General features: G+C 52.2%; 35 protein-coding genes. 13 read left to right on the plus strand and 22 right to left on the minus strand.

The window, feature by feature from the left end:
* Together PAT3040_RS39155 and PAT3040_RS29500 are read right to left on the minus strand one after the other, a co-directional pair.
* A partial coding sequence (locus tag PAT3040_RS39155; protein WP_258235226.1) for an MMPL family transporter occupies positions 1-1,257 on the minus strand: 1,257 nt, incomplete at its 3' end.
* 27 nt (positions 1,258-1,284) lie between these two features.
* Positions 1,285-1,767 carry a MarR family winged helix-turn-helix transcriptional regulator gene (locus PAT3040_RS29500; protein WP_246608369.1) on the minus strand — a complete coding sequence of 161 codons (483 nt, stop codon included), beginning with the start codon at positions 1,765-1,767 and terminating at the stop codon, positions 1,285-1,287.
* A 189-nt stretch (positions 1,768-1,956) separates the two neighbouring features.
* On the opposite strand from PAT3040_RS29500, the gene PAT3040_RS29505 reads away from it, so the two are divergent.
* Entirely contained in the window at positions 1,957-4,584 is a 2,628-nt protein-coding gene (locus PAT3040_RS29505) for a putative bifunctional diguanylate cyclase/phosphodiesterase (RefSeq protein WP_108995499.1), read from the plus strand.
* A 171-nt stretch (positions 4,585-4,755) separates the two neighbouring features.
* Positions 4,756-6,423: a carbohydrate-binding family 9-like protein gene (locus PAT3040_RS37590; protein WP_181376912.1), complete on the plus strand. Its 1,668-nt coding sequence runs from the start codon at positions 4,756-4,758 to the stop codon at positions 6,421-6,423.
* Positions 6,424-6,686: 263 nt separating this feature from the next.
* Here PAT3040_RS37590 and PAT3040_RS29515 read toward each other — a convergent pair whose 3' ends face one another.
* The 4 genes from PAT3040_RS29515 to PAT3040_RS29530 all read right to left on the minus strand — a co-directional run bounded on the left by PAT3040_RS29515 (position 6,687) and on the right by PAT3040_RS29530 (position 12,057).
* A complete protein-coding gene (locus PAT3040_RS29515; protein WP_108995500.1) occupies positions 6,687-8,492 on the minus strand; it encodes a glycoside hydrolase family 20 zincin-like fold domain-containing protein in 1,806 nt (601 codons plus the stop codon).
* Between the two features lie 79 nt (positions 8,493-8,571).
* On the minus strand, positions 8,572-10,143 hold the full coding sequence (locus tag PAT3040_RS29520) for an extracellular solute-binding protein (protein WP_108995501.1): 1,572 nt from the start codon (positions 10,141-10,143) through the stop codon (positions 8,572-8,574).
* Positions 10,144-10,232: 89 nt separating this feature from the next.
* Positions 10,233-11,102 carry a carbohydrate ABC transporter permease gene (locus PAT3040_RS29525; RefSeq protein ID WP_087571362.1) on the minus strand — a complete coding sequence of 290 codons (870 nt, stop codon included), beginning with the start codon at positions 11,100-11,102 and terminating at the stop codon, positions 10,233-10,235.
* Between the two features lie 16 nt (positions 11,103-11,118).
* Complete coding sequence (locus PAT3040_RS29530) at positions 11,119-12,057, minus strand: ABC transporter permease (RefSeq protein WP_108995522.1); 939 nt, start codon at positions 12,055-12,057, stop codon at positions 11,119-11,121.
* A 372-nt stretch (positions 12,058-12,429) separates the two neighbouring features.
* Here PAT3040_RS29530 and PAT3040_RS29535 point away from each other — a divergent pair, with 372 nt between their 5' ends.
* Positions 12,430-14,682, plus strand: a complete 2,253-nt coding sequence (locus PAT3040_RS29535) for a helix-turn-helix transcriptional regulator (RefSeq protein WP_108995502.1) — start codon at positions 12,430-12,432, stop codon at positions 14,680-14,682.
* A 155-nt stretch (positions 14,683-14,837) separates the two neighbouring features.
* On the opposite strand, the gene PAT3040_RS29540 is transcribed toward PAT3040_RS29535, so the two are convergent.
* From PAT3040_RS29540 to PAT3040_RS29555, 3 genes are all read right to left on the minus strand, one after another.
* Positions 14,838-16,919 carry an ABC transporter ATP-binding protein gene (locus tag PAT3040_RS29540; protein ID WP_108995503.1) on the minus strand — a complete coding sequence of 694 codons (2,082 nt, stop codon included), beginning with the start codon at positions 16,917-16,919 and terminating at the stop codon, positions 14,838-14,840.
* Positions 16,920-16,951: 32 nt separating this feature from the next.
* Positions 16,952-18,697 carry an ABC transporter ATP-binding protein gene (locus tag PAT3040_RS29545; RefSeq protein WP_108995504.1) on the minus strand — a complete coding sequence of 582 codons (1,746 nt, stop codon included), beginning with the start codon at positions 18,695-18,697 and terminating at the stop codon, positions 16,952-16,954.
* Positions 18,698-20,152: 1,455 nt separating this feature from the next.
* Complete coding sequence (locus tag PAT3040_RS29555) at positions 20,153-22,729, minus strand: ATP-dependent DNA helicase (protein ID WP_108995506.1); 2,577 nt, start codon at positions 22,727-22,729, stop codon at positions 20,153-20,155.
* A gap of 152 nt (positions 22,730-22,881) precedes the next feature.
* Here PAT3040_RS29555 and PAT3040_RS29560 point away from each other — a divergent pair, with 152 nt between their 5' ends.
* The 5 genes from PAT3040_RS29560 (at position 22,882) to PAT3040_RS29580 (ending at position 26,223) form a co-directional block, all read left to right on the plus strand.
* On the plus strand, positions 22,882-23,259 hold the full coding sequence (locus PAT3040_RS29560) for a hypothetical protein (RefSeq protein WP_108995507.1): 378 nt from the start codon (positions 22,882-22,884) through the stop codon (positions 23,257-23,259).
* 19 nt (positions 23,260-23,278) lie between these two features.
* Positions 23,279-23,458 (plus strand): hypothetical protein, encoded by a 180-nt coding sequence (locus PAT3040_RS37595; RefSeq protein ID WP_087571356.1) that lies wholly within the window; start codon positions 23,279-23,281, stop codon positions 23,456-23,458.
* 50 nt (positions 23,459-23,508) lie between these two features.
* Positions 23,509-24,492, plus strand: coding sequence for an ROK family protein (locus PAT3040_RS29570; protein WP_108995508.1), 984 nt, complete (start codon positions 23,509-23,511; stop codon positions 24,490-24,492).
* Between the two features lie 130 nt (positions 24,493-24,622).
* Positions 24,623-25,234 carry a DUF3885 domain-containing protein gene (locus PAT3040_RS29575; RefSeq protein ID WP_181376914.1) on the plus strand — a complete coding sequence of 204 codons (612 nt, stop codon included), beginning with the start codon at positions 24,623-24,625 and terminating at the stop codon, positions 25,232-25,234.
* Positions 25,235-25,278: 44 nt separating this feature from the next.
* Positions 25,279-26,223, plus strand: coding sequence for a copper amine oxidase N-terminal domain-containing protein (locus PAT3040_RS29580; RefSeq protein WP_108995510.1), 945 nt, complete (start codon positions 25,279-25,281; stop codon positions 26,221-26,223).
* Positions 26,224-26,776: 553 nt separating this feature from the next.
* On the opposite strand, the gene PAT3040_RS29585 is transcribed toward PAT3040_RS29580, so the two are convergent.
* From PAT3040_RS29585 to PAT3040_RS29600, 5 genes are all read right to left on the minus strand, one after another.
* Positions 26,777-26,962 carry a hypothetical protein gene (locus PAT3040_RS29585; RefSeq protein WP_087571344.1) on the minus strand — a complete coding sequence of 62 codons (186 nt, stop codon included), beginning with the start codon at positions 26,960-26,962 and terminating at the stop codon, positions 26,777-26,779.
* A 155-nt stretch (positions 26,963-27,117) separates the two neighbouring features.
* Positions 27,118-27,294: a hypothetical protein gene (locus PAT3040_RS37600; protein ID WP_179215878.1), complete on the minus strand. Its 177-nt coding sequence runs from the start codon at positions 27,292-27,294 to the stop codon at positions 27,118-27,120.
* A 302-nt stretch (positions 27,295-27,596) separates the two neighbouring features.
* A complete protein-coding gene (locus PAT3040_RS29590; RefSeq protein WP_258235227.1) occupies positions 27,597-28,907 on the minus strand; it encodes an ABC transporter substrate-binding protein in 1,311 nt (436 codons plus the stop codon).
* 177 nt (positions 28,908-29,084) lie between these two features.
* On the minus strand, positions 29,085-29,918 hold the full coding sequence (locus PAT3040_RS29595) for a carbohydrate ABC transporter permease (RefSeq protein ID WP_108995512.1): 834 nt from the start codon (positions 29,916-29,918) through the stop codon (positions 29,085-29,087).
* Complete coding sequence (locus tag PAT3040_RS29600) at positions 29,918-30,835, minus strand: carbohydrate ABC transporter permease (RefSeq protein WP_108995513.1); 918 nt, start codon at positions 30,833-30,835, stop codon at positions 29,918-29,920. Before PAT3040_RS29600 ends, PAT3040_RS29595 begins: the two co-directional genes overlap by 1 nt.
* 185 nt (positions 30,836-31,020) lie before the next feature.
* On the opposite strand from PAT3040_RS29600, the gene PAT3040_RS29605 reads away from it, so the two are divergent.
* Both PAT3040_RS29605 and PAT3040_RS29610 read left to right on the plus strand, forming a co-directional pair.
* Positions 31,021-32,934, plus strand: coding sequence for a cache domain-containing sensor histidine kinase (locus PAT3040_RS29605; protein ID WP_181376915.1), 1,914 nt, complete (start codon positions 31,021-31,023; stop codon positions 32,932-32,934).
* A complete protein-coding gene (locus PAT3040_RS29610; RefSeq protein WP_108995515.1) occupies positions 32,931-34,616 on the plus strand; it encodes a response regulator in 1,686 nt (561 codons plus the stop codon). The genes PAT3040_RS29605 and PAT3040_RS29610 overlap by 4 nt, the downstream gene beginning before the upstream one ends.
* Positions 34,617-34,792: 176 nt before the next feature.
* Here PAT3040_RS29610 and PAT3040_RS29615 read toward each other — a convergent pair whose 3' ends face one another.
* The 4 genes from PAT3040_RS29615 to PAT3040_RS29630 all read right to left on the minus strand — a co-directional run bounded on the left by PAT3040_RS29615 (position 34,793) and on the right by PAT3040_RS29630 (position 38,552).
* Positions 34,793-35,008: a cold-shock protein gene (locus PAT3040_RS29615; RefSeq protein WP_087571338.1), complete on the minus strand. Its 216-nt coding sequence runs from the start codon at positions 35,006-35,008 to the stop codon at positions 34,793-34,795.
* A gap of 355 nt (positions 35,009-35,363) precedes the next feature.
* Positions 35,364-36,272, minus strand: a complete 909-nt coding sequence (gene yidC / locus PAT3040_RS29620) for a membrane protein insertase YidC (protein ID WP_108995516.1) — start codon at positions 36,270-36,272, stop codon at positions 35,364-35,366.
* Positions 36,197-36,565 (minus strand): hypothetical protein, encoded by a 369-nt coding sequence (locus PAT3040_RS29625; protein ID WP_087571336.1) that lies wholly within the window; start codon positions 36,563-36,565, stop codon positions 36,197-36,199. Before PAT3040_RS29625 ends, yidC begins: the two co-directional genes overlap by 76 nt.
* Positions 36,566-36,680: 115 nt before the next feature.
* Positions 36,681-38,552: a leucine-rich repeat domain-containing protein gene (locus PAT3040_RS29630; RefSeq protein WP_108995517.1), complete on the minus strand. Its 1,872-nt coding sequence runs from the start codon at positions 38,550-38,552 to the stop codon at positions 36,681-36,683.
* Positions 38,553-38,727: 175 nt separating this feature from the next.
* Here PAT3040_RS29630 and PAT3040_RS29635 point away from each other — a divergent pair, with 175 nt between their 5' ends.
* Positions 38,728-39,909 (plus strand): DUF4062 domain-containing protein, encoded by a 1,182-nt coding sequence (locus tag PAT3040_RS29635; protein ID WP_181376916.1) that lies wholly within the window; start codon positions 38,728-38,730, stop codon positions 39,907-39,909.
* Positions 39,906-40,175, plus strand: coding sequence for a hypothetical protein (locus PAT3040_RS29640; RefSeq protein ID WP_087571333.1), 270 nt, complete (start codon positions 39,906-39,908; stop codon positions 40,173-40,175). Before PAT3040_RS29635 ends, PAT3040_RS29640 begins: the two co-directional genes overlap by 4 nt.
* A gap of 88 nt (positions 40,176-40,263) precedes the next feature.
* Here the strand turns inward: PAT3040_RS29640 and PAT3040_RS29645 are convergent, their stop codons facing one another.
* Positions 40,264-41,067, minus strand: a complete 804-nt coding sequence (locus PAT3040_RS29645; RefSeq protein ID WP_108995519.1) for a phytanoyl-CoA dioxygenase family protein — start codon at positions 41,065-41,067, stop codon at positions 40,264-40,266.
* A gap of 114 nt (positions 41,068-41,181) precedes the next feature.
* On the opposite strand from PAT3040_RS29645, the gene PAT3040_RS29650 reads away from it, so the two are divergent.
* Entirely contained in the window at positions 41,182-41,985 is an 804-nt protein-coding gene (locus tag PAT3040_RS29650; RefSeq protein WP_258235228.1) for an AraC family transcriptional regulator, read from the plus strand.
* Between the two features lie 58 nt (positions 41,986-42,043).
* Here PAT3040_RS29650 and PAT3040_RS29655 read toward each other — a convergent pair whose 3' ends face one another.
* From PAT3040_RS29655 to PAT3040_RS29665, 3 genes are all read right to left on the minus strand, one after another.
* Positions 42,044-43,591: an extracellular solute-binding protein gene (locus tag PAT3040_RS29655; protein ID WP_258235229.1), complete on the minus strand. Its 1,548-nt coding sequence runs from the start codon at positions 43,589-43,591 to the stop codon at positions 42,044-42,046.
* A gap of 73 nt (positions 43,592-43,664) precedes the next feature.
* The gene (locus PAT3040_RS29660; protein ID WP_108995520.1) at positions 43,665-44,525 is read right to left on the minus strand and encodes a carbohydrate ABC transporter permease; all 861 of its coding nucleotides are present in this window, start codon (positions 44,523-44,525) and stop codon (positions 43,665-43,667) included.
* A complete protein-coding gene (locus PAT3040_RS29665) occupies positions 44,519-45,433 on the minus strand; it encodes an ABC transporter permease (protein ID WP_087571389.1) in 915 nt (304 codons plus the stop codon). Before PAT3040_RS29665 ends, PAT3040_RS29660 begins: the two co-directional genes overlap by 7 nt.
* Between the last annotated feature and the right edge of the window lie 231 nt (positions 45,434-45,664).

A 45,664-nucleotide genomic window follows, 5' to 3' on the forward strand; every position in this document is an offset into this window, starting at 1 on the left:
GCCGGGGCTAAAGCCCTCTGCTATAACGTTAAAACCTTTGACAGAATCGTATTTCTCCCCGATCTCGTCAAGCGAGTTAAAAGAGATCGTGCCCTTATACGCCGCGAGAAACGGCACGATCAGCACGAGCAAAATGACAAGCGCCCATACCGGACGGCGCAGCGAGAAGCTGCCCACCGAACCCCACAGACGGCTTTGCTTGTGCTCCAGCGACCCCTTTGCCGGCCAGAACAGCGCGTTGCCGAGCGCCGAGAGGAAAAACGGCACCAGCGTAAACAGCGCCAGCAGCAGGATGACGATTCCCACCGCGACCGCAACGGCGGACTGGTACAAGACGAACGTCGAGAAGCCGATGGAGGCAAATCCGACGAGGACGGCCAGCCCGGAGAAGAGTACGGTTTTGCCTGCCGTCTTGTACGTATGAATGATAGCTTCGGTACGGTCTCCGCGATGAGCCAGCTCCTCCTTGTACCTGCTGATCAGCAGGATGCAGTAATCCGTCCCGATACCGAATAATACGGCCACCAAGAAGATCTGGGTGAAGTTTGACAGCGGGAAGTCCGCGTATTCCACGAGGAATGAAACGATGGACTGCGACACCAGATAACTGAAGCCTACCGCCAGCAGCGGCACGAGCGGCGCAGCGGCGGAACGGAACACGATAAACAGGATGACCAGAATGAAACCTACCGTAATATATTCCGTCTTCTTAAGCCCTTCCTCCGAGCTCTGCACCACGTCTTCGCTAATGATCCACTCGCCCGTATAGTAGTGGTCCAGCGATACGTTATCGATGGCCGCGTACAACTCGTCGCGCACGGTCCCGAGCCCGCGGTCGCCCGCACTGACATTTAGCAGGGCCAGCACGGTACTGCCGTCCTCCGACACCATCTGATCCGCCAGCTCGGGAATATCGAAGTGGGTCGTCAGGTCGAGTATGCCAAGCGCCTTGCCCTCTTCGCCTGCCAGTCTTCCGATGGTAGCCTTCGCCTCCGCCAGGCCCTCTTCGCCAAGCCCCCCTTCCTTATGGAAGATAAGCACCGTGGACATGCCTCCGGCCTCTCCCTCCGCTCCTGCCGTTGCTCCGATCTCCGCAGCGAGTTCGCCCGCAAGCTTGGAAGAATAGCCGTCCGGCACCGTAATCTGCCCCTTCGTTCGGACCAGTTCCGCCATGTTCGGAGCGGTAAGCATCAATCCGGCCGCCGCGACCACCCATAACGCCAATACAAGCCACTTGAATTTCAGTACATACCTCATGTTTCCACTCCCTCTTCCTCTCTCTTTCTATTCCTTGCCCTCATTGCTCCCGAGTCCCGCCGTTCCCGCCATCACGTCCGCCAGCTTCTCGAAGGTAGAGATGAACCGCTCGGCCTCCTCCTCCTCAAAATGATTCATAATGTCCGCCAACATCGCTTCTACGCGCGCATCTATCGACTCGCACAGCCGCTTTCCTTCCTCCGTGAGAGTCAGAATGACGATTCGGCGGTCGCTCTCCTCGGATAATCTGCGGATGAACCCCTTATCGGACAAACGAGAGATGATCGCCGTGATGGAGCTCTTGCCCACGCCGAACACCTCGGCCAGCTCCGACGGCGTGCTGCGCCCGTTGAATTGCAAAAACCTGATCATGTTGAATTGATCCACGGTGAGTTCTGCCGGCATCAAATCCCTGAGCAGCGCGTACAATTTCCGCTCTACGGTAAAGTGGGCGCGTTCGTACCTGTGGATCAATTCTTTGATCATGTCGCCATGACAGTTATTCGACAATTTTTCTTACCTCCACTACTTAGTTCTACTGTCTAACTATTCGATAGTAGAACTATACCAGATGATCGTCTGATCGTGCAACTTCCACATTTGTAGGGAGCATGCAGGATTTTAGAAAATTTTGTCGAATTATAGGTGAAATTAGCGGATAACTCTACATTAAACATTAACCCGCATCGGAGGCCGCAAGTGACTAATCCCTCATCTAATCATCCCGGACAAGGGCTGTACATTCCGCTGCTTTGCCTAATAACGGCACTAGCCATTTTGAGCGAATGGGGCAAATTTCAATTCATATATGGCATTATCTTCACATTTACCAGTCTGTTCACCCTGCTTTCCTTGCGCATGTTCGGCCTGGGGAGAGGCATAATCGTCGCCGCTATCGCTTACGGCATCGGCTCTATTTGGCTGGGACAACCCTTCATCAACCTTCTAGGCATCCTCGAGGTTGTCATTGTCGGCCTCCTGTTGCGGCGTTATCCGGGACGATTATTCGCAATGGATGCCGTTTATTGGTTTATTCTTGGCATCCCGCTAACCTATGCTTTCTACGCGCATGAATATGCCGGGGGCTTTGATAATATTCGCCTATTCGTTGGTATTGTCGTGATTAATGGATTGTTCAACGCTCTGTTCGCCGAGATTATTCATCAATATTCGCCCAAGCATCGACTTCTCGGATTTCTCGATTCCGGCCGCAAGCCAAGCACATTCAGCCAGATCCTTCTCCACTTTGCGTTTGGCATCGTGATGATCTCTTTCCTGCTCAATATGATGGTTAACACTGTCAGTTCCTTCAAGGAAGTTGGCATGAACGTGCAAGTTCGGGCCAAACAAACCATCTACGCGCTCACGAAGGAATGGGAACACGCTTCTTCCGATATCCCTTGGATCGAACAGCGTACGGAGCAGTTGCAAGCCGCTATGGACCGCTATTCGTCAAGCTTCTTCACTATCAGTCTGGTCGATAGCAAAGGGACCGTTATCGCTTCCAACGTCCATTCGCTGCTCGGAAAAAGTCGAATACCTGAGAGTAACCGCACCTATGTGCGAATCTCGGACAAGCTTAAGTTTTCCGAGCATACTCCCCGAACCCACAGTCTGGTTGCGACCACATGGGGCGATGAGCACTTTCTTTACGAGGAAGGGCTGCTTGATGGCTCCGGCCGTTTCCTGATCGAAGTGCAGCTCAGCAGCTACCAGAACTATTTGTATGACAAATATGAGGCTCATCTTCTATTTCTGGCCATAGCCGGCCTCGCCGCCGCCCTGTTCTCACTGTTTATCCAAAGGTCAATCTCCGGCAGCCTGCAGCGGCTCGCCGGGGCGACTACCAATCTGCCGCTTAAGCTGAAGGAGCATCATGAGCCCGAATGGCCTCGGAGCAACATCTTGGAGATCCATTCGCTCATTTCGAACTTCAAGCATATGGCGAGCAACCTGCGCCACTTGTTCACCGAGACGCAGATGAGCAACGAGAGGCTGCAAGCGCAGGCGGAGCTGCTGCAGCAATCCGAAGAGCGGCTCCATCAGCTCGCCTACTACGATGTATTGACGGGACTGCCGAACCGCTTGCATTTCACTAAGCATCTGCAGGAATTAATCGATCTCGAACACGCGACCGGCAGCGGCCTTCGGATCGGAGTGTTTTTCGCCGATATTAACCGATTCAAGCAGATCAACGATACGCTCGGCCATTCTGCTGGCGACGAGTTGCTAAAGCTTGTGGCGCATCGATTTATGAATTACCCCGGCAAAAAATGCGACGTCTTCCGCCTCGGCGGCGATGAATTCGTGTTTATCTACGCCTACAAGCACGAAGCTGAGCTTGAGCTAGGGGCCCGCGCCATCTGCAGCTCCTTCGACGAACCATTTGTTATTGAAGGGAAACCGCTGTTCGTAAAGATCAGCGTCGGCATCAGCAAGTATCCCGAGGACGGCGCCGATATGGACACCGTAATCCGCAACGCGGATATTGCCATGTACCATGCCAAAGAAGAGGGCAACGGCTATTACCGATTCTTTAAGCCAAGTCTCGCGCCGCTAGTCGAAGAGAAAATGCAGATCGACAACGGATTGTACAAGGCGCTCAAGGAGGAGCAGTTCTCTCTCCACTACCAGCCAAAGATAAACGCGGCAACCGGCGAGCTATGCGGCATCGAAGCGCTCATCCGTTGGAGCCATCCGGAGCTTGGCATGGTTCCTCCCGACAAATTTATTCCGCTTGCGGAGGAATCCGGCTTTATCCTTGAGATCGACAACTGGGTATTCCGGGAAGCATGCCGGCAGAACAAAGAATGGCAGGATGCGGGGCTTAAGAAGATCAGCGTATCGGTTAATATTTCCGCCCGCCACTTCTTTCAGGGCAACCTCAAAGAAATGGTGGAGCGCGGCCTTGCGGATACAGGACTGGATCCGCATTATGTCAGCCTGGAAATTACGGAAGGCGTATTCATGCGAAATATGGAGCAGGTCATCGAGACGATTTTGTATTTGCGCGGGCGGGGGATCCAGATCTCCATTGACGACTTCGGCACGGGTTACTCCTCGCTGAATCAGCTCCAGCGTCTGCCGATCTCCGACGTTAAGCTGGACCGTTCGTTCATACGCGGCATTACAAGCGACGAAAAGAAGTCCTCCATCGTCAAAGCGATTATCGATCTCGTGCACAGCATGAACATGAAAGTCGTCGCGGAAGGCGTCGAGACGGCAGACGAGTCGCAATTTTGCAAGGACCTTCGCTGCGACGAGCTGCAAGGGTATTTGTTCAGCCGCCCGCTTCCCGCGGAGCAACTGAAGGAACTGTTAAAGTAGAGGGGCGACCAAGCGCTCTCTCGGATTGCTGCAGGATAACGTCGATTGCCCGGCTGTCATTTCCCTCAAAAACGGCATATAAATCACTAAATTAGCCGATGGGCAGGATCGACTCTCCATGATAAACTATTGGCATTGAAACAGAATCAGGTACTGGGGGAGTACGATACAATGACATATCGGGTAGCACTTGCAGGATGCGGAGGAATTGCGGAAAAACACTTGGACGCGTTAAAGCATATGAACGAATCGGGCGGCAGGGTCGAAGCCGTTGCCGCTGCGGACTTGGACAAAAGCCGCTTGCAGGCCGCGTCGGAGCGTTACGGTTCCTTGCTCAAGCATTACGCGGATTACAAAGAAATGATCAGAACCGAGCGGCCGGACATCGTCATTATAACTCTGCCGCATTATTTGCATGCGGAAGCGGCTTACTTCGCCGCACTGGAGGGCTGCCACGTTCTCCTGGAAAAACCAATGGCGCTGAATCCCGAGGAATGCCGCCGAATTATGGAGCAGGCCCGGCTAAGCGGCGTTACGATCCTGGTTGGGCATACGCAGCGTTACTTGGCCCATAACCTCCATGCCCGCCGCTTGATTCGGGAGGGCGGTCTGGGACAGCTGTTCATGGTGCACGACGTGAGACATGCCGATTATTTCGCCGAGAGCCGGCCAGACTGGTTTCTCCGCAAATCCTTGTCGGGAGGCGGCGTGGCGTTTAATCTCGGTTCGCACTCCGTAGACAAGCTCGTCTGGCTGGTAGACAGTCCCGTTGCCTCGGTCACGGCCAACATGACCTACCATGGTAATCGGGGCGACGTGGAAGGAAGCGTCATGGCGTACCTGCGGCTTCAGAACGGCGTAACGGCCACAGTCGTACAGTCCGGATACAAGGGAGCCTCCGCCAACTATACGGAGCTGCTGTTCACAAACGGTTCGTTGTGGCTGGAGACGGGACAAGCTCTTTACAAAAGTAATGGAGGCGTCTACGAGCTTCTGGACACGCCTTCGGATTCCGAGCCGTTTATCCTTCAGCTGGAGGATTTGCTGTCCACTATCGAAACAGGCGCTTCCCTCTCCTGCACGGTGGAGGAGGCTGCGCATATCGTTGAGGTGCTTGAGGGCATATACCGCTCCCACCGGAGCGGACAAGAGGAGCGCATTGGGAATACTGCCGCAAGGACGCCGATATCGGGGGCGGAGGCGTTCGCGACCATCCCTCCGGCTCGCCTGTCGATTCACGGCGCCTGGTCGGAAGCCCGTGATGGCGGGGAGCTCGCTGTACTGCACTACCATTGGCTGCCCGATCAACATGGACCAAAGGCTCGCGCCAGCGTGTCCTACACGGAGGACGAGCTGCAAATCTGCCTGCGCGCTTACGAGCGTGATCCGCTCGTGCGCTATAGAAGCCAGAACGATCCGGTCTACACGGACAGCTGCCTGGAGTTTTTCTTGCAGCCGTCTCCCGATACGGACGATCGTTTCTTGAACCTAGAGTTAAACGCCGCGGGAACGATACTGGCCGGCTTCGGCAAGGATCGGCATGACCGTGTCTATCTGGCTCCCGACGAGGTGCCGCCCCTGCATATCCGCGCGGAGACGAACCTCCGCGACCCGATTACCGGCGAGTGGTATTGGAGCGTCAGCATGCGCTTGCCCATGTCCTGGCTTACTAGCTTGGTACCGAGCTTCCGGCCTGCTTCCGGGACGAGGATGCGGGGCAACTTCTATAAGTGCGGCGACGAAACCGCACAGCCCCATTACGGCAGCTGGTCCCGCGTCCGTTCGGACACACCCGATTTCCATCGCAGCGAGGACTTTGGCTGGCTCATATTAGGCTGAAGGCATACACCGGCCTCGGCCTCGGCTTCGGCTTCAGCTTCGGAGCGGAGCAATTATGCTAGATGGCGTGGCATCCCCTTCGCTTGGGCCAACCTATGCCAATCCTTGCAAGCAGCACAATTAGGGGCTGTCCCAAAAGCCGATTTGTGATTTTCTTGCTCTTGTGAAGTTTGTTTCTTTCAAGAAAAAGGACCTCATTCCCGACTTTACAGGGAATTCGAGGTCCTTTCGCGTATAAACTGGAACGTGCCTAATTGACTCCGTTAATCCTCCATATTCATGCCTATCTCCCGGTAGATTGTACGTTCCAGGTAATCGTGCAGGTAAAATCGCGACAATACGAAATGCGAGGCCATATCCGCTGGCTGGTAACGCTCCAGCGCGGCCTGCATTCTCGGCCTGACATCCTCGCGGTCCCGCCTGTTGCGCTGATAATTGTTCAGCAGCGAGCGCCGTTCGGCTGCATCGCCGGGAAATAGCTCCCAGCGGTAGACGTACTTGTGAATCGCCCGCGACCGATCCGTCGCTGTCTCGTAATCGCGCATGACCGCGATCAGCTCCGCGTAGTCCCGGTTCAGCCGTACTTCGTCAAGCAGCTTCGGGATCATATCGTAATAGTCCTCAAGCCTGTAGTTGCCCAGCTTCGTATGACCGGCGGAAGGCTCGATGCCGTGGAACGCATGGAGGAACCGATCGATAAACGTCTCAGAAACGCCGCCGCTTCTGTTCCAGAACAAATCGGCGTGCAGCAGCATGGGATACCACGTCGTCTCGAACACGCCGTACGGCACCCCAAGGCTGAACGGTCCGGTCCAGTTGGTCGCGACCACACAATCGAAGTCGAGCTTTTCCGCCGTCCCGGCCCATTGCAGCAGATTATCGGTCCGATTTCCGATCACGGGGTAATTCTGGTGCTCCGCCCAATCGAAGCTGCGGACGGCCGGCGCGCCCATAACCCCGACGCCCAGATTACGGAACTTATCGGCGATCGCTGAGACTTCCGCCTCGATGTTGCGGCCGTTGTAGATCCAGATCATCGCAACGCCGCGACGGTCCAGCTTCCGCAGTTCTTCTTCGGGACACTTGGCCAGCATGTCGTGCCAGAAGATCGGAATGCGGCCGCGGTCCGCCGTGAACGCGATCAATCGGTTCAGGAAAGCGATGAACGCCCGCTCTCGCACGCCTTCAAAGCGCTCTCGACAGGTCTCGCATTCGCATAGGCTGTAAACTTCGTCGCAGCCGAGATGAATATAACGGGAATCCGGATGACGATCCATCATCTCCCCGAGCAGACCCGTCACCAGCTCGTACGATTCCTCCCGGGACGGGCACAGCTCCCCAATCGATTGCTCCGTTTCGCGCAGATGCTTATAGCGGTCGTGGCGCAGCACGTATTCGAGATGGCCGAAGCACTGCTGCAGCGGAATAATCTCGATATAATGCTCCTCCGCCTCCCGCTTCAACTCCTCGAACGAGGCTCTGCTTAATGCGTGTTTCGGATGCACCAAATGCGGATAGGTCTCGAACGGGAATTTATCTTCATATTCGATCAAAACCGCGTTGATCTTAAAGCGGGCGAATTCCGCTAAATAGGAGACGAGACGCTCCGGCTTGGAATACGTCTGCCTCAGATCATAATTCATGCAACGGATCGCCGTGTCCGGCCAATCCTCGATGAGCGCGGAAGGGACGGGATTGCCCTGCTCCATCATCTGGCGGAATGTCTGAAGCCCGTAATACAAATGGGGAGCATCCGCCGCCCGGATAATGGCGCCGTCCACGCCTATTCGCAGGGAGTAGCCCTCTTTTCTCTCGGATGCCGCCCCTGCCTCCATGTCGGTATCCAAGGCGCAGGGCGTGTTCCCTCCTGCGCGGGAGATCCGGACCCTATAGCCTGGAGCCCCCGTTTCTACGGTAACAGCCGCTCCGGGCAGCAAGCGTCGGCAATGCCTCTCCAGGCGAAGGTCTTCCTGCTCCATCGACAACTCGACGAGGAGCGGGTCCTCGCATGAAAAACCCGCCTCCCCTTCGTATTCCAATCTCTTCACTTGAGGTAGTAACGATATCATGCCAGGTCTCCTCCATTGCGGCCTTCTATGCCGGCCCTGGCGTAATCCGTCTACACGACCAGGGCCGGCGTCGTTCACCTTATTTCAGCTCCACGCCTTGTACGCGATCGTAAGCGATTCGATAAGTCTCCAGCAGCTTGTCGACGCCGAGGTTCTTAATCTCCTCCACATACTTATCCCACTCTTCCAGGCTTCTGGAGCCCGTAATAAACTTCGCGAGACTCTCATCGCGGTGCTTCTTGATCGCCTGTCCCGTCAGCGAGATAATTTCGTTTTCGCTCTCCGTAAAGGCCGGACGAGGCTGCATCGCCGGAAGGTCGTATTTGGCCGCTTCCGTATAGGCCTTCTGCAGATCCTCCGAGAACAACGACAGATGCGCATCGTAATCGATCCACGTATACGTTCCGCTCGTCTGCAGCCCTGTCGCCTTGCGCATTTCGGTAACGTCCGTAAATTCCGGCTTGAACTTGTTCGCTCCGCCTTCCTTATCGAACGTTTCACCCTCGACACCCCAGCTCGTGAGCGTGCGTCCTTCCTCGGAATAGAAGAAGTCCATGTACTGCATGACGCTCTCGATATTTTTTGATGTCGACGCCACGGTCAGGCCGCCCTCCATGTAGTGGAAGTACGGATTCTGCTGCTTGCCTCCCGGCAATCCTGCCGGCGGCGCCATAAATTGCATGTTGAACTCCGGATTCTCCTTCTGCATGGCATTGTTAAAGAAGTCAACGCGGCTGATGTAGTCGATCGTCACGAACGCTTGGCCGGTCGACATCATGTCCTGCCACTGCTTCGTCTGCAGAGAGAGGAAGTCCGGCGGAATGAGTCCCTCGTCGTAGAACTTTTTCCACATGCCAACCATTGCTTTGTAGTTGTCCTCTACCGGACCGTAACGCCACTCCTTGGCTTCAAAATCGAAGTACGCGCCTTCGCCCGTCTCGAAGTTAACCGTCATATTCGTATTCATCTCATCCGGGATTTGGCCGTAGCGGATCGACAACGGGTAGCTGTCCGGGTACTTGGCTTTCAGCGTCTTAAGCGACTCGTAGAGCTCGTCGTACGTCTTCGGAGCCGCCAAGCCTTCCTTCGCGAATACATCCTCGCGATACAGCCAGATCATGCGATTCGTTTCGCCGAATCCTTGGTTCGGGAACATGTACATCTTTCCGTCGTGGGATAAAGCGGCTTTTGCTTCCTCCGGATATTGCTCAATCCATTTCTTTAGATTCGGCATCCCGTCGACATATTGCATAATGTCCACGAGCGCTCCGTCCTGCCCGAATTTATTGGACTCGCGGCGGTTCGGCATATACATCAAGTCGGGCATTGTCTTGGATGCAACTACGAGGTTTAGCGATTCGCCCAGTTTGCCGGAAGGCGTCTGCACGTTGAGCGTCACTCCGGTTTTCTCCTTGAGCCACTTCCAGATCGGCCAATCTTCCGAATACGGGAACGTTGCGTTGTTGTCAAGCAGCGCGGTAAATGTCTTGTCAACCGGCGCGGACTGGCCCCCGTCTGCCGTAGCGGACGGTTGTGAGCTTGCGTTGCCTCCCGTGGCGCCGTTGCCGTTATTGCTGCCGTTGCTCGAGCATGCGACGAGCGACGAAGCCGCTAAAAATGCGGATAGTACGAGAGCAAACGTTTTTTTCATAGTACCAACTCCCCTTAAATAATGGTTGATAGATTGCGAATGCCAAGCGCGGGTTCCCCCCGCGCCTTGCCAGCCGGAGCAAAGGAACGTCAGCCTTTGACCGCCCCGATCATGGCCCCCTTGACGAAATACTTCTGAATAAAAGGATACACGATGAGAATCGGAAGCGTCGAAACCATAATGGTCGCGTACTTTAACGATTCCTCAACGATTTGATTATCACCTCCAATTCGAGTTACGTCTCCCGAGCTGACACTGCCGGCCAGGACCAGGTTCCGCAGGAGCACCTGCAGAGGGAATAGATCCGGCGTACGCAAGTACAGGAGCGGGTAGATGAAATTATTCCACAAGCCCACCGCGTAGAAAAGGGCGATTGTAGCGAAGGAAGCCTTGGACAACGGAACAATAATGCGCAGGAAGATGCCTAGGTCATTAAGGCCGTCCATGCGGCCGGACTCCTCCAGTTCCTTGGGAATGCCGGAGAAGAAGGTCCGCATCAAAATCAGGTTCCAGGTGCTGACGGCTCCCGGAATAACCATGCCCCACAACGTATCGACGAAGCCCAGCGAACGAACGACGAGAAATGTCGGGATCATGCCGCCTCCGAAAAACATCGTGAACACGATCATCATCATAAGCCCTTTGCGAAACGCCATATTCGTGCGCGACAGCGAGTAGGCGCCCATCGAGGTGACGATCAGCGCGATGGTTGTGCCAACCGCCGTATAAACAACCGTGTTTTTGATGGCGTTCCACATCTTGGGGTCGCCAAGCACGATCTCGTACATGTTGAAATTCAAGCCTTTGGGCAAAATCGTTACTTCGTTTCTCATCACGTACGCGTCGCCGCTCAAGGAGACCGCAAGCATGTGGAGGAACGGATATAACGTCACGACGACGACAAGCAGCAGCACGGCCGTGCTGACGACATGAAATAAACTTAATCGCTCCAGCTTCATTTTCGTTCTCCCCTCGCTACCATAAGCTCGTCTCGCTGACGCGGCGGCTTACGAAGTTGGCCGTATAAATGAAGATCAGGCTGATGATGCCCATAAATAAGTCTATCGCGGCGCCATAACTGAAGTTGCCCTGCTCCATGCCGATCCGGTACACGTAAGTGCTGATAATGTCGGCCGTCTCGTAGATGGCTGGATTCTGCAGAAGAAATACCTTCTCGAAGCCGATCTCGAGCACCGAACCGATATTCAGGATGAGCGTGATAACGATCGCAAACGAGATGCCCGGCAGCGTGACGTGCCACAGCTTGCGCATACGGCTCGCTCCGTCGATGCTGGCCGCCTCGTAGAGCTGCGGATCAACGGCGGTAAGCGCGGCCAGATAAATAATCGTCTCCCAGCCGATATGCTGCCAAATCTCCGACAGCACGTAGATCCACCGGAACATCCCCGGCTCGTTCATGAAGTTGATCGGCTCGAAACCAAGCGCCGTTATCAATTCATTGATCAGACCGCCCGTCGGCGACAGAAACATGATGACCATGCTCGCGACGATGACGTTGGAGATGAAGTGAGGCAGATAGCTGACCGTCTGCACGAACCGCTTGAACGCCGCCTTCCGCACCTCATTAAGGAGAAGCGCGAGTATGATCGGAGCAGGAAACCCTAATGCCAGATTCATGATCCCGAGCAGGAACGTGTTTTTCATTAGCAGCAGGAAGTCTGGATTTTCCAGAAACATCCGATAATACTTGAAGCCAACCCAATCGCTTTCCCATACGCCCCTGAACAGATTATAATTTTTGAACGTAATCACGAGCCCGAACATCGGCGCGTAACGGAAGACGAGATAATAAATGAGGCAAGGCAGGAACATCAACCACAAATATTTGTTGTTCCGCCACAACCGCCTCAGCTTGCCCGGCCGACGCCGGTTCAGCACAATAGCTTCCTCCATGCCGGACGTAACACTCGTATGAGCCATACACATTTCTCCTCGACTTTTGATGAATGTAACGCTATCTGACACAAGCGTCGTGGACCTTGTGATTGAAGTATACTTCCCGTCGACAGGTGAAATAAATCCTCACATTAGGCTTGAAATCACCATTCCATCGAATATCGGAAGAGATGAGTATAAATGATGAAAAGTGCATATTGTCCGCTTTAGCTCAGAACCAGTATGATAGAACTTATTAAAGCGGGTACCCGCTCTTATCCCTTCGTCGCAATGCCCGGCATCCGCGGCAATCCAGCTAAGGAATGCATGCAATAGAGGATAGATCCGCAAATCTGCATAGTCCGCCGTTGCCAGGAGGTGCGTTAAAAGATGACCCTATTGTTCAAGCTCAAGCAAGGTTTTGCATCCAATTCGCTGCTCGTCAAGCTGATGATCAGCTTCCTCAGCGTCATCTTGGTGCTCGCTGCCTTTAACGCGTTCTCCTTCCTTTATTTGCGCAACAAACTTTATGACGAGATCGTCCGTTACAACGAGCTCGGCATCAAGCAGACGGTGGAGAGCTACGAAAACCACTTTCGTTTGACCCAAAATATGATTCTTTCGCTCACCCAATCCGATCGCTGGATCGCCAACATCGGCATTTTGAGCGATGTATCCAACAATCGCCGCTACGACAAGGTCAACGAGGTCAAGAGCGACCTCTTTGAGCTGTACAGCAACCCGTTCCTTCATTTCGACAACTTCATTCTCTACTTCAAGGAAGGCGGCTACGTCCTTGAGAAGGAGGGCACAAGCAGCATGGAGGATATGTTCGGAAGCTATTATGCCAGCGAAGCTTACCCGCCGGAATTTTGGAGCTCCTTCGCCGCCGACAACTACTTCATGCGGATCTTGCCGGCGGCTGTCTTTACGGAACGGTCCATGAACAACGTCCGCTCGCTCGGGCTGCAGCTGCCCGTCGTTATCAAAGCCGCGCCGTACAAGGAAGTGTACTGCATCATCATGATGAATCCTCGCAAGCTCAATACGGCATATGCGAACACGGGAGAGCCCTTCTACATCCTGGACGAGGAAGGCCGGACGCTGTACGCTTCTCATCCTTTCGTTGAGGTGCGCAGTCCCGCTTCCTACGAGAAGGGCAAGCGCCACGAACGCAGCGGAGGGCATTATTACTTCTATGAGCAAGGCGCGGATACCGGCTTCACCTACGTGCGTGTCGCGCCGATCGAGAGCATTATGTCGGAGATGATGAAGCTGAACATCCTTCTCGTGACGCTCCTCGCCGCGGCCGTGCTCGTCAGCGTTTTCGGCTCAGCGCTGTTCAGCCTCAGGCTGAACCATCCGCTCAAACGCATTATCGCCACGCTCGAGCGCAAGCAGACGATGCCCGTGCCCGCCAGTTCGGTCAAGGAATTCGCGATTATCAGCGACCGGATGAGCAGTATCATGAACGCCAACGAACGGATTCAGGAGGACCTCGATAAAAAAAATTCGCTGGTTCGCCAATACGCGTATACGAACAAAGTCAAGAACATTCCGATGAACCTGAACCTTACCGAGCTCGAGGACGCGGTTCAACTGAACGAGCCTTACGCGGCCGTCCTGTATGAAATCGGGTTTACGAACACGGATTCCGAATACGATCAGGAGATCCAGCTGCTCCGTAAGCTCGTCCACGGACTGTTCGCCGGACTCGGCGAGGAGCCCGTCACGCTGCAGATCGAGCACAACCAGCTGATGTCTCTGCTGTTCCAACCGGGCTCCATCCAGGAAATCCACCGCGTGCTGAATCTGCTGAAGGAGCTGCTGCAGGTCGAAGACTATCTTTGCCTGACGATCGCCGTCAGCCCGATCTACCCGGAGGATATGCCAATTACGCTCGCGTACGAGCAGCTGTTGCAGTTGTTGAAGGAGAAGAGGCTGACGGGGGAAACCCAAATCATCGCCGAACCTCGTTCCCCGGGCACGCGAGCCCTTCCTTTAAAGGTAACGCAGCGCGAGGAACTGCAGTCCCGGCTTCTGTCCGGGAGCGAGGACGCCGTATTCGAGTGGGTGGAGCGCCATCTGGAGCAGCTCACGAAAAAGGATGCCCCCGCAGCGGACTTCCTGTCCTATGCGCGAGGAGTGGCGGAGCAGGTCGAGAAGGCGCTGGCAAAGCTTAACGTGCCCGAGTCCGCTTTCGACGGCAAGCTGCACGATTACGATGCCCTTGGCCGGTTCTACTCCGCCGATCAGTATAGGCAGTGGTTCCGCGAGCTTATCCGCCCCGCCATGTTCGCCATCCGGGCGAGGACGGAGACGAAAGACCCCATCACAAGCTTCGTCACGGATTATTTGAACAGCCATCTCCGAGAGGATATCAATCTTGATCTCGTGGCCGATAAGCTAAACATTACGCCCGGCTACCTCTCCAGCTACTTCAAGGAGAAGACGGGCACAAACTTTAGCGATTACCTAAACGATCTGCGGATCGGGCGCGCCAAGGAGCTTCTCCTGAATCTGGAGCTGCGTATCCAGGATGTGGCGTCCGAAGTCGGGTATCATAACGTCAATTCGTTTATCCGCATGTTCAAGAGATATTCCGGCATTACGCCGGGGGAATACCGGAAGCGGAACATCTGAGATCACTGTCAGCGATCAGCTTCAGCTTTCAGAGATCATGGATCGAATAAACATGAGCCGCCAGCAAAGCGAAGAAGCGCCCTCAGGAATCAACGGATTCTTAGGGCGCTTCTTGGCGCGCTAGATGAAGTTGTACACGTTATACTAGCCGCTTCCTAAGCCGGCTGAGCTGCCCCGCCCTGCTGCAGCTGATACATCGCATAATATTTGCCGCGATGCTCCATGAGCGCGTCGTGGTTGCCTCGTTCTACGATAACTCCGCGGTCAAGCACCAGGATTTGATCCGCCTGGCGGATCGTCGACAGCCGGTGCGCGATGACGAACGTCGTGCGGCCCTTCTTCAGAACGTCGAGCGCTGCCTGAATGATGGCCTCCGTTTCCGTGTCGATGCTCGCCGTCGCTTCGTCCAGGATCAGAATCGCCGGATCGTAAGCAAGCGCCCGCGCGAAGGAGATGAGCTGGCGCTGTCCTGCGGAGAGCGTCGCCCCCTTCTCGATAACCGGCGCGTCGATACCCCCCGGCAGACTCATGAACATCTCGTACGCGCCGACGTCCTTGAGCGCCTGCACGATCTGCTCCCGGCTGATGGCCGGATTGTCCAGGCTGACGTTCGAGGCGATCGTCCCCGTAAACAGGAACGGATCCTGCAGTACGATGCCCATATGCTGGCGTAGCAGCTGTTTGGGTATGTCGCGCACATCTTTGCCATCGACGACAATTCTTCCCTGGTTCGTGTCGTAGAACCGGAACAGCAAGTTCAGGATGGAGCTTTTGCCCGAGCCCGTGTGGCCGACCAGCGCCACCGTCTCGCCCTGACGGGCGTGGAAGGAGATGCCCTTTAGCACGTAGTCGTCCTTCTTGTAGGCGAACGTGACGTTGTCGAACTCGACGTCGCCCTTGTACCGCTCCATCTTGCCCGACGTTACGTCGATTCCTTCTTCGTCCATCAGCTTGAACACGCGCTCCGCCGAGACGCGTGCCGTCTCCAGATTGGACAGCTGGTTGACGATACCGACGATCGGCGCGAACATCCGGTTCATATAATCGACATACGCGTACAGCACTCCGACCGTGACCAGCGCGCCAAGCGTGCCACCCCAGAACATCCAGATGACGATGAGGAACAGCACGTTCCTTACGACGTTGACGAGGTTGTGGGACGTGATAGAGTTGAGGCTGAGCAGCTTGTTCTGGTACTTGAAGTAGTAGTTGTTCAGCTCCTCGAATTCCTTCGTCGTCTCCTTCTGGCGCCGGAACGCCTGGATGATCGTCATCCCTTGGATGGATTCGTTGATCATCGCATTGATCTCGCTGAGCTTCGTTCGGATAATGCGGTTATATTTGGCCGCGAACTTGCGGTAGACGATAATCCAAACGATCAAAATTGGCACAAGCGGCAGCGTGATAAGCGCCAAACGCGTATCTAGCAGGAACAGCGCCCCGAAGATGCCCACCATGTAGATCGTCCCCGTGAAGAAGTTCGCAAGAACCCCCACGTACAACTCCCGAATGGCCTCCGTATCGTTCGTAACCCGAGAGACGACCTGGCCCGCGGCCAAATTGTCATAGTATTGCACCGGCAGACGCTGCGTGTGCGCGAACACGTCGCCGCGCATTTGACGCACGATACGATTCGCGGACGTCTGCAGCAGCAGACGCTGGCCATAAGCGAACAGCGCAACCAGAATAAGCAGGCCGAAATACATCGCGGCGAGCCGAAGCAATCCCGGCACCTCCGGCTTGTAGAAGGCGTAGAGCTCCTTCGTTGTCAGCTTCTGCACCGGAAACTGCGCAGATGCGCCCGTATCGGGATCGGTAACGGTCATGAGGCCGCCGTCTACTTTCTTGGCGCCGTTTTGCGTCAGCTCCCCATCGAGGAAATAATAGCTCCGACCAACTTGCAGGACGCGCACTTCCTTGCCGGCTGCCGCCGCTCCGACCGCTTGCCCTTGCGACTCGCCGCCGGCTTCTCCGCCGTCCGACTTGAGGCGATCTTCCCTGACATACCACTTGCCCCTATATTCCACGGCGTAAGCCCGCTCGCCCTGCACCTCGTGCCAAGGCTTCTCGATGCCGAGAATGTTCTGGTCGATCATCCGCTTCGCGATCAGCGGTCCCGTCAGCTCGGCCGCCACGGCCAGCACGAGTAACAGCATCGCTAGCAGGATCGGCTTCTTATATAACATGGCGTATTGAAACAACCGTTTACCCGTCGGTGTCCCCGTTGATGTGCCCATCGTTGTCCACGCCTCCCATCTCTTCGTTAAATTTAATTCTCAATCGTCGCTTCCAACTGCTGGCGATCGTATTGCTCCTTGTACCAGCCGCCGCGCTCCAGCAGCGTCTCATGCGTGCCTTCCTCTACGATCCGTCCATCGTCCATGACGATAATCCAGTCCGCATGCTGCACGGCCGACAGCCGGTGCGTCGTAATAAGCGTAGTTTTGCCAGCACGTTCCGTCCGAATGCCATCGATAATCTCGGCTTCCGTCTTTGCGTCAACCGCCGACAATGCGTCATCCAGCATCAGAATGTCAGGATCCGCGATCAGGGCGCGGGCAATGCTGACCCGCTGCTTCTGACCGCCGGACAAGGCGACGCCCTTCTCGCCGACCATCGTATCCAGCCCCTCTGGCAAAAATACGATATCCTTCGCAAACGAAGCTCGCTCCAGCGCCCGCTGAAGCTCCTCCTCCGTCGCGCCCGAGCGCCCGAAGAAGATGTTTTCTCTAATCGTCTTCGAAAACAGAATCGGCTGCTGCGGCACGTAGCCGATCCAGCCAAGCACTTTGTCTTTCGATAACCCTTCGATTGGTTCGCCGGACAGCTTGAGCGCCCCCTTGCCTACGGGGTACTCTCGAAGCAGCTGCTTCAGCAGCGTCGTCTTGCCGCTGCCCGTACGTCCCACGATGCCAAGCGTCTGTCCTTGCTTTAGCTCGATTGCAACGCCCGACAAGTTGTCGGTCTCGGACGACGGATATTTAAACGTTACGCGGTCGAACTCGATCTCCGTCGGCTCGCTTACTTCTGCAAGCTCCGAAGCATCCTTTACGTCCGGCTTGTAGCCGAGCGTCTCGTTGACCCGGTCAAGCGAAGCGTTGCCGCGCTGCATAATGTTGATTAGCTCGCCAATGGCGAACATCGGCCAGATCAGCATTCCCAGGAAGATATTAAAGGAAACCAGCTCTCCCAGCGTAATTTCGTTCTGGAATACGAGGAAGCCGCCATAGCAGAGACCGATCAGGTAGCTTGTGCCGACCAACATTTTCATCGTCGGCTCAAAAAGCGCGTCGATGCGGGCTACGGCGATGTTTTTCCCCAGTACCTCGTCGGTTTTGGCGCCGAAGCGGGCTTCGCTTGCTTCCTCCTGCACGAAGGCGCGGATGACGCGAACGCCGGATACGGATTCCAGCACGCTGTCGTTCAGCTCGCCAAACGCGTCCTGTGCATCCGTGAACCGCTCATGAATTTTTTTCCCGTAGTAGGACATCGCGATCGCCATTAGCGGCAGAGGCAGCAACGCCGCCAAGGTCAGCTTCAGGCTGATTCCCGCCGCCATTACGATCAGAATCGTGATCATGAACAAGGTAGAGTCGACAAGCGTCAGAATGCCGAAGCCCGCCGTCGTCGCTACCGCGCCAAGGTCGTTCGTCGCGCGCGCCATCAGATCGCCCGTCCGGTTGCGTTCGTAGAACGTTGGCGTCATCTTTAGAAAATGTCCGATCAGACTGGATCGCAAAAGCCGCTCCAGCACGAAGGCGCCGCCGAACAGCTTGTAATGCCACACATAAGTAATCAGATACCCGACAACCGTCAGCCCGATCCACAAATACATGATGCGGTTGAATTCCGGCGTCCCAAGAGTGCTCTGGCTGATGCCGTCCACGATGTAGCCGAGCAGCCATGGCGGGATAATGTCGATAATGCCCGTCAGCACGAGCAGCGTGATCGACAGCGTGTATCGCTTCCAGCTTAGCTTGAAAAACCAGCCCAATTTCGTTAATACGCTGAACATTGTTAGCCTCACACCTTCCGTTCGAACCTCTTGAATATAAAAAAAGCATGCCGCCGTAAGCGACACGCTTCCTCGTCCAAGGGAGTTCGCACCCGCATAGCGGGTTCGCGAAAGCTCCTATTGACGCAGCAAAGGCGCATAGTTACGGCAACGTAACCACACGCCTTCGATCCAGGGGGGATTCCCTTTGTATCAAAGAGACAACTCGCGTGAGTAGATTACGTCCATGAAATATAGCTGATGCAAATGCGCATCATGATGGATGGCGTTAAAACGTCCATTGTTATCCATAGCTCGTAATCCCCTCTCTCATTATCTTCTGTTCGTATAGCCGGTTCACTCAAGCACGCTATGCCTCCCAGACATCAGCCGTTGCTTGAATCCACTTTGTCACTTTAACATCGGAAGAAAACACTGTCAATTGTAATCTTCGCTAAAATTATTTTTTACCGAATTGGCGTTCAGAAAGGCCGAGGGCAGAGGTTTGCTCAAATTATAGGGATCTAAGCTTCCTCTATACTTGACCTATAATGCATGGAAACGTTACGAGCCCCTCCGCCATAGGACGGCGTAGCCGTTTCGCCTTGCCGCATAGGAAAGCATCCATTTCGAGTCGCTTGCAGGGCTTGAAATAGGACACCTTAGAAACCAGTAATCAAGGAGTCCAAGGGCTCTGACCGCGACGGCTTGTTTACGACGCTCTCAGATGCAGATTAGTTTTGCGTAGTTTACGCCGATTTAACGGCTACGAGAGCTGGGCACGAATTGGAGGCGGATGGTGGCGCTGGTGCTAGTGCTGGTGTTGGTGCTGGTGTTGGTGCTAGTGCTAGTGCTGGTGTTGGCGCTCGTGATGGTGCGGACCCTTGGGTATTTTCACAAACGGTACAACAATTGTGCAAAAATACACAATTTAGATGAGGTAAGAGAAATTTATTCGTACATTTGTACATATATACACAAATTTTAGTTCAGAGAGGTCCCGAACGACGATGTGAAGCGAGAATTTGTGTATTTTTGTACAATTCGCTATGCAGGGATCCTGTTTGTTTAAAAAATTGGGGATAAATGCACAAATATGCAGAGAGGTCGATGATCGGGCCATGCTATGTGCAAGACCGTAAAGAGATTTTCTAGGGGAGATGGCGAAACTTAACACGTTGTCCTCATATAGGAAGCTTTTTGCCATACTTGTTCTATATCCGTACGGATGGGTAGTGGGGATATTCAAGAGTTCGTAGGTGGGATGCACCTGGGACAGTGATCCATGAATGCAGATAGGTGGGCAATGAGGAGTGTTTTCGAGTAAAATCTGCATCATCTTGTTCATGAAACGCAAAAGTGTCCCCTTGAATATCCTGAAAGAGATTGTTCGAGGGGACACTCCATACGTATGAGACGAGCCCGTTATGTCTACGATATGTGGCCAATCTCGAACTCAAAGGACCGTCAGGTGGTTTATCCCTGACGGCTTTTTTCATTGGCGAGGCTTGCCAGCCACTCCTCCGGCAGCAATCTGCGATAGGACGGCTGCAAATATCGATCGTCCACAAGCGTAATCGTGCCGCTGTCCGTCTCCGTCCGGATAAGTCTTCCTCCCGCCTGCAGCACTTTGTTCATGCCCGGGATGACATAGGCGTAATCGTAGCCGCTTTTGCCCTCGCGTTGGAAGAAGTCCCGGAGCAGATTGCGCTCCAGTCCGAGCTGCGGCAAACCAACGCCGACCACGATAACCCCGATCAGCCGATCGCCCGGCAGATCGACCCCTTCGGAGAAAACGCCGCCCAGCACCGCGAATCCGACCAATGTCCGCTCGCCTCCCGGCTGGAAATCCGCCAGGAACGCGTCGCGCTCCTCCTCGCTCATGTCCGTGCGCTGCAGCTTGACGACGGCTCTCGGGTCCGTTCCCTCAAGCTTGGTGTATGCATCGTAGACGTCCTTCATATACGCATAAGAAGGGAAGAACACAAAATAATTGCCCTTGCGCTTGCCGACCGTATCGGCGATAAGCTCCGCTATTGGTCCGTAAGAGTCGTTGCGGTCCTGGTAGCGCGTCGAGATGGGACGCACGTCGACCTGCAACCGTTCGCTCTCGAAGGGGGACGGCAACGCCAGCGTATAGTCCTGCTCGGAAGCGCCCAGCATGTCCATGTAGTATCGGACCGGGGTTAGCGTAGCGGAGAAATAGACATGCGACCGGTAACCCTTGGCGGCCTCCTTGAGCAGTTCGGACGGGTCCATGCAGAACAGCTTCACCCGCATGTCAAGGCGCGTCACCTCCGCGAACGTGGCGAAGCGCTCGTCGTAGAGCTTGGCCGTGCGAAGGAATTGCTGCACGGCGAAATACGCGTCCAGCAATGTAGTATCGCCCTCATCGCCCCTGCTGCCGCTTAAGGCATTCGCGCCGGAAGCACCCGGAATTACGCCGGCGAGGCCCGCACCCGATGCGCCTGATGCGTCTGGCGCGCCTGATGTGCCCGCCGGCGCAGATGCCATGCTGCCGCTGCCGACGCCGAAGCCTCCCGTTGCCCCTTGGCCGAAGGCTCCCCCATAACCGCCCTCCAACACCTGCTCGGCTGCCAAGGCGAAGCGCTCCGCATGCTTTACCAGCTCGTCCGGCAGCATATCGGATACGATAGGCTTGTCCTTATTGTCCTCGATCGACTTGCGAAGCGCGACAAAATATTCATTGATCGCCTTCGAAGCTTCGTAAAGACCGCGATGGCCGCCCTTTTGCTCCCGCTGCAGCGTCTGGAACGGCCATCTCGTCAGCTCCGCCGAGAAGATATCCCTTGCCCGATCGACCAGATTGTGAGCCTCGTCGACGAGCAAAGCCGTCGCCTTCTTCCCTTCGGCGTACTGCCGCTTGAACGAGATGCGAGGATCGAACACATAGTTGTAGTCGCAGATGACCGCGTCCGAAGCGTAGGCGGCATCAAGCGACATTTCGAAAGGGCAGACGGTATGTTTTCTGGCGTATTGCTCGATCGTGGCACGCGACATGATCGTCTCGTGCTCCAGCATGTCGAGGATCGCGCCGTTAATGCGGTCGTAGTAGCCGTCTGCGAACGGACAATGCTCCTTGTCGCAGCGCACCTCGTCCTGGAAGCAGATCTTGTCCTTCGCGGTAATGGTGACGGAATGGATGTGCAGCCCTCTGTTCTGCATATGCCTAAGCGCATCCTCCGCCGCTGCCCGCGTCGTCGTGCGCGCGGTCAAATAATAAAGCCGCTTCAGCAGCCCGCCGCCTATCGCTTTGATGGCGGGGTACGTCGTCGAAATCGTCTTGCCGATGCCCGTCGGCGCCTTCGCGTAAAGCGATACTCCCTCCCCGATCGTCTTGTAGACCGCCCCCGCCAGCTTGCGTTGTCCTGCACGGTAATGGTCGAACGGAAAGGCGAGCGCATGAATGCTGGCATCCCGCGTCTCCTCGTGTCGCTGCTTCAGCTTGGCGTAAGGCGCGTATTGACGAAGTATATGCATCACTTGCTCTTCCAGCTCGCCAAAGCTTGTTTCCCGATGGAACCGCCTCGTCTCTCCCGTATCCTTGTGCACGTAGGTGAGCTGAATGCCGATAGCCGGAAGTCCTTCATCACGCGCATACATATAAGCGTAAAATAAAGCCTGCGCCCAATGGACCGGCTTGTCCTCCAGGGTTGCTAGGTCGGCTCGCGTCGACTTGATCTCGTCGATCGTCGGCGCGGGTTCCGTCGCAAGCAGCCCGTCGCAACGGCCGTCCACCGCAAACACCAGGCCGTCGCAAAAAATCTCGGCGCTAAGGTAGACTTCCTTCCGATCACCTTCGCCGTACGTTTCCTGTATCCGCTGATGCGCCTTCGTTCCCTCTTGCAAGGACTCCATGGATTGCATCCGAGAGTCGATGCTGCCGCTCAGGAACACGTACTCCACAAGCTGCCGGACCGGCAGCGCCACCGTGTACGGCGGCTTCTCGGTCTGCTTTTCGCCATCCCGAAGCTCCGGCTCCCGTTGAACGGATTCGCGCTCCTCTGCCGCCTTCTCCTTCGTCTCGTCCATTGCCAGCCGCCCTTCTAGAACATTTGTTCCGCCATTGTACCATACTTTTAAAGAGTGGGGTAAGCAGGTTAATCTGTTGGAGCGGCGAGGCAGGTCAACATTTTGTTGTAGTTTCCGTCTAAATATTGGAAGATAGAAGAGGGGTGCTGACAATGGGGCGAAGCTTTGTTTTATTGATCCTTATTTGTACTTTTGTTGCTGGATGCGGCGGGACGTCGTCTAAGTCCATGCAAGGAATGATTGATAGCATGGAAGCCGGTATCTTGCATGTGGACTGTACCGATGAGGTGAACAAAGGAAAAAAGACGGATTTCATTCTTCTTGTCGGTTATAGTTGTGCTGTTTCTATTACAGATCAAACAACTTTTCGTGATGAAGACGGCAAATCGCTAACGGCAGAAGATTTTCCATCCGAATCAACTGTCAAAATCATTTTTTCCGAGCCCGTCAATATCAGACGGAGCTTCGAAAAAGAAGAGCCGCTCAATCTTGCAGCAAAGGAAATCATATTGATACAGCCAGACTTTTAAGGAGGGAATTCCACCTGCTATGGACAATGATAAAAATAAAGAAATCGACGAACTAAAGCAGCGGATCGCGACACTCGAGAATCAGGTTAACAACACTCCTCGGAGATCGAATCTTTGGAGATTCGGCATAACTTTTATCATTGTTTTATTTGCTTTAATGGTTTCTATTGGCGTGTTCCAGTTTGTTGCCGTCAAATGAGCATGGCACAAGGTCGCTACACCGTACGCTATCAAGAAGGAGACACCCACATGCACCAAGCACCCAACTATTTCCTTGGCATCGACCTCGGCGGAACCCATATAAAGTCGGCCCTGCTGGACATCAATCTGAACGTTATTACCGAAAGAAGCGATCCCACCAACGCCTCGAAAGGCCCCGATCATGTGCTACGCACCATGAAAAGCATTGTCCGCAAGATGATGCAGTCTCAAGGGCTGAAAGACGAGCATGTAGCGGGCATGGGACTCGGCATCCCCGGCTTGCTGGATCCCAAGGAAGGACTCTCGATCTTCTCTCCGAACTTCCCTGGGTGGGAGAATATCCATGTTGTAAGGGAGATGAGCAAGAACTTGTCCTTCCCCGTATTCATTGACAACGATGTCCGAGTGAATCTGTATGGGGAATGGCATTATGGAGCGGGAAAAGGACGGAAGAACCTCGTGCTGATCACCATTGGGACAGGATTGGGATCCGGGGTCGTAGTGGATGGAAAGGTGCTGTACGGCACCACCTCCAGTGTCGGCGAGATTGGTCATATGAACATGTACCGGGCAGGCCGGCCCTGCAGATGCGGCAGCTCGGGATGTCTCGGCAGGTATGTGTCGGCGATCGGCATGGTACGTACCTGCGTGGAGAAGCTGGAGAGCGGAGCCGGCAGCGTGCTTCAAACCTGGGTTAATGGTGATTATAAGGCTATCACCGCCAAACTCATCTCGGATGCCTATGACTTGGAAGATCCATTGGCTATAGAGGTCATGCACGAAACGGGCACCCTTCTCGGCTTCGGCCTGTCGAACGTCATTAACTTATTCAATCCGGAGCTGATTATCATCGGAGGCGGCGTATCGGCAGCCGGGGACCGTCTATTGAACACCGTTCGGGAAACCATCCGTCAGCATACGCTTCAATTGTCATCGGGCGCCTGCAGCGTAGTCACGGCTCATCTTGGCGGTCGGGCAGGCATGATCGGAGCGGCGGCTTATGCCAAGGAGCGGCTGGAGAGCGCCCGATAACATCTGCTTGGGTTGAAGAAGGCTGGATACTTTTTTTATCTTATTTGTTTTATACCAGCAGCTTCAAAGGAGTTTTCAGTATGATTAGGGAAGCAAAAATCATAAATGTGAAGCTCTGAGGAGGATGTTCGTGTCGACATCGTTTGATCGATATATGCAAGACAAGTTTCCCGGCATGCAACTGGAGCCGCCCCTGTTCTATAACGCGGATGTCGGCATCCGGTTCGAAATCGGGGATCCGGACCCGTTAGTATCGGACCAACAATACTTCGAGCAGGTCCGCCACCGCTCGATTCAACTGTTTAGGAGCGCCCATAACAACGACGATGAGTTGTATATCGTTTTAATTCTTCACTTGCGGCCGCAAGTTAGGCCTTTTAAAATCAAGGTATTTCGCAATGCCGTCAAAAATAAAAAAGCATTGAAGAAATTATCCTGCAACAGTATCGAGTGGGCTGATGACGAGGAAGATGGATGGTCTGCCTACCGATATGTATTAGAGTGCAGAACATCCGATCTTAAAACGGCAAACTTGTTTTCCTCAGATTATAGAATCTATATCTTCAACGCGACACGGGATACCATCTTTCACTTTTACGACAGCAGAGGCTTGGACATCGTGTCGAACGCAACGGGACCGCTTCAAGCGTTATATCATACCTATAATGACTGGATTCTGGATTATGACCGGGAGAGGGTCGACCATATGTTCCACCGTATTCATCCGGAATATGAGGATTAAAGAGGATTCCACGGAATAAATACACAAGCAGAGGATGTGTACTTATGTTTAAATTATTCAAACGCCCCGCAGGGTTACTATTAATCATGACTATGTTATTTGCAGGGTCTGGGATTGCTGATGCACAAGCTTCAACGTCCTCTAATCTCCCCGTCCGCGTTGTTTTAGACGCCAACACCATGACTTTCGGCGAACAGCCGTTTATCGAAAAATCCACAACCCTCGTTCCCTTTAGGCCGATCTTCGAGAAGCTGGGACTTACCATTGGATGGGATCCCGACACTCGCACGGTTACGGGAGAAAAAGAAGGAATACATATTGAATTACAAATCGACAATCCGGTTGCCAAAGTTAACGGCAAATCCATCACATTGCCAGTAGCGCCTAAGCTGAAGAATAAAACGACCTTCGTTCCCCTTCGCTTCATATCGGAATCCGTTGAATCCAAGGTAGAGTGGGATTCAGCGAATCGAACAGCGGTCATCTATAGCAAAAATCGCTATGCCAGCGCAGATGGCCAATTCCAGTTTAACGCCTATGGTCTTTGGAGAAACATGTCCGGTCTCGAAAACGTTGTTGCTGAAGACGACGAATGGGTTCAAGATTACATTAGCGTGGAAGAGGCCGGGCAATTGCAATTGGCACTGCGTTACTTTAACCACACGATGTTATTTATTGCCGCCGAGCCTCTAACCGACGAAACTAGAGATATGAAGCTGGCCTCCTACTTAGATCATGCCAAAGACACGGCATCCCTATCCAGTAAAGATATCGTGGAGGAAAAACAAATCGAGTTATTCGGTTACGATGCTCTGCAATTGACCTACGTTAACCATCTAGACTGGGACAAACGTATCGACACTCTCGTTGTGTTCAAGACAGGCTCCCGGTTTTATAGCATCCGAAACTCCTCGTACGAGGTAACCTATAAAAATTCGATTCAAGATTTTGAAGATATCCTGGAAGACATGGAATTTCGGGAGCAGTAATCGTTAAGTCGCCTCAGCACCCAGCCCGATATACGGAAGAAGCAATAACGGGACTCCGCAACGCATTCCAGGTTGCTTACGATACACAATCCCACCTATTCCCACAAACGAATAGGAAATGTTCCCTCTATTTAAAGCATGCTAATTAAGAAAAGAAACTTAGATGGAAAACTTCCCACTAATATCGCCCAAAGTACTCCACCAGCCCAGGATCCAAGCAATTAGATGGCATATTTCCCTGTATTCGAGCCAAAAACCCTTATTCGGCGGATTTAGCGGGAGGTTTTCCCTTTACTCAACCAGATTGAGAATAAAACGGGATACTCAACTGAGTTTGACATCAGCCCTTCACTCTCCGCTACTTCGACGGCATGCTCACAGCGAGATATTGCAAAATAAAAAGCGGCAAGGTGAAACGGCTTCGCCGTCCTTTGGCGGCGTGGCGCGTTTCATTCCGAGAAATATAGAGATCGTATGGCGAAATCATATACTTTCCTATATTTCAAAGAAAAACACCGATCTCGGCGGTAAGCGCAAGGTCGGTGTATGGGCGTTATTGGCGCCGCTTCTTGGCAATTCTTGTGTAGACAATGAGTGCGGCTATAATCATGGCAATAAAACCGATACTCTCTGCCGACTCCGGCTGCATCCCGAAAACCATGCACAGATTGGTAACCAGACTCTTCACGAGAAGAGCAGTCGCAATCAAAAGAATTGGACGAATAAAATTGTATTTCATAGAAAGCAACACTCCTGCCAACGAATGTTCTAGATTCTAACCACACTAGTAAGTTGAAATCGCTTTATTCTAGTGCAACTGCGGCAAGTATACCAGCTTCTCGGCAGATAGTCCAACTCATTTGAGCTGATTACCTCTAACATTTCTTCACGCGACTACTTTTGATGCTTCGGCCCTGGCACCTCGTCCTGGAACAGGCCGAATTCCGCGTCGATATCCCGCTCCGTCACTAGCCCCTTGTGACCGACGCCTTGCAGGCCTAACCGATCCTGGCCCTTCCCGTCCTCCCCGGATTTCCGTCGCCTCTGTGCACGTTTATTTTCCTTAGTCATACTAGCAATCTCCTTCATTACAGATTCACCAAAGCTCCTTCATCTGCCGCGCTCGGGGATGAACGTTCGATGACGATCCATACAGATTCATCGAAACTTCTTCTCCATCATCGTAGATTTATTCGTATAGCCTGCCCTGCCGAGCTATCCTTTATAAGCAAGCCACACCATCCCTTATCCAACCCAAGCCATCCTCCGACAACCGTCATCCAGCTAACCAAAAAATCCCGGCCCGAAGCGATGGCCTAAGGCCATACTTCGTTGCCGGGATTTCCCGATTGAGGATTGCCAATTGCCGCTTCTTACTTCTTCACAATATCCTGCACCGCTTTATCCAGCTTGCCGAGCAGATCGTCGGCCGAGATTTGCCCCCCGAGGTACTCCTGCATCGCCGCGCCCCATTGCTGCGTGATGCCGTCCGGCAGATGATCCCAGTGCCAGCCCAGAACCCGATCGGGATGCTCCTGCGAGAAGGCCGCGAAGTCGCCAGCGATATCGCCGATGGCTTCCGCGTTCGCCTCGATGGACGTCAATGCCGGCACGAATTTAAAGTCGGTGGAGATGTAACGTTTACCTGTCTCGGATGTCACCATCCAGTTCAGGAACGCTTTGGCTTCCTCGGCTTGGTCGGACTTGCTGTTGACGATCCAGTTGTTCGGCACGCCCGTAAATACATTTGCCGTGTCGCCCAGCAGCGGCACCGGCATCATGCCGAGATTGAGATCCGGATCCACTTCGTCGATCATGCCTTGAATCCAGTTGCCATGCTGGATAATTGCGTATTTGCCGGTTGCGAATTCGGCAACCTGCGTGTTGTAGTCCGTCGTCAGCGCATTGGCCTGACCGTTCGCAAACATAATGTCGACAAGCTTGATCCATTCTTTCATCGTTGGATCATCCTTCAGCGTCGCTTTGCCTTCCTTTACGTCGGAGATGAACGCCGCCGGGTCTTCATGGTTCGCCAGCGCCATGTTCAGTGTGTGAATGCCCATCGACCACCACTCGGACGTAAGCGCGAACGGCGTAATGCCCGCCGACTTAAGCTTTTCTACCGCAGCGGACAACTCGTCTACGGTCTTAGGCAATTCCGAAATACCTGCCTGCTCGAACAAATCTTTATTATACGTGAAGCCGTAAGCTTCCAGGTTCATCGGCATGCCGAGCAGCTTGCCGTCGCGCGAAATTTGCGCCTTCGACGCTTCCACGAGATCCTTTGCCCACGCCTCGCCGCTCAGATCCGCAGCGCGATCCACGTATGGGTCGAAGCCCGCCCAGCCGCTGGAGTTAAAAATCTCCGGTTCCTCTCCGGCCGCCAGCTCCGCCTTGAGAAGCGCGCTATAATCCTCGCCTCCGCCATGCGTCTCCACGTCTACCTTTACGCCGGTCTCCTTCTCGTACTCCGCCGCCAGCTTCTCCAACGCTTCCGCGATTTCGACTTTGAATTGGAAGATCTTGATCGTGACGTCTTTCTTCGGCGCCTCGGTAGCCGCGCCCTCGCCCGTATTCGTATTGGTTCCGGCATTCGCGCCGCCGGCATCGTTGTTGCCGCAACCGCTTGCGAGTCCCACCAGGAGCGCTGCCGAAGCCAACGCCATCGTCATCTTTTTCTTCATCTTCATGACCTCCCATGAAATAAATGTGCGTGACCTCATACCCTATGTCCAGTTGCTTCGCGATCTACTTACATCGTCATTATAAGCCTCTGCAATCCTCGCCAGACACCGACAAAATTGAACGGTTAGGGGTAAAATCTTGATTACTTCGGGCGGAAAACTTTGATTAGTTACCCTTTACCCTTTTACGGAGCCTGCCGTAATGCCTTCGATAATATGCTTCTGCAGCAGGAGGAAGAATATAACGACCGGAATCGTGCTCAGCGTGAGCGCAGCCATGGCCAGATCCCACTTTCGTAAATATTGGCCGAAAAACTTCTGCACCGCAAGCGGGATGGTGGTCATCGCGTCGTTAATGACGAGCACCGGCAGCAGGTAGTCGTTCCAGATCCACAACACGTTTAGAATCATGACCGTGACCGTGATCGGCTTCAGCAGCGGGAATACAATCCGCCAGAATACGCCGTAAGGCGAGCAGCCGTCGACGACCGCGGCCTCCTCGATCTCAAGCGGCACGGACTTGATGAAGCCGTGATAAAGAAACATCGACAAGGAGATCCCGAAGCCCATATAACAGAGCACGATGCCGTACAGCTCGCCGCGAAGTTCGAACAGCGACGTGATTCGCATCAGCGGCAGCATGACCGACTGGAACGGAATGATCATGGCGGCGACCAGCACCGTCAGCAGCAGCTTGTTGAACATCGTCGGCCTGCGCACGAGTCGATAGGCCATCATAGAGCTGATCACGACCAGCGCCAGAACGCTGATAGACGTAATAATAACCGAGTTCATAAAGACGACGGGGAAATCGATGGCGACCCACGCTTTTTTGAAATTCGTGATGGCCCAAGTCTCGGGCAGCGAAGCCGCATTAAGCAAAATGTCCTTGAGTTTCTTGAACGAATTGACGATCAGGAAGTAGAACGGCCCCAAGAAGAGCAGCGCTGCCAACACGCCGGCTATCTCTAACAGCAGTGTGGCGGAAGAGGTTCTCGATCTCGTCTCCATCAGGCTTCCACCTCCCGTTTCTTGGTGAACCAGACCTGCGTAATCGTGATGAGCGCGACGCAGAAGAAGAAGAGCATCGCCTTCGCCGTCCCCAAGCCGTAACGATTGTTTACCAGCGCCTCGCGATAGATGTTAAGCGCGATCGATTCCGAGGAGTTGCCGGGACCTCCGCCGGTCAAGGAGAGGTTAAGGTCAAACATTTTAAACGCATTGGACGTCGTCAGAAATAAACAGATTGTAATCGCGGGCATGATGAGCGGAACCAGAATGGAGCGCAGGATTTGCCAGCGGTTGGCCCCGTCGATGCGCGCCGCCTCCATAAGGTCCTTGGGAACGCCGATAATCGCCGCGATGTAAATGATCATCATATAGCCGGCCGTCTGCCATACGAAGACGATGACGATGCCCCAGAATGCCGTCTCCGGCGTCCCCAGCCATTGAAGCTTGAAGAAGCCGATGCCCGTCGCCTCTCCGATCGCGCCGAAGCCGCGGACGAAGATGAAATACCAGATGTAGCCCAGCAGCAAACCGCCGATCACGTTAGGCAAGAAGAAGATCGTGCGCAGCACGCCCTTGCTCCTAAGATTCTGCGTTAGCAGCAGCGACAGCAGAAATGCCAGCACATTCGTTACCGTGACGGCCGCCAGCGTGAACTTCGCCGTAAACCAGAACGCTTGCCAGAATCTTGGATCATCGGTCAGGATACGCGTTATATTGGTCATGCCCGTCCACTTGGCGTTGCCAAGATCAAGGCCGTTCCACTCCGTGAACGTATAATAGAATCCCATGCCGAACGGGATCAGCACGATGATGATAAATGCGATCAGTCCCGGTCCGACGAATACGGTCTGCTGCAGCCACTCGCTCCAGTTCGCGCGCTTTGCGGCCGGCTTGCCGATAGTTTTGCCAGATACCATAGGTCATCGTCCCTTCTTTCGTTGTGTGCTCTTAGTATAGAACTTAAAGCAGCGCCCGGAGACGGGCAATGATGATGAGAAGGGTGGAATATATTGACCGGAATACGTCCATTCGGTTACTGTTTATTCAGGCAAAAGTTATGGCGGTCCCTGCCCATCATGCCCGAAACGAGGTGAGCTTCGCAATGTTAAGAAAGCCCTTCCATACGATTCGTCAGAAGTTGATGGCGCTGCTGCTGATCGTGACGATTCTGCCCATTGCCACGTCTATGTTCATCTCTTACAAGGCAACTACGGAATCCGTCACTCGGGAAGCCATCTCGAATAACAACAGGCTGCTTTCTCTCGGCAAGACGAATACGCTGAACTATATGAGCAATATTAACCAGAAGTCCCTCGCCGTATACAACGCCATGAACGTGCCGCAATCGCTGTACTACATTCTGGAGCACGGCATGGAGGACGAGGTGTTCCCTAATGATCTGACCGACGTCATCCGAAATCGCAATTTGCTGAAGGATCATCTCTACAACATTTTTCAAAGCGTGAGCGAATTCCATAAAGTGCGGCTGTACGTGGTCAAGCAGAATACGACCTATCTGCTCTGGGCCGACGATCTTAAGGTTGGCCGGCATCCCGAGCCGCTCGACATCGAGACGACCAAGGCGTATATCGAACCGGCGCATGCCAGCCATAATTACGGATTGGACCTAAAGTCTTCGCCGGACGACGAACAGGTGTTTACGCTCCACCGCCCCATTATTCGCGCGCCCAGCGATGAGCTGCTCGCGGAGCTGTCCATCGATGTGAGGCTCAGCGTCCTGGCTTCGCTGAATGCGCAGCTGTACGATTCCGGCAAAGAGGCATTCTACATCGCGGACAGCGAGGGCAAGCTCGTATTGTCCTCCCCCATCGGGGACAAAGGGACAAGCCTCGGCGTTCAAGAAGAATCAGAGAAGACCCCGGATAACAAGGAGAAGGAGCCGGCAGGACCTGGAACGGCGCTCATGGACACCATCTTGTTGTCCGGGGAAGATACCGGCCACTTCGAATGGAAGCAAGACGGCTTCGACGGCATCGTCTTTTATGATCGGATCGTGACGCCTTTTATGGATTGGTACCTCATCAAGCAAACGCCTTACCAGCATCTCTACAGCACCGCAAACAGCATCGCCAAGTTAAATACCGTCGTTGGCGCGGCATTCCTCGGCATCGTCGTCATTGCGACGCTGATCATCTCCATCCGATTTACCAAGCCGTTGCTGCGGTTGATCGGCTATGTAAACAAGATCGAAACGGGCAATCTAAACGTCTCCATCGATATCGAGACAAATGACGAGATCGGTCTGCTTGCCAGGTGGTTCCGCTCCATGATGGGCAAGATCAATCACCTCATCATGACGGAATACCGCCTGGAGATCGCCAGCAAGACGAACGAGCTCAAGGCGCTGCAGGCGCAAGTCAATCCCCACTTCCTGTACAACGCTCTGCAATCCATCGGGACCGTATCGCTCCAGAACGGCGACACGAAAGCTTATTCGCTTATTACGTCGCTCGGCAAGCTGATGCGTTACCAGATGAACAATATGGACGACACGGTAGAGCTCAGGAGCGAGCTTGATTACGCCGCCGCTTATCTCGAGCTGCAAAAGCAGCGCTTTGATACGACTCTGGAGATAGAGCTGCGAATCGACGAAGCCAGCCGTGACATCCATGTGCCGAAAATGATTCTCCAGCCCCTGCTCGAAAATTTCTTTAAGCATGGCTTTCAGCATTCGTTCGAAGAACCGTCGCGGCTGTTGGTCTCAAGCTCCTTGCTGGACGAGCCAAGGCGGCTTATCCTCACCGTCAGCGATAACGGCGGCGGCATGGACGAGGACCGGCTGCGAGAGCTGCAACATGAGCTGTCGATGGCTGGCCTGCAAGCCGCAAGCCATCGAAAGGGCGAGGATGGAGACAGCGGCATCGGGCTTCGCAATATTATGGCGCGTCTGCGGCTGCAATCCCATCCCGAATCGACGATGACGCTCTCACACGCCCAGCCGCACGGCCTGTCCATCACCATCCAAATTCCGCTTGAAGGAGGCCACGAAACATGAAAGCTCTCATCGTCGACGACGAGAAACATGTGCGCGAAGCGATCAAGCTGCTTGTCGATTGGAAATCGTACGGCATCGACGACATTTACGAAGCACGCGACGGCATCGAAGCGACCGAGCTGATCGGTAGGCTGCAGCCGGAACTGGTCTTTACCGACATGATGATGCCGGGCATGGACGGCTCGACGCTGCTCTCCTGGGTCGCCGGCCACCATCCCGGCAGCAAGACGATCGTCATCAGCGGCCACGATGACTTCCAACTCGTTCGGGGCGCCGTCAAATCCGGCAGCGTGGACTATATTCTAAAGCCGATCGATCCCGAGCAGCTAAACGGCGCGATTGCCAAGGCCATCGAGGCTTGGCGCGCCGAGGAGCGGGAGCGCGCGATGAGCCGGGCCGTCCATATAGAGCTTAATCAGCTCAAGCCCGTTTATCTGGAGCAGTACTTCTCTTCGGTGCTCAGCGAGCCCGGAGCCCAGGGAGGCTGGCCCCCCGCGGTGCTTCGCGAGCTGCGTCTGGCGGCGCCCGTCCCGCTTGTTCGTGCGGCCGTAGCCAGCCTGTCGCTGTCCGCTCCCGGCATACGCGAGAAGTTCCCCGGCGATCAGGAGCTGATGTTCTTTGCGCTAACGAATATTTGCAACGAGATCCTTCTGGAGAGGGAGGCTGGTTATGCGTTCCGGTACTGGGGCAAGGAGCAGGAGCTGGTTTTGCTCTTCTGGGGCGAATGCGCCGGGGCACCCTCCTTGATCGGGGACATTCGGGAAGCTATAATGCTGGCCATGAAGGCGTCCTTCGACTTCGGGCTGGGGCAGCCTGCGGCGTTTCCTTCGGATGCGCTGACCTCCTACCGGCAAGCGAGACTAGCCCTGCTGCGCCGCAATGTCCTGAGCCGGAGCAGCGATCATGTCGTCTCCTTCGACGATACCGGGAGTAAGCGCGGCGCAACCCTGCTCTCCTTCCACGATCATGAGGAGCAGCTCCGTTTCGCGGTCCAGAGCGGCAATAGCGACCAACTGCAGCGGGCGCTCGACGCTTGGTTCGCGGTCATCGAGGAGAGCGGCTATCTGTCCTTTGAGGGTCTGCTGGACTGGCGTGAACACTTCGAGCGAACGAAGGCAATCTGGCTGGGGGAATCCGATGGCGGCGACACCGTGCTGGCGTCGAAGCCGGCTACCTCGGAGGAGAAGCTCCTCCATGGAAAGGAAGACGAGGCGAAGAGCAGAGATAACGGCCTCTCGACGACGAGACCGCTTCCGCTTCATCCTTCGGGAGGTTTTCACTACGAGGCCTGGAAGGAAGCAGTGACCGAGGAGATGGAGACGATCTCCAAGCTGCTCTCGTCGGCCGACAAGGAGAAAGGGATCATCCATGATATCGCATTGTTTCTGGAGCAGCATGCCCATGAGGACATTACGCTGCAGGACGTCGCAAGCCGCTTCTTCCTTAGCCGCGAGTATATCTCCCGCAAGTTCAAGCAAGAGATGAATGAGAACGTCTCCGATTATATCGCGGGCATCCGGATGAAGCGGGCCAAGGAGCTGCTTGGCAATGCCAGTCTGCGAATATCGCAAATCGCGGAGCAGGTCGGCTTTCAGGACGAGAAGTACTTCAGCAAGGTATTCAAGAAGTGGACCGGCTGCACGCCGGGCGACTACCGCAAGCAGCACTACGGCGGGCGGTAGGAGCGGCTGCAACAACGACGACAAGTCCTGGCGAACAGTTACCTCCGTCCCCCTGCTATCGTCCGCTGACCATAGCCGGCCTAATACGACAACAACCCCGGGCCGTCGGCATCGCCGCGTTCCGGGGTTGTTCCTGCTTACGTTGCTAATTGCATTCTTCGCCGAACCAATGCTTGCTAGCCTTTCATCTCGGACACAACTGCCGTCGAATTGACGATCGCGGGCAGCATTCTTTCGCTGCTGACCATCGGCGCGTTACACATCAGGCAAGTCGGAGTACGATCGAACGAAAAGTTGTCTCTCATCCAGCTGTTGCAGCCTTCCGTCTCGCATGCCCATATTTTCGTGTTTTCCTGCGGGATTTCTTCTAGCGGTTTTTTACGATTATACATGGCCAAGCCTCCTTCGCGCTTTCGCATTGACTCATGCCCGGTCCGGACGAGCAACACCGCCAAAAAACGGAAAACTGCCCCCACTTTTGCGGGTAGGGCAGTTTTCGTCTATAAGGCCGGCCTCGTTTGTGGAAAGGTCATGCCTAGCATTTTCAAATATCGATTATTGTACCATGTTCGCCCATAAAAGGCAAACGATTCGGCCCCGGCCCTGACCCCGTAATGACTTGAACCTCGGGAGCAGGATTAGCAGGCTCTATACAACCGGACAAGTTATTTATACGTAATTAGAGGCGAAATTATGTGGGACTAAAGGCATATATCCCCATTTTGCTCTATTCCGCATTTCCGCCTATCAGGCCTTACCGCCTTCCGCCGCAACGCCTTTCTTTTTCGTGGCACCTTTGCCGTTGCCAGGGTTGCCCGAGTTGCCCGGTCCATCCGGGCCGACCTTCGTTTCCGGCTTAAACAGCTTGCCCAACAGAAAGGACTGGGCGATCATAAACAAGCCGCCCGTAACCCAGTACAGCGAGATCGCCGCCGGCGCGAACATCGCGAACGCCCCCATCATAATCGGCGAGAGATAACCCAGGAAGGCCAGCTGCTTGGCCTGATCATTCGTATTGCCGGCTTGGGTGACCTTGAACTGAATGAAATAGACGATAGCGGCGATGATCGGCAGAAGCATATCCGGTTCGCCGAGCTTGAACCACAAGAAGGAATGGGTGGACAGCTCCGGCGTCATCCGAATCGCGGAGTACAGCCCCATCAGAATCGGCATCTGGATAAGCATGGGCAGGCAGCCGATCGCGAGCGGATTCACGTTATGCTTTTGATACAGCGCCATCATCTCTTGCTGCTTCTTCGTCAGGCTGTCTGCGTCCTTCTTGTCCTTGTATTTGGCTTCGAGCTCTTTCAGCTCCGGCTGGAGCGCAGCCATCTTGCCCTTCATCGTCATCTGGGACTTATATTGGCGAAGCATGAGCGGGAACAAGACAAGGCGGATTACGATCGTGATCGCCATGATTGCCAGCCCGTAACTGTCCTGGAACAGACCCGCCATCCAGACGATAAACTCCGACAACGGATAAATGACGTAGTGGTTAAACACGCCTGGCGTGTCTCCGTTAATTTCGCCCGTCGTATTGCCGCAGCCGGTAAGGGCGAACAGGCTCACGAGCAGCAGCGTTATACCGATAATTCGTATCGTCTTGGAACGGGACGGGAATGCGGCGGTGGATCCGGTTGATTGATTACTTGGCATATATAGCCTCCTCGTTGGTTGTGTGGTTGCGTCTCCAACGAGGACGTGCAGGCCGAATCGTCATCATCCGGCGCCGACTTGCGCTTTACGTAGCGGATCAGCCAAAGGCCGACCGCCATGACAAAGGTCGCCAGCTGCGGCAGGGCGATGATCCATATTTGCATCTTTGCGGTGCCCTTCGCGTATTCCGCGCTTGCTTCCCGCAGGTGGATGCTGTAAGAATACGCGATCGTGCATAACAAGCTGATCGAGAACAGATACGGCAACCAATCGTGCAGCTCCAACTCCAACATTTTCGCATTCCCTCCCTTCCGAATTCGTTAATTCCATTCTAAAGCATTTCTGCCGATAATCATACGTGACGATTATGGAATGGCAACAAAATTTCGGCAATCTGCTTTTTCAACATTAATAAATCAGGATTCCTTTATCCAGAACCGACTTGTTCTGCGCTTGGTTGCCCAAAAGATATACTTTCCGCAGATGGGGCAGATGCGCTAAAGGTTCTACATTGGAGATGGCGTTATTCTCCAAATGAAGCACCTCTATCCGTTCCCAGTCCTTCATGAAATCCAGCGTTTGAATGGAATCGTCCTGCATGGTAAAGGAACGCAAAGCCGCCATATCCGCGAAATAATGCATCACGTTCTCCGCATCGTTCAACCAGTCGCCATTGCCTATGCGAAAGGACGGCTGATTCAATGTTAAATGCTCTAAGGTGTTATTGGCAAAGGATTCCTGCTCATCGAATTGAAAACTGCATTCCGTGCAGGTAATCGCCTTTACATGCTGCAATTGAAATAACGCGCTTGTTTCCTCAAAGAAATAGGTCTCGTTGAAATGTAACGTGCGCAGATCCGTCAGTCGATTTAACGATGGTATGCCTGTAAAATTCCCGCTCTCCTTTAACGAAAGCTGTTCCAAACGCGGGTATTTCGCCAAATCCGCTCCATCCAAGTCTTCGCTGAATAGATCAACCGTTAACGATTGCAAAACAGGCGCGGTTAATTCCAATAGGAGCTTACTTTGCAGTTCGGCCTTCTTCAAATTCGGCAACGAGATCGGCGATTTCGCGCCGTGATAACCCGTTATGGACAGCTCGGTCAGCGAAGTCAAACTATTAACGGCTTCAACCGACTCCAGCTTGTTCGGAGACGTTAATCGCAGGCTCGTCAATGACGTTTTATCCCTAAGGCGTTCTAAATTCGTGATTGGAACATAATCAAGATCAAGCGATTGCAAGTTAGGCATATTTTGCATGAAATCGATCGTTTTTAAATTTTCCACCATCGACAGCTTTAGTTCCTGCAATTGACTCAGCGAATACAATGCGCTGAAATCCGTCTCCTTGCTGTAGCTTACAGACAAGGATTTCAAACCGGTCAGCGAGGACAACCACCCCAAATGATCGACCGTCGTCAAAGATAAGGATTGCAACGGCAGTTGATTCAGCAAGTGGAAATCCGTAACGGTTTCGTTGACGTAAGAAATTTCGAGCGTTTGCAGCTTCGGAAACTTTAATAATAGGGCCAATTCTTCGTTGCTCCGAATTTGCGTCGAGAGTTTTACGATTTGGGAGTTATCGCCAAAGTAGTTCGCGATTCGCCCAAAGGATTCATTAAAGCCGCCGGCATAAGCCTTTATTCCTTGCAGATGGCGAAAGCCTACATCCGTTCCTTGCGAAACCTCGTACTCGTTCATCAGATTCAACTCGGTTAGTCCGCTAAAAGCCTCGAAGTCCTTTTGCTCGATCCTTTGCGTATTCAATAGCTTGTCGTGAATCGCGTAGTCGATTAATTCAGCCTGGCCGTTGGTGAACGGATCGTCCAAGCTATAGGTGAACCGCCACCGGTCTTCATCATCGTGGCGAACTGACAAATAACGGATCTTCGCGATTTCTTCCTCCGTAGGCATCGCATCGCCTTTATCAAACACATCCCTCAAAAAGAAAAGAAGCACTTCGCTTTCCGGCATGGTTCGGACCGTGGATGTTGTTGCGCCGCTTTGCTCCGCCGGATTGCCGTTCAAGAAAAAATAGCCGGCCATTAAACCGATGAGCATAAGGGGCACGATCCATAACTTCCTTAGATTCGTGCCAGGGCGGGCAGTTCCGGAGGAAGGAGCCGTCCCGTAATAATGATTAATCGTTTGGTCCACATAGTACACGTTGTTTTCCTTCAACAATAACTCCGTATCGCAAAATAGGCATTTATAGATCTGCCCTTCCTTATATTCGATCTTCCCGTTGCAATTCGGACAATTCAGTTTGATCACATTCACCCGCGGCCCTCCAATCTTGAAGACGTTACTTTAAATCAAGTTTATTATTACGGAGCCGAAATTCCAATAGTTTCAGGAATTAGATGCGGATTTCAAGCGGCTATTCTCGTTTTTCCCGCGCTCAATCTATGATATGATGGGACAAACTACTTTTTTTAACAAGGAGAACCAATTCGTGCCCACATCATCCAAAATTTTCATTAGCTCTGTTGCTCAAGATGCCATCACGCATCTTCGGATAGGTGCATTTGAGGAATTGTCGAGATTGGGACACGATCCTCAGATGTTCGAAAAGAACTTCGGCCCATGGCCGAATTTCCAGACAGGCGTTGATCATTGCTTGAAAAAGGTTAGCGAATGCGACTTGTACTGCCTGTTTATCCATACCAAGGGCGGCTCCATGACGTCGAACGGTTATACGGTTACCCATCTGGAATATTTGCGGGCCGTCTCCGACAGCAAGATGATGATGCTTTATTGTGAAAGCACGATCATGGATGCCTACTTCAAATTCAGATGGATCATCGCCAAATACATCGAAGAGTTTAAACTTTCGCAGGGGAGAATGCCGCACAATAACGAGGTCGTGGATTTTCTGGAGATGGAGTCGGAGAAAAATCCGACGTCCGGCATCCCGTCCAAACATCAAATCGATACCTATGTCTGGGTGCTGCTGCATGATATCGTCATGGTCAAAGGCCATTATGTCGAGAAACTTTCGTGGGGACATACGGTTCCATGGGCATCCTATCTAAGCGATCTGCTCCAGCAAGGACTTCAGCTTCTTCCGAAAAAATCGTTGTACGAGGAAAGCTCCCAGCTCGCCCTCGCCTTCGGGGATTTCACTTCGTTCGCGAAACAAGTCGTATCGGACCATGTCCGAATCAGCGAATTGCTGGAAGGGCGCCGGCTGCTAAACCGTTCCATCCGCATGCTTACTCGCTCGGAGATTACAGCCGGCCCGGTAAACGGAAGCATCGGGAGCGTCAAAGCCTGCTCCGCCATCTGCTTGTTTCATCACGAAGGGAACTCGCTGACGGTGCAGTACTACGCAGGAGACACGAACGGGAATTACGACTTCGAGGTAGGCGACCCAAGCTCATTTGTATCCTATACGTACAATAACCTGCAGGACGGTGTTCCGGGGTTGTTTTATTGGGAGTCGAGGCGGCTATTCTATCTGACTTACAAGCTGGGGGAATACGTGATCTCGTACCACTTCCCGGAGGATACCGCATGGAGCTCGCAGCTGTACGCCGACTACACGGATGATATCATTAATGGTATACTGAACACACACGCTAACGGAATGATCATCGAATTATTGAATTCTCTTATAGGGGGGTTACAGAAATGAGCAAAAAACCGACTCGCTTGCCGGCCGCCCAAGACGGATGGCATGTCCAAACAACTGCCAACGCCCTGTCCCCTGATAAAACCGTCATCGCCGTCAACAAACAAGGAACCGTCCTGCATATGCAGAGAAACGGCATGTCCGCCATCGGCAAGGACACCTTGCTGTTCGTCCCGACCACGCGTTATACAGACAACATCATCCATCATAAGCATCAACGCTTGAATGAGCTTAACAATACGTTGACCGGTCTGACCGTAGAAGGTTAACGGCTCAATCCGCACGCCTATACAATGGCCCTCGCCTGGAATCCAGGGAGGGCCATTTTAAATAAGCACGAAATCCATTACATGACATTCATTTAAGCATGAATGACTTGAGCGGTACCATGGATTCCTCGGGAACGTAGTATTTAAATTTATTATCGCTTATTTGACCAAGCAACTGACGGCGAATAGGATCAGCATCCTTAAGAAGCTCCTCTGAAGCAACATGATAGTCTATAGGTCTCATCCATATAGGGCTGTAGCCTAAGAACAACTGCCTTCTCGTATATTCTGATGTGTTGGGCGATCCCGCATGCCATAAATTTTGAGCAAATATAAACACATCTCCCGGTTTTCCACATACTTGCTCCTCACCGTCCAGCTGTTGACGCACATCCCTGTGATTGGGGTCATATGGCTTTTTATGGCTGCCCGGAATTACTTTTGTATTACCTCGATTAGGCTCCGACATATCACTCAATATATAGCAGGCTTTGATGTAGTAAGTCGCGGTCAGCCCTTCTATAACCGGAAACTTTGGATTTGGTCCGTCCTGATGCCAGTCAATAAAGCTCTGGGATGTTGTTTGCACGTCATTTGGATTTGGTTTTCGAATTGTCAGATGCGATATATGAAGTTGGATATTATAGCCCAGCAAATTAACAATCAAGCGGAGAATGGTCGGCTCATCTATCAATGAGGCTATTTCTGGATGAAGCTCGACGCTATTATAAATATTATAAGCTAGCGACTCTGGCTCATTCGAAATGATGGTATCGATGACGGAATTCAAGCGAGCAACCTTCTCTTGCGACAAAACACTTGGTATAACCAAATAGCCCTTCTCGTTAAATTGATTCATTAACCCTTTGATATCAAGCTGTTTGATACTCATTTCCTCGCCTCCCACTTGTAATTAGTTTCATTATATTTGATTGTATTTTCTGTTATAATGGATAAAATAATTAATTTTCTTGTATATAATTTCAATACTCAAGGGGGCCAGCCAATGGTGGAGCGCGATCAGTTTCAAGAGCCGAATTTAATTTATCATGTGTATATTAAAGATGCTGTGCAATTTCAAAAAACACATGATACTTATGATCATTGGGCATTATTTATTGTCGAGTCTGGCAGCTTTGAATATAGACTGGGAGAGCAAAGTGGCAATGCCGTTCAAGGCGATATGGTACTCTGTCCCCCTGACTTAACCTTCTATCGTTCTACTGATGGACTCTCTTTTCATCTAATCGGTTTTCATTGGCTTACTGCTACTAATGAGGTGGATTTAGACCCTCTCACATTTCCTTATACAGGTAAGCTCCGACTAATGAATAATAAAAGATTAGTATCCACAATTGCACAATTACGCGAAGCTAGTTACTTAAAATCGAATGTAGTTCTTCCTTATAAAAAACATTTGCTGAGAGATTTACTTTATACGTTGCAAATAGAGCTATACGATCAAAACTTAAATCAACTGTATACCGAGGACCCGCTTCTCCAGCTTGTAGTCCATAAGATTAAGCAGAATGCCGAATTCGGTGTATCGTTAAAATCAATTGCATATGAAATAGGAATTAGTCAGGTACAGTTAACAAGGCTATTCAAGCAGGAATTTCGAATTTCACCTAATACCTACGCAACTAATCTTAGGATGGATAAGGTGAAGAAACTACTGATTAATTCGTCACTCACTCTTGAACAAATCTCGGAGCATTGCGGCTTCACCGACGAGCATCATTTGAGCAAAAGCTTTAAGAAACAATTTGGCATTAACCCCTCGGCTTACCGTAAAACTTATCAAGTATAGTCAAAAGAAGAAGACAAGCAGAATATTAATACCTCCGCTTGTCTTCTAGCTCAATTTGTCAGCTGCCAAAGCCAAGCTGGTTGAGTTGCTCTTTAGCGCTATCTAATAACAATGTATAATTCATCGATGTCTCTAATGTTTTGAGGAAATCTTCATACTCTGTTAGAGGACGTTTGTCATAAACAAATTTTGCAATTTCTTCTTCAATAAATCGATCGGCATCTGCCGCGTTAAAACCTTCAGGTATATCAATAAACCCGTTTAGCGCCTCAATACGCTTCTGGTCATTGGCAAATTTTATCGATTCCGACTGAAGCGCGAACTTCGCTTGCAAATATTCCATCTCCGGCCTTCCAGTAAATTGGTAGAGCCAAGAGTGTCCTACCTCACCCGCTTTATCCGTCATTTTCAGCGTGCCGTCTTCTAATGTGAAATGAGTGTCTTTCACCCCAAATTGGACAAGAAGCGATCCTCCGTCCGGATCTGAAATATAGTTCAACAGATCAAAAACTCGCTGCAGCTTCTCAGGGTCCTTCTCAATCGCTTTCGGAATAGCAAATCTCCCCGCAGTTGCCCCTATATCCCATGAAGAGTCATTTTGTCCTCCAGGTCCAACCGGCGCTTCTATTTGCAGCCACTCGGCATTTGGATTTACAGTCTTAATTTGCTCTACGAATTGTTCCTTTGTCATATTAGGCCAATCGATGTGTACGATGCCTGCTTGGCCTTTAATGGATTTCTCCTGATGCTGCAATCCGGTGTTAGCCAATAGTTCAGGGTCAACAGATCCAGAAGAGATCATTTGTTTGATAAACGCCAAAGCATCTTTCATTGCCGGATCGTATAAAGCATTTAATACGGCTCCATCCTTCACATAAAAGTTTCCTGGGGATCCAACGCCGAATGCTCCGAACACGGGTGCAAAGGCGCTTAATTTCCCTCCAGTTAGACCGAAAGTATCTTGTTTACTATTACCGTCAGGATCATTTTTAGTAAACGCTTCCGCAACTTCTGCCAGCTCTTCAATCGTTTTTGGAACATCTAATTTTAATGTATCCAACCAATCCTTTCGAATCCAATAGGTATTGTAAGGGATTTGGGGCGATTTCGAGATCGCATATACTTTCCCGTCAACCATTCCCTTCTTAACCGTTTCTTCTCCAATGAAATCAATTGTTTTCTGTAACTGATCCATGTATGGCGTCAAATCAAGCAGTAGTCCTTGTTTCGAGAACTGAAGCAGCTGTTGGCGGCTCAACATAAACAAATCCGGAAAATTACCTGACGCCATACGAACGTTTAATTGATTCGTATAATCGTCCCCTGAAGGATATACCGTTAAATTCAGATCGATATTTAATGCTTTATCCAGTTCTTGCTTGATACTGTCTTTGTCCGGGGCCGGCAGATTATTTCCAGTTTCAATAATTTCAAGCTTGATCGTTTTATTGCTTGCTTCGGTTGGCGCTTGCGAGGCTGGAGCACTAGGCTTCTCCGTATTTGTAGGCGCAGTTCCTGTATTCTTCGAATTATTTCCTCCTGAGCATGCAGAGAGCATCACAATTAGAAGTGTTACGGATAAAAGAATGGATAAACTTTTTCTCATTTTCATATCCCCTATCTATAATGTGTATATTGAACAGACGTGCATAGCTGGCCAGTTATCTATGCAGCCTAGATCAACCTTTGATAGATCCCAGCAGCATTCCTTTTGTAAAGTGCTTCTGGAGGAAAGGATAAATGACAATAACAGGCACGCTTGCAATCATTACCGCAGCCATCTGCATGGTCTGCGTCGGCATCATATTCTCTGCGTTCTCCAGCGGCTGTTGGCTTTGCATTAATAATTCTCTAACGATAACCTGCAGCGGGAATAACGTACGATCCGTCACGTAGAAGATAGCTTGGAAAAATTCATTCCAATGCCCAACTAAATAGAATAGGCCTACAGTTAGCAATACCGGTATAGATAGCGGTGTCACAATCTGAATCAGAATACGAAACTCCTTGGCTCCATCCATTCTTGCGGATTCGAACAGTTCCTCGGGCAATCCCTCAAAAAAGCTTTTCATAATAAGCACATTAAAGCTCCACACCGCATTAGGAAGAATCATGGCCCAAATCGAGTCCAACAAACCAACGGATTTGACTACCAAGTATGTGGGGATTATTCCTCCGCTGAATAATAAGGTGAAAACAATCATCAGAAGAAAAAAGTTTCTTGCAGGCAAATTTTTTCGCGATAATGGATAGGCCATTAAGCTAGTTAAAATGAGATTAACAGCCGTTCCTATTACTGTGATCCATATCGTTATTTTGAAAGCTTGCGGAATATTGGATTCTGTAAGCAATGTTCGATAAGCTGTAAATGTAATTTCTCTCGGGAATAATATAAAGCCTCCGTTACGAAGCACTTCTCCAAATGGCGTTATCGAAACGGATATGACATACAAAATCGGTAAAATGGCCGCCAGCCCACAAATAATGAGTATGAGATATACGAATGAATCAAAAAGCTTGTCATCCAGCCTCTTTACCAAATTGCTTCACCCCATTTCTTCGCTATCTGATTAGCGATCACGACAAGGACTAATCCTATGACCGACTTAAACAAACCAACTGCTGAAGCCAGGCTAAAGTTCAATTGCTGTAAACCGGTACGGTACACCCATGTATCGAGAATATCCGCGACAGGATACACTTGAATATTGTATAAAATATAAATTTGATCGAAACCTGCATCAAGCAAATGGCCGAGCTTAAGAATAAAGAGAAGAACGATAATGCTTCGAATGCCAGGCAACGTTATATGCCAGATCATACGAAGACGATTTGCGCCATCTACTTTGGCTGCCTCATAAAGTGTAGGGTCGATTCCAGACATTGCCGCCAAATAGATAATCGCTCCCCAGCCCAAGTTTTGCCATACCTCCGAGCCGACAAGAATACTTCGGAAGTAATCGGTTGATGTTAAAAACGGTATAGAGGTTCCGCCCGCTTCTACAATCCAACGATTGATTAATCCGCCGTTTTGTGAAAACAACGTTAATAAAATACCGAAAATAATGACCCATGATAAAAAATGCGGCATGTAAGTCAACGTCTGTACAATTGATTTCAACCAACGCACGCGACACTCATTCAATAAGATTGCCATAATTATGGGAGGCAAAGTGCCCCAAACAAGCTTATAAATGCTGATTAATAAAGTATTGCTTAGCAATTGACTGAAATAGGGGGATTGGTAAAAAGTTTGAAAATGTTTGTACCATGGGTTTATCCATGGGCTTCCGGTTATTCCTTCCATAATTGCATAGTCTTTAAAAGCGATTATGACGCCATACATCGGAAGATATCGGAAAATAATAAAGTAAATGACGCCAGGGAGCAACATGATGTAGAATGCCCGGAAACGCCAGATGACTCGCATCATGGATTGCAATTTCATTAGTGGAACAAGCTGCGCCTGCGGAGATTGTTTGAATCTGGATTTAGCTTCCATCGTCCCTCTCCTTCTTGTATGCGTTTTCATTTTATGGATTAAGTATAGTTTTTTAGAGGGAACACCGATATACATAAAATCAGTAAAAATGTTTGAATTTAGTTAGGGCGTGCCTGAATACTCCGAGGGGAGCAGATTTTGCCGAATTTTCGTTCCATGCAAGGAACTTTTGTGAAG

Source organism: Paenibacillus agaridevorans, from assembly GCF_003112455.1.
Classification (GTDB): domain Bacteria; phylum Bacillota; class Bacilli; order Paenibacillales; family Paenibacillaceae; genus Pristimantibacillus; species Pristimantibacillus agaridevorans.

Excerpts from the sequence above, each read along its gene's own strand:
- PAT3040_RS37590 (WP_181376912.1), top strand. The coding sequence starts at position 4,756 with ATGACATATCGGGTAGCACTTGCAGGATGCGGAGGAATTGCGGAAAAA.
- PAT3040_RS29515 (WP_108995500.1), bottom strand. The coding sequence starts at position 8,492 with ATGATATCGTTACTACCTCAAGTGAAGAGATTGGAATACGAAGGGGAG.
- PAT3040_RS29520 (WP_108995501.1), bottom strand. The coding sequence starts at position 10,143 with ATGAAAAAAACGTTTGCTCTCGTACTATCCGCATTTTTAGCGGCTTCG.
- PAT3040_RS29525 (WP_087571362.1), bottom strand. The coding sequence starts at position 11,102 with ATGAAGCTGGAGCGATTAAGTTTATTTCATGTCGTCAGCACGGCCGTG.
- PAT3040_RS29530 (WP_108995522.1), bottom strand. The coding sequence starts at position 12,057 with ATGGAGGAAGCTATTGTGCTGAACCGGCGTCGGCCGGGCAAGCTGAGG.
- PAT3040_RS29535 (WP_108995502.1), top strand. The coding sequence starts at position 12,430 with ATGACCCTATTGTTCAAGCTCAAGCAAGGTTTTGCATCCAATTCGCTG.
- PAT3040_RS29540 (WP_108995503.1), bottom strand. The coding sequence starts at position 16,919 with ATGGGCACATCAACGGGGACACCGACGGGTAAACGGTTGTTTCAATAC.
- PAT3040_RS29545 (WP_108995504.1), bottom strand. The coding sequence starts at position 18,697 with ATGTTCAGCGTATTAACGAAATTGGGCTGGTTTTTCAAGCTAAGCTGG.
- PAT3040_RS29555 (WP_108995506.1), bottom strand. The coding sequence starts at position 22,729 with ATGGACGAGACGAAGGAGAAGGCGGCAGAGGAGCGCGAATCCGTTCAA.
- PAT3040_RS29560 (WP_108995507.1), top strand. The coding sequence starts at position 22,882 with ATGGGGCGAAGCTTTGTTTTATTGATCCTTATTTGTACTTTTGTTGCT.
- PAT3040_RS37595 (WP_087571356.1), top strand. The coding sequence starts at position 23,279 with ATGGACAATGATAAAAATAAAGAAATCGACGAACTAAAGCAGCGGATC.
- PAT3040_RS29570 (WP_108995508.1), top strand. The coding sequence starts at position 23,509 with ATGCACCAAGCACCCAACTATTTCCTTGGCATCGACCTCGGCGGAACC.
- PAT3040_RS29580 (WP_108995510.1), top strand. The coding sequence starts at position 25,279 with ATGTTTAAATTATTCAAACGCCCCGCAGGGTTACTATTAATCATGACT.
- PAT3040_RS29585 (WP_087571344.1), bottom strand. The coding sequence starts at position 26,962 with ATGAAATACAATTTTATTCGTCCAATTCTTTTGATTGCGACTGCTCTT.
- PAT3040_RS37600 (WP_179215878.1), bottom strand. The coding sequence starts at position 27,294 with ATGACTAAGGAAAATAAACGTGCACAGAGGCGACGGAAATCCGGGGAG.
- PAT3040_RS29590 (WP_258235227.1), bottom strand. The coding sequence starts at position 28,907 with ATGAAGAAAAAGATGACGATGGCGTTGGCTTCGGCAGCGCTCCTGGTG.
- PAT3040_RS29595 (WP_108995512.1), bottom strand. The coding sequence starts at position 29,918 with ATGGAGACGAGATCGAGAACCTCTTCCGCCACACTGCTGTTAGAGATA.
- PAT3040_RS29600 (WP_108995513.1), bottom strand. The coding sequence starts at position 30,835 with ATGGTATCTGGCAAAACTATCGGCAAGCCGGCCGCAAAGCGCGCGAAC.
- PAT3040_RS29605 (WP_181376915.1), top strand. The coding sequence starts at position 31,021 with ATGTTAAGAAAGCCCTTCCATACGATTCGTCAGAAGTTGATGGCGCTG.
- PAT3040_RS29610 (WP_108995515.1), top strand. The coding sequence starts at position 32,931 with ATGAAAGCTCTCATCGTCGACGACGAGAAACATGTGCGCGAAGCGATC.
- PAT3040_RS29615 (WP_087571338.1), bottom strand. The coding sequence starts at position 35,008 with ATGTATAATCGTAAAAAACCGCTAGAAGAAATCCCGCAGGAAAACACG.
- yidC (WP_108995516.1), bottom strand. The coding sequence starts at position 36,272 with ATGCCAAGTAATCAATCAACCGGATCCACCGCCGCATTCCCGTCCCGT.
- PAT3040_RS29625 (WP_087571336.1), bottom strand. The coding sequence starts at position 36,565 with ATGTTGGAGTTGGAGCTGCACGATTGGTTGCCGTATCTGTTCTCGATC.
- PAT3040_RS29640 (WP_087571333.1), top strand. The coding sequence starts at position 39,906 with ATGAGCAAAAAACCGACTCGCTTGCCGGCCGCCCAAGACGGATGGCAT.
- PAT3040_RS29645 (WP_108995519.1), bottom strand. The coding sequence starts at position 41,067 with ATGAGTATCAAACAGCTTGATATCAAAGGGTTAATGAATCAATTTAAC.
- PAT3040_RS29650 (WP_258235228.1), top strand. The coding sequence starts at position 41,182 with ATGGTGGAGCGCGATCAGTTTCAAGAGCCGAATTTAATTTATCATGTG.
- PAT3040_RS29655 (WP_258235229.1), bottom strand. The coding sequence starts at position 43,591 with ATGAGAAAAAGTTTATCCATTCTTTTATCCGTAACACTTCTAATTGTG.
- PAT3040_RS29665 (WP_087571389.1), bottom strand. The coding sequence starts at position 45,433 with ATGAAATTGCAATCCATGATGCGAGTCATCTGGCGTTTCCGGGCATTC.